At 60.6% G+C, this 57,671-nt stretch carries 38 protein-coding genes and 2 pseudogenes (2 of these 40 running past the window's edge); 18 read left to right on the forward strand and 22 right to left on the reverse strand.

Annotation, left to right across the window (positions count from 1 at the left end; genetic code table 11):
* Positions 1-385, forward strand: the 3' portion of a protein-coding gene (locus tag ACSQ3Z_RS34500) for a DUF3363 domain-containing protein (protein ID WP_436175596.1). 83 nt of this gene lie to the left of the window's left edge; only the last 385 of its 468 coding nucleotides appear in the window; the start codon falls outside the window, past its left edge; it ends in the stop codon at positions 383-385.
* A 573-nt stretch (positions 386-958) separates the two neighbouring features.
* On the opposite strand, the gene ACSQ3Z_RS34505 is transcribed toward ACSQ3Z_RS34500, so the two are convergent.
* Entirely contained in the window at positions 959-1,354 is a 396-nt protein-coding gene (locus tag ACSQ3Z_RS34505) for a hypothetical protein (protein ID WP_436175597.1), read from the reverse strand.
* 111 nt (positions 1,355-1,465) lie between these two features.
* Entirely contained in the window at positions 1,466-1,795 is a 330-nt protein-coding gene (locus tag ACSQ3Z_RS34510) for a MoaF-related domain-containing protein (protein WP_436175598.1), read from the reverse strand.
* A gap of 62 nt (positions 1,796-1,857) precedes the next feature.
* Between ACSQ3Z_RS34510 and ACSQ3Z_RS34515 the strand changes: the two genes are divergently transcribed.
* Together ACSQ3Z_RS34515 and ACSQ3Z_RS34520 are read left to right on the forward strand one after the other, a co-directional pair.
* Complete coding sequence (locus ACSQ3Z_RS34515; protein ID WP_436175599.1) at positions 1,858-3,033, forward strand: LacI family DNA-binding transcriptional regulator; 1,176 nt, start codon at positions 1,858-1,860, stop codon at positions 3,031-3,033.
* 193 nt (positions 3,034-3,226) lie between these two features.
* Positions 3,227-3,838, forward strand: a complete 612-nt coding sequence (locus ACSQ3Z_RS34520; RefSeq protein WP_436175600.1) for a GNAT family N-acetyltransferase — start codon at positions 3,227-3,229, stop codon at positions 3,836-3,838.
* 712 nt (positions 3,839-4,550) lie between these two features.
* On the opposite strand, the gene ACSQ3Z_RS34525 is transcribed toward ACSQ3Z_RS34520, so the two are convergent.
* Positions 4,551-6,233 (reverse strand): alkaline phosphatase D family protein, encoded by a 1,683-nt coding sequence (locus tag ACSQ3Z_RS34525; protein ID WP_436175601.1) that lies wholly within the window; start codon positions 6,231-6,233, stop codon positions 4,551-4,553.
* Entirely contained in the window at positions 6,230-10,348 is a 4,119-nt protein-coding gene (locus tag ACSQ3Z_RS34530; protein WP_436175602.1) for an alpha/beta fold hydrolase, read from the reverse strand. Before ACSQ3Z_RS34530 ends, ACSQ3Z_RS34525 begins: the two co-directional genes overlap by 4 nt.
* A gap of 417 nt (positions 10,349-10,765) precedes the next feature.
* Here ACSQ3Z_RS34530 and ACSQ3Z_RS34535 point away from each other — a divergent pair, with 417 nt between their 5' ends.
* Entirely contained in the window at positions 10,766-14,521 is a 3,756-nt protein-coding gene (locus tag ACSQ3Z_RS34535) for an ATP-binding protein (RefSeq protein ID WP_436175603.1), read from the forward strand.
* A 566-nt stretch (positions 14,522-15,087) separates the two neighbouring features.
* Here ACSQ3Z_RS34535 and ACSQ3Z_RS34540 read toward each other — a convergent pair.
* A complete protein-coding gene (locus ACSQ3Z_RS34540; RefSeq protein WP_436175604.1) occupies positions 15,088-16,671 on the reverse strand; it encodes a class I adenylate-forming enzyme family protein in 1,584 nt (527 codons plus the stop codon).
* Positions 16,672-17,131: 460 nt separating this feature from the next.
* Positions 17,132-18,079, reverse strand: coding sequence for a sulfotransferase domain-containing protein (locus tag ACSQ3Z_RS34545; protein ID WP_436175605.1), 948 nt, complete (start codon positions 18,077-18,079; stop codon positions 17,132-17,134).
* A 535-nt stretch (positions 18,080-18,614) separates the two neighbouring features.
* On the opposite strand from ACSQ3Z_RS34545, the pseudogene ACSQ3Z_RS34550 reads away from it, so the two are divergent.
* The 4 genes and pseudogenes from ACSQ3Z_RS34550 to ACSQ3Z_RS34565 all read left to right on the forward strand — a co-directional run bounded on the left by ACSQ3Z_RS34550 (position 18,615) and on the right by ACSQ3Z_RS34565 (position 21,384).
* Positions 18,615-19,653 (forward strand): annotated as a pseudogene (locus tag ACSQ3Z_RS34550) (IS110 family transposase).
* Between the two features lie 495 nt (positions 19,654-20,148).
* Complete coding sequence (locus tag ACSQ3Z_RS34555; protein ID WP_436175606.1) at positions 20,149-20,589, forward strand: adenylate/guanylate cyclase domain-containing protein; 441 nt, start codon at positions 20,149-20,151, stop codon at positions 20,587-20,589.
* 139 nt (positions 20,590-20,728) lie between these two features.
* A pseudogene (locus ACSQ3Z_RS34560) lies at positions 20,729-21,079 on the forward strand (DUF2092 domain-containing protein); the annotation flags it as partial.
* 92 nt (positions 21,080-21,171) lie between these two features.
* Positions 21,172-21,384 carry a hypothetical protein gene (locus ACSQ3Z_RS34565; protein ID WP_436175607.1) on the forward strand — a complete coding sequence of 71 codons (213 nt, stop codon included), beginning with the start codon at positions 21,172-21,174 and terminating at the stop codon, positions 21,382-21,384.
* A 1,553-nt stretch (positions 21,385-22,937) separates the two neighbouring features.
* On the opposite strand, the gene ACSQ3Z_RS34570 is transcribed toward ACSQ3Z_RS34565, so the two are convergent.
* From ACSQ3Z_RS34570 to ACSQ3Z_RS34590, 5 genes are all read right to left on the reverse strand, one after another.
* Positions 22,938-23,333, reverse strand: a complete 396-nt coding sequence (locus ACSQ3Z_RS34570; RefSeq protein ID WP_023802398.1) for a hypothetical protein — start codon at positions 23,331-23,333, stop codon at positions 22,938-22,940.
* Positions 23,326-23,577 carry a type II toxin-antitoxin system prevent-host-death family antitoxin gene (locus ACSQ3Z_RS34575; RefSeq protein ID WP_436175608.1) on the reverse strand — a complete coding sequence of 84 codons (252 nt, stop codon included), beginning with the start codon at positions 23,575-23,577 and terminating at the stop codon, positions 23,326-23,328. Before ACSQ3Z_RS34575 ends, ACSQ3Z_RS34570 begins: the two co-directional genes overlap by 8 nt.
* 85 nt (positions 23,578-23,662) lie before the next feature.
* A complete protein-coding gene (locus tag ACSQ3Z_RS34580; protein ID WP_436175609.1) occupies positions 23,663-23,923 on the reverse strand; it encodes a hypothetical protein in 261 nt (86 codons plus the stop codon).
* Positions 23,920-24,570: a hypothetical protein gene (locus ACSQ3Z_RS34585; RefSeq protein ID WP_436175610.1), complete on the reverse strand. Its 651-nt coding sequence runs from the start codon at positions 24,568-24,570 to the stop codon at positions 23,920-23,922. Before ACSQ3Z_RS34585 ends, ACSQ3Z_RS34580 begins: the two co-directional genes overlap by 4 nt.
* 282 nt (positions 24,571-24,852) lie before the next feature.
* Positions 24,853-26,199 (reverse strand): hypothetical protein, encoded by a 1,347-nt coding sequence (locus ACSQ3Z_RS34590; RefSeq protein ID WP_436175611.1) that lies wholly within the window; start codon positions 26,197-26,199, stop codon positions 24,853-24,855.
* On the opposite strand from ACSQ3Z_RS34590, the gene ACSQ3Z_RS34595 reads away from it, so the two are divergent.
* Positions 26,186-26,746 (forward strand): hypothetical protein, encoded by a 561-nt coding sequence (locus tag ACSQ3Z_RS34595; RefSeq protein WP_436175612.1) that lies wholly within the window; start codon positions 26,186-26,188, stop codon positions 26,744-26,746. The two genes, ACSQ3Z_RS34590 and ACSQ3Z_RS34595, sit on opposite strands and share 14 nt — an antisense overlap.
* A gap of 447 nt (positions 26,747-27,193) precedes the next feature.
* Here ACSQ3Z_RS34595 and ACSQ3Z_RS34600 read toward each other — a convergent pair whose 3' ends face one another.
* Positions 27,194-27,529, reverse strand: a complete 336-nt coding sequence (locus tag ACSQ3Z_RS34600; RefSeq protein ID WP_436175613.1) for a hypothetical protein — start codon at positions 27,527-27,529, stop codon at positions 27,194-27,196.
* A gap of 86 nt (positions 27,530-27,615) precedes the next feature.
* Between ACSQ3Z_RS34600 and ACSQ3Z_RS34605 the strand changes: the two genes are divergently transcribed.
* Together ACSQ3Z_RS34605 and ACSQ3Z_RS34610 are read left to right on the forward strand one after the other, a co-directional pair.
* The gene (locus ACSQ3Z_RS34605; protein ID WP_436175614.1) at positions 27,616-27,975 is read left to right on the forward strand and encodes a hypothetical protein; all 360 of its coding nucleotides are present in this window, start codon (positions 27,616-27,618) and stop codon (positions 27,973-27,975) included.
* A complete protein-coding gene (locus tag ACSQ3Z_RS34610; protein ID WP_436175615.1) occupies positions 27,966-28,733 on the forward strand; it encodes a hypothetical protein in 768 nt (255 codons plus the stop codon). The genes ACSQ3Z_RS34605 and ACSQ3Z_RS34610 overlap by 10 nt, the downstream gene beginning before the upstream one ends.
* A 444-nt stretch (positions 28,734-29,177) precedes the next feature.
* Here ACSQ3Z_RS34610 and ACSQ3Z_RS34615 read toward each other — a convergent pair whose 3' ends face one another.
* The 4 genes from ACSQ3Z_RS34615 to ACSQ3Z_RS34630 form a co-directional block, all read right to left on the reverse strand.
* Positions 29,178-29,600 carry a CBS domain-containing protein gene (locus tag ACSQ3Z_RS34615; protein WP_125007292.1) on the reverse strand — a complete coding sequence of 141 codons (423 nt, stop codon included), beginning with the start codon at positions 29,598-29,600 and terminating at the stop codon, positions 29,178-29,180.
* A gap of 433 nt (positions 29,601-30,033) precedes the next feature.
* Positions 30,034-30,960 carry a ParB/RepB/Spo0J family partition protein gene (locus tag ACSQ3Z_RS34620; RefSeq protein ID WP_436175616.1) on the reverse strand — a complete coding sequence of 309 codons (927 nt, stop codon included), beginning with the start codon at positions 30,958-30,960 and terminating at the stop codon, positions 30,034-30,036.
* Between the two features lie 836 nt (positions 30,961-31,796).
* A complete protein-coding gene (locus ACSQ3Z_RS34625; RefSeq protein WP_436175617.1) occupies positions 31,797-33,734 on the reverse strand; it encodes an adenylate/guanylate cyclase domain-containing protein in 1,938 nt (645 codons plus the stop codon).
* Between the two features lie 190 nt (positions 33,735-33,924).
* Positions 33,925-34,566, reverse strand: coding sequence for an ADP-ribosylglycohydrolase family protein (locus tag ACSQ3Z_RS34630; RefSeq protein WP_436175618.1), 642 nt, complete (start codon positions 34,564-34,566; stop codon positions 33,925-33,927).
* Positions 34,567-34,761: 195 nt separating this feature from the next.
* On the opposite strand from ACSQ3Z_RS34630, the gene ACSQ3Z_RS34635 reads away from it, so the two are divergent.
* Together ACSQ3Z_RS34635 and ACSQ3Z_RS34640 are read left to right on the forward strand one after the other, a co-directional pair.
* On the forward strand, positions 34,762-38,136 hold the full coding sequence (locus tag ACSQ3Z_RS34635) for an AAA family ATPase (RefSeq protein ID WP_436175619.1): 3,375 nt from the start codon (positions 34,762-34,764) through the stop codon (positions 38,134-38,136).
* A gap of 346 nt (positions 38,137-38,482) precedes the next feature.
* The gene (locus ACSQ3Z_RS34640; protein ID WP_436175620.1) at positions 38,483-40,207 is read left to right on the forward strand and encodes an adenylate/guanylate cyclase domain-containing protein; all 1,725 of its coding nucleotides are present in this window, start codon (positions 38,483-38,485) and stop codon (positions 40,205-40,207) included.
* A gap of 100 nt (positions 40,208-40,307) precedes the next feature.
* Here ACSQ3Z_RS34640 and ACSQ3Z_RS34645 read toward each other — a convergent pair whose 3' ends face one another.
* The 5 genes from ACSQ3Z_RS34645 to ACSQ3Z_RS34665 form a co-directional block, all read right to left on the reverse strand.
* Positions 40,308-42,041: an adenylate/guanylate cyclase domain-containing protein gene (locus tag ACSQ3Z_RS34645; protein ID WP_436175621.1), complete on the reverse strand. Its 1,734-nt coding sequence runs from the start codon at positions 42,039-42,041 to the stop codon at positions 40,308-40,310.
* Positions 42,042-42,503: 462 nt separating this feature from the next.
* Positions 42,504-44,249, reverse strand: a complete 1,746-nt coding sequence (locus ACSQ3Z_RS34650; protein ID WP_436175622.1) for an adenylate/guanylate cyclase domain-containing protein — start codon at positions 44,247-44,249, stop codon at positions 42,504-42,506.
* Positions 44,250-44,684: 435 nt separating this feature from the next.
* On the reverse strand, positions 44,685-45,500 hold the full coding sequence (locus tag ACSQ3Z_RS34655; protein ID WP_436175623.1) for an oxidoreductase: 816 nt from the start codon (positions 45,498-45,500) through the stop codon (positions 44,685-44,687).
* A gap of 70 nt (positions 45,501-45,570) precedes the next feature.
* Entirely contained in the window at positions 45,571-46,872 is a 1,302-nt protein-coding gene (fabF, locus tag ACSQ3Z_RS34660) for a beta-ketoacyl-ACP synthase II (protein WP_436175624.1), read from the reverse strand.
* Positions 46,873-46,919: 47 nt separating this feature from the next.
* Positions 46,920-47,498 carry a TetR/AcrR family transcriptional regulator gene (locus ACSQ3Z_RS34665; RefSeq protein ID WP_436175625.1) on the reverse strand — a complete coding sequence of 193 codons (579 nt, stop codon included), beginning with the start codon at positions 47,496-47,498 and terminating at the stop codon, positions 46,920-46,922.
* A gap of 132 nt (positions 47,499-47,630) precedes the next feature.
* Between ACSQ3Z_RS34665 and ACSQ3Z_RS34670 the strand changes: the two genes are divergently transcribed.
* From ACSQ3Z_RS34670 to ACSQ3Z_RS34680, 3 genes are all read left to right on the forward strand, one after another.
* Positions 47,631-48,695, forward strand: a complete 1,065-nt coding sequence (locus tag ACSQ3Z_RS34670; protein WP_436171879.1) for an efflux RND transporter periplasmic adaptor subunit — start codon at positions 47,631-47,633, stop codon at positions 48,693-48,695.
* Complete coding sequence (locus tag ACSQ3Z_RS34675) at positions 48,695-51,805, forward strand: efflux RND transporter permease subunit (protein WP_436175626.1); 3,111 nt, start codon at positions 48,695-48,697, stop codon at positions 51,803-51,805. The genes ACSQ3Z_RS34670 and ACSQ3Z_RS34675 overlap by 1 nt, the downstream gene beginning before the upstream one ends.
* A gap of 1,195 nt (positions 51,806-53,000) precedes the next feature.
* A complete protein-coding gene (locus tag ACSQ3Z_RS34680; RefSeq protein WP_436175681.1) occupies positions 53,001-53,483 on the forward strand; it encodes a hypothetical protein in 483 nt (160 codons plus the stop codon).
* 138 nt (positions 53,484-53,621) lie between these two features.
* Here ACSQ3Z_RS34680 and ACSQ3Z_RS34685 read toward each other — a convergent pair whose 3' ends face one another.
* Positions 53,622-54,812 carry a hypothetical protein gene (locus ACSQ3Z_RS34685; RefSeq protein ID WP_436175627.1) on the reverse strand — a complete coding sequence of 397 codons (1,191 nt, stop codon included), beginning with the start codon at positions 54,810-54,812 and terminating at the stop codon, positions 53,622-53,624.
* Between the two features lie 148 nt (positions 54,813-54,960).
* On the opposite strand from ACSQ3Z_RS34685, the gene ACSQ3Z_RS34690 reads away from it, so the two are divergent.
* Both ACSQ3Z_RS34690 and ACSQ3Z_RS34695 read left to right on the forward strand, forming a co-directional pair.
* Positions 54,961-56,016 carry a sugar ABC transporter substrate-binding protein gene (locus tag ACSQ3Z_RS34690; protein WP_436175628.1) on the forward strand — a complete coding sequence of 352 codons (1,056 nt, stop codon included), beginning with the start codon at positions 54,961-54,963 and terminating at the stop codon, positions 56,014-56,016.
* A 166-nt stretch (positions 56,017-56,182) separates the two neighbouring features.
* A protein-coding gene (locus tag ACSQ3Z_RS34695; RefSeq protein ID WP_436175629.1) for a sugar ABC transporter ATP-binding protein crosses the window boundary here: on the forward strand, positions 56,183-57,671 show its 5' portion. 68 nt of this gene lie beyond the right edge of the window; 1,489 of the gene's 1,557 nt are visible here — the first part of the coding sequence; the start codon lies at positions 56,183-56,185; the stop codon falls past the right edge of the window.

Below are 57,671 nucleotides of genomic sequence, written 5' to 3' on the forward strand. Positions count from 1 at the left end.
TATCCGCATGCTCTCGACGCTCGATCTTGACGCGCAGATCGGCAGCGACGGCGCCACCTGGCTCGATCGGGAGCTTACGGCCAAGAACCCTGTGCCGGTGGCCCGGTCAGGCTTTGGTCTCGACGTGGACAACGCTCTCGACAAACGTGCTACCCAGCTCGTCAGGATGGGCCATGCCGAACGCGACGCGACGAGCCGGACCATCACCTTCTCGCGCGACCTTGTTGTCACGCTGGAGCGCCAGGAGGTCGCGCGCGTCGGCAAGGAAATGGCCGCTGCTCGCGGCCTCAACTCCGATGCCTTGCTCATACATCAAAGCCACATTGAATTGGGAATCAGCATGACCTGCCACAGCCGCCTCACGAAACTTTTTGAAGGCGAGTAGAAGATCGTTGGATTGATAAGCTGCGATCCCAGCATCGAATGGATCTTCCTTGGCTTGAGCCAAGGACTCCGCTGCGAACGCGATGGTGGCAACGAGGCACGCGCCGAGTGCGAGGATTGGGGATCTGAATGATTTCATTGTTACTCGTCCTGATCTGGTTACCATGGTCGCATGGCTTGCCTATTATTGGATCGTGCAAATGAGAAAACGCCCTCAAATATCATAGCGCCTGGCGATGTCCGCCATGGCGCAAATCGCGATCTGAAGCGAGGCCCATCGCGGCTTTTGGCGGCGGTAGTGGTTGTTCGCCAACCCCTGTCGAGACCCCAGTTATCCTCGCGTTCCCGGACAGCGTTGCCAACGTTCGGAAGAGTGCGAGGCCGAGCGCAACGGCCGAAAAGGGCCGGAAGCGGACTTGCGGCTTCGAGGTTTGGAATGTGAGAAGCGGACATTCAGGCGCCCCCACATCGACGTGAACTGACCCGGAGCCGGCCCGGGACCTTTATCTTCACGATCGATCGCGCCCACTGAAGACGATCCGAGCCTAGGCCTACGAGGCAGAGGCTGCCTGCACTAGCACTTCATCTCGATCCGGATGCCATGAACGAGCTTGCCGCTCTTGTTGAGTACTCGCCCGGCCGGCTGCGGGGCCATCGGATGGACAACAAGGCACCCTTTGCCGTCCCACGCCTCGACCGCCCGGATCACGTCGCGATTGTCCGGCAAGACGGTCCCGTCCGGGGAAATGTCATGGATCGGCCCACCGACGGAGTCGAAGACGAAGATAGAAGGCCAGCGGTGGTGGTGGATCGGTTCTTCCTCATCAGCTAGCAGGGTAACTTCAAGCACCCGCAAATTGTCGTTCTCGAAAAGCACCTTGTGATTGGCCGGCGCGGCCGCAACCGCATCGAGCGCTGGATCCCATTGAGCTGGATCAATCTGGTTGATGATACCGGTCGTTATGGCCATTTTCTCCTCCATCGGGGGCAACCATGTTTTGACGGGCGGATAGTCGCATCTTCTCAACGTCGACCTGTATACCTGTATAGGGCGGGTCGGCAGTTCCGGCAGCGGTCGATCTCAAACCGCCGGCACTGGTTGAATCGCGCCTTGCGCGCAGAAAATCTGCCCATCTGCCAGCCGCGCATAATTGTGAACGACCTTGTTCTCGTGATCCTGGACCTGCACGACGAAATTGCCGCTCTGCTCGGTCCAACTCATTATGAAAACACCTGGGCGGATAGCCGTCAGATCGCTTTGGACCATCTCGTCGATCTTGATCGCGCCTATCGTGGCCTGTACGCGCAATTCCGTCGACGACAGAACCGTCAGCCGCGGCACGAACGCGCCGAATGCGCAGTCGAAAGTCTCACCGATGAGCGTGAGCGAAGCACCTTTGGTCGCAGTCATCCTATCCTCCTTGGCAGCATTCGCACACGTGCAGAGTTAGATCCGGACCTTGACGGCCCAGAATGTCGGAAAAGTCCGCCATTGCTGTCGATTTGAACGCTCCAAACACGAAACTCTACCTTTTGTCCTACAAAGTCAAGAAAAACTTGGAGCGCTCCAAAAAATGGTTTAGTTCATCGAAAATGAACAGTTCCAAAATGCCAACCCTGGCTGATGTCGGCCGGGTCGCCGGAGTCTCGCGGGGCACCGTCTCCAACGTCTTCAATCACCCGGACCGGGTTAGGTCCGATGTGCGTGAGCGCGTCGAGGCTGCTGCACACCAGCTGGGGTATGATGGCCCCGACCCTCGAGGACGAGTGTTGCGTGACGGCAAGTTCAACGCCATCGGATGCATGCCGCCGGGCGCCTATGCCATTAGTGATATGATCAGAAGTCCATATCTCCGAGAGCTGATGCTCGGAGTGTCGCTTGTGTGCGACGAGGTCGGCGCGACGCTGAGCCTGATCAACGGCACGGATGCAACGCGCACCTCCACGATCCGGGAGGCGTTGGTAGACGGGTTCATATTGGGTCACAGTGCAGACATCGACTTGATTACTTCCGCGCAGCGACGGCGCCTACCCTTCGTAATTCTCGAAAGCGATGCCGGCCCGAACGTCAATTCGATCCGGATCGACGGCCGGAGCGGCGCAATGATGGCGGTCAGGCACCTGGCTGATCTTGGGCATCGGAGTTTTGCGATCCTTTCCATCCGGCGTACATCCGGACCGCCGATCGTCCATAAGCCTGGCAAGGGCAAGCGCACGATCACTGCCGGATTTTCACTCGACCACGAAAGGCTCGAGGGCTTCGCTCAGGGCTTGGCGGAGTTCGATCTGTCGGTTGATGATGTGCCAATCATCGAGACTACCCCTGGGGAGCCCTCTGCCGGCTCGGTCGTATTCGATCGGGCTCCGGAAGCAACGGCAATCCTGACCATGTCGGACTGGCAGGCAATAACCGTTCTCGACGAAGCGGTCCGCCGCGGCATAAAGGTACCCGAGCACGTGTCGGTCCTCGGCTTCGATGGCACCGCGGAAGCGGCACGGACCACACCTCCCCTTACGACCGTAGCGCAGGATATTGTCGGGAAGGGGCGGCTTGCCGCCGCCATGGTGTTCGCGAACGGTCCTGCCAGGCAAATCGTCATGCCAGTCGAGCTCGTGGTCCGGAGTTCGACCGCCCGACCGCGTAGCTAGTGGTGAAAATCTAACGCTTGGTACCCGATGCGGAATACCTCTTTCGTCCCTGAGGCGGACGTTGGCTCGCCCTTGGCCGAACTCACGCCCATGACCCCAAGCGGAAGTTCGGCCGGATAGACTCCTTCAAACTGCGTCAATACAATCTCTTTTGCCGAGTTTTAAGAGCCAGCGGTCAAGCAGGGGCGACGTTGTGGAACTGGTCATTGGTCGGCTGCCACTTACCAGAGTGAAAGAGGCAGTTGCCCTGCTGACGCGGGCATTCATGCCCGACCCGATCTTCTCGTATTACTTTCCTGAAACCAACCGGCGCGCCGAGGTGTTCCGAGCCTTCTTTAACGATGTGGTGCGTGCGCACATCAGGTTTGGGCACGTCTATGCGGCCATGATGGATGAGAAGATTGTGGCGGCGGCGGTCTGGCGGTCACCAGACGCTGGACAGTCGACCGCCAGGGACCTCAGGCGCCAAACGCTGACTGAAAACCGGGTACGCGCGATCGACCCAAAAGCTGCGGTCGCCCTATTCGAAGGCTTCGCTGGGCTCGAATCCGGGCATCCCTCCGAGCCGCATTGGTACCTTTTCTTCACCGGTGTTGAGCCTGAGATGCAAGGTAGCGGCATTGGATCTCGCCTGCTTGCCCCGGTATTGGAGAACGCCGACCGGTCGCGCGCGCCATGCTATTTGGAAACGCCCTTTCCGCGAACCCACGACTTCTATCGTCGGCTTGGCTTCGTAATCGCCGTGGAGGGGCATCCGTTTGCGGGGGCGCCCACGCTCTGGGCAATGACTCGGGCACCGAAATGAGTCAAAACTGATGTATTAGGGCCGAAATCTACTTGTTCAAGCGCTGGTCCGCTTCTGGCGCAACTTGCTCATTCCCATCGCCGCGACGAACGGCATCATTCCACCCATTGCCCTTTAGAACTCTCTAATGTCTGGTGGACTGTACTCGTTGAGATTATGGCTGATTAAATTCTTTGGGCTAATTAAACGGCGAGCGATAGTCGAGGTGCGGAAAGGCCGCTGAGGGGCCGTTAGCGGACCGGCAGCTACCAGGAGCCGACCGAGCGGTCGCTGACGTTCCGCTCTTGGCGGGATATGTCGATAGGATTGAGCTCGAAAGCAGGTACGCAGATCGGAACAGCCATCGCGTTTGCGTTGAGCCGTCTACGACTGCTCGAAGATTGCGAAGTCACCATTGTCGGCGCCTATTCTCGCATCTGTTATACGCTAGTCTGGAAATTTGTATGTGAGGGAAGTCACAAGAGATTGCTAATATACCTGGAGCGCCGTCGGGCAAGCCTTCCGCCCTTGCGCCGGAGGGCCGGGCAGAGGCGCTCGAGCAGGGGACGAACCGCTGCTCAATCTCGCGCAGTTCTGGCGTAACTCCATCGCTTCCCGAGCACCAGCGACGACCCGCACCGTGGTTCAACAATCGGGATGCGGGTGCCGGCGATGCTTGGTACAGACAGGACAATTGAGTGAGGCTTTAATTTACAACATCACCATGCAGCTATTAGCCCAAGTCGCGCGTGAAGGTTCCGTTCTCCTTGAGGCCTCCGCTGTGGTGGAACTTGACATGCAGGCGCCAACGCGAACGGAGACGGCGCGTCGTTACAAGCGCGAAACCGTCGTCAGGGGCGAAACTTGTCCGCACCTCGCAACAATACGGCCCGTTCACAGGATCAGGAAAATAAAATGCCTCATTGGCTTGGAAATTATCGGTAACTCCGTTCGCAAACGGGTAAGGCGCGTACAGCGCCGAACTGTGGATAGAATGCAGGATGCTCTGCTTGCCGGTTTTGCTGTTTGTAATACGGGCGGTGACTAGGCTGCTCAGGTGCTCGTCACCCGACAGGAATACCAGTCGCTTTAGTTCCTTGTCGCACACATACCTGAGCAGCGCGTGCATGGAGACCGGGTATCCGTCCCACGCGTCGGAACGCAAGGCACAGGTGGGATCCTCGGCCACCTCCCGCCGGCGCGGCAGCACAGCCGAGGGTGTGAGAACAAACTTGGGCAGTTCGGCGTGTTCAGACTTGGTCAGCCATTCGCAAAGTTTCTCGAATTGCGTTGGACCCATAATCCGCGCTTTTTTCCAGTTCAACACCGTCCGTCCTTCACGCTCGGTGCGCGTGTCACAAAGGAAGAATGGCACACCCTTGTGGGTGAAATCGTCTCGCCAGATGTGTGCCGGCAGGCGCCTTTCCAGCACCCCGGTCTTGCCGCGTCCAAACCTGAAGTAAGCCCGCTTCCCAGGCTTGATGACGGTATCTTCCTTGCGCATCGCCGGGTCGGGGTCATTTGCCCAATTGTCGCGAATCTCGTGGTCGTCGAGCATCATTTCAACCACCATATCCAAGCGCTGCATCACCGCCTTCACGCCGCGGCTCTGGCCCCGACGTTCGTAGGGTATTCGGAATCGGTCGTCGGCAACCTTAGGGTCGAAAAGACCTGCCGTAGCGTCGATATATACTTGGTCGCCGGCCAGCAGCAGCAACGTCGGAGCGCCGCGTTTGCCCAGAAGATCGCCGAGCGCGAGCAGAGACGCATCTGCAGGCCCTCGTGTTGCACGCTGGCCGTCGGGCATGTGGTCGAGGAAATCACTGGGGTATTGGCAACTGGCGAGAGCGAATGAAATGTTCGATACCGTGCGGGCAGCGTTCTTGTAGCTGTAGCTTCGGTGCGATCTTCCAGGGCTGCGGACGATCAGGCCACCTCGCAAGTCGTCCAATGTGTCAGCCTCGAGCGCATCCCTGATAGCCTCGGCGGCCTCGCTCATCGCCTTCTCGAAGTGCGGACGTGTATCCGGAATTTCAGGTGGTGATCCCGCCACATCGGGCAGTTTCGGCAACCGAGCGAAACCGCCAATTCCCTGCGCCTGAATGTACAGCAGCAAGACCAGAACCTGCTCCGCTTTAGGCCACTCGTGTAGCGGAACTTCAAATACGAAGGGAGATGCGGTTTGATCAATATGATACCCGGGGAGGCTATCGCCTTTCTCGTCGCCAGAGTTCGTTGCCGGCGGATCGATCCTGTGCAGCCGGTCGCCCTTTGCGAGAACGGGAACGATGAAGGCTGCATGAGGGAAGCCTCGCCCTCCGCTATCGGCTGCTTGCACTCGGATCTTGCCCTCCTCGACCTCTACGCGCACCCCGAAGGCGGGCGCCCTGGCTTCGGAGGGGAGGGAACTCGTCATGGCTTATCCTCCAAGGATGGCCCCAAGATATCCGGCATCCCGAGGTATTTCGCTATAACGCCGCAAATCGACGAGGCGTCTTTACCGATCAGGCAATCCTGATGACCGTGGCCTCCTATGCACCAGGTCAAATAGGAGGGTTGGCCGAGCGCCAGGAGCTGGCGGCTTTTGTCAATGAGATGCCTGATTTCTTCGTCCGATTGCACCGCCTCGACCGCATGCAGAGATGAGTTCAAATGCGGCACGCCGGCCCCTCTGAGCATATTTCGCATCAGCCTCAGGGTTGAGGGGTCGACCAAACCGTTTTCGGCTCCATGGATCGACATCATCGGGAACTTCAGTCGATCCCTCACTCGGTCTGGCAGCACATAGCGATTTATGCCGGCGCGATCGGTCACGGTGTTGAAGCCAGCGAAATGGATAACCTGCGAGACCGTCTCGACGCTGAGCGGACCGAAGAAGTCGTCGATGTTGTCAAGCACCAGGTCTGAGAGGTTCTTAAGCGAGAAGGTGCGTGCATAGAGCGCGTCCATGCGATGCCTCGTACCCACCCAAGGCGTCGCCTTGCCGGGGGGCCAGAGTGGGTTCTCGCGCCGATACTCTTCAGGCGGCACCCGCATTGCCGAGAGCGCTCTGTCAAGCAATTGACCGGCGATCGGGATATCGCCATGCGGACTAAACACATAGTCTTCAAGTTGAAGGAAATAACGAACATATCGCATTATATATGCGGCGAGTACATTCGCCGGGCTCAAAAGCATTGCCGGTCCGACTTGTGAGAACACTACGCGCCCGATCTTATTGTGCAAGTTCCTTCGATCGTGCTCGCCAAGCACCGCCATGCTGAACATGGCCGCGCCCATGCAATGGCCGACGACATCGAGCTTTTCCTGCCCTGTGACAGCCAGCACGTGTTGGACGGCGATCGGAATGTCCTCCTCCGCCATCGCCTCAAATGGCCAACTGCCTGTGGCGGTAATCAGGCCCGAACTCGAGCGCATATCGAGCACCCAGACATCACGCCCAGCATCACAGAGTGTTTGAGCGAGGTTGCCGGGTACGGCAGCATGAGCAAATGTGGTGCCGCTCGCACTGTAGCCATGGATGAGCAACACGGGGCGTTTCGGAACGCCATTCTCGATCGCCTTTGCGGAACTACCGTTATAGCGCGCCAGGCGAATGCGAATCTGCGGGCTTTGCTGGTCGTCCAAAGTCAACCAGTCGATTTGCGGCGTGGGCAGGCCCGGCACTGCCCCGGGCAGCCGTTGTGGTCCACGCGTCGATGGCGGGTCGGGGCGGCGAAAACTCAGCGCATGTATCTGAAGCACGACGCGAAAGCCGTAGAGGATGAAAGAAGCCAGATCTGCCAGTGCCGCGACGCGGTCTTGCTGATCTACTATTCGCAGCAAAGGCACTCCCTGCCGCGCCAGGTATCGCTTGTTCAGTTCCAGCGACGGTTGTTTCTTGCCAACGATGGTCTTGCGCATTTGCGGGAACGCCACGACAGACATCTCCAGCAATTGCGTCCACGGGCTGGCGCCCCGTGCATACTTAAGCCGCTTCACCGCTCTGATTTTCTTCTGTGCGAACAGAGAGCTGTCGAACCTCGCGCCCTCATCGACTTTCACGGCTTTGTCGAGTTCGTCCGGCTCGACAACCTTGTCGATGTACAGATCGTATTCGATCAGGCGCACCCCGCCCGCACGTGAGCACAGGTGCAGAATATCGAGCAACTTGGCATGGGATGGCCCTCCGCCAGGCGGCAAGAGACGCAACCATTCCTGGCCGCGTCGGACCAAGCCGTAAGCAACGTCGCGGATACCGCGATTGACTGCCCAGGCTAAGACAGCGCGCAGCGTTCGTTGGAGAGGACGCGATTCTTCGAGATCGAACAGGCGGAGCGATCCCGAAATCTCGGCTTCAAGTGCGATATCGCTTTCATAGGCTTGATCTGCAACTGGGTCGAATTCCTTTCCTTCACGGAGAATGCGCAGCCGACCGTTTGCAATCGGCAAACAGCGCCCCTTGGGCGGTTGTTGCGTGTACAGATCGGCTAGGACCACCGGCTTGGTGGTCAGGGTCAGTTCGACCAAGTGTGGTTTCAGGCCGCTGCCACGTATTGCTAGAGGGACCTTGCCGCGCACTTGTTCAGTCAGTTCGATGCTGGTCCGCGTAGGCTTAGGATTCGTCCGCGGCGTGGAGTACACCGGCCGTGCGTCGCCAGGAGAGTTCTGAAGGGCGGGTGCGCTGGTCAAACGGCCGCCACTCAGTTGCCATTCCTCCTTGAGTTCGGTGATCGCTCGCAATGCCAGAACGGCAATGGTCAACGCCGGGTTGATGCCCAGAGAAGTGGGCACGACCGAGCCATCGAGCACGATCAGCCCTTCGTGAGTCCGTTTGATCCCGGCCGCGGCGGCATCGAACACGCGGCCGCAATGATCAGTAACGCCTTGGCGTACGTCGTCGCCCATGGCGCAACCCCCAAGCGGGTGTACTGTCAGCAGCGGGCCGCGTTGGCGGCCGAACACGGATTCGAGCTTATCCGACAATGGCCGCCACAGCAGGTTGTTCACTAGACGCCCCCCCAATCCCGACTCTCGAAGTAGGCGGCCAAGGCGCGTGTGATGGTTCTCCAACCGGGGATCCAGTCGCAATTCCGGCCAGCGCACGGTGAGCATCCCGTCGGCATTGTCTTGTATTGGTCCACCCGGTGTCAGTTCACCCTCCGCGTCGTCGCGGCCGATCATGGCGAGTACCAAGGAGTTCGTGATGGCTGCAGGATTGACGGCAGCGTCGTCGGCCCGCGAAGGATTTGGCTGATGCTTCGTCCAGTCGCCATCGGCCACGCGATTGAGCACATCGAATGTGGTGGTGCTCTCCTCAAACAAGCGGCGCAGCGGTCCCGGTACCGCGAGATCTTGGATCACCAAGTCGGTGTCCGCATTGCCTTCGCGAAGATCGAGCATTGCCGTTATTGTCGGGCCGATCGCGCGACCACCAGGCTCGCCGGGATTGTTTGGAACTGGATCCTGAGTTTCGTCAGCTACGGCGTTCACCCGTGCCGCCAAGTCGTGGGCAATCACGAGCATGTCGCCATTGGCGGAGAATTTGCGCCCCAACTGATCCGAGAACCTTGTCCCCTCAACTTGCGAGCGTATCAAAATTTCCGTTGAGCCGAACGTGCCTGCTGCAAGGATCACGCGCTTCGCCAGCAGAGCGAACGGCTTACGCTGGCTATCGCGAAGATGCGCATCTGTGTGATTGACGTCCAACTGCCATCTTTCGTCCGCCGGCGAAACGCGCAGGACGGTGGCGCCGGTGACGATTCGTACTCCGCTTTGCTGAGCTAGGCGCAACAAGTTCAGGTCGAGGGATTCTTTGGCATTGTAGTTGCAGCCAGTGCCACAGTCACCACAGCGGCGACATTCGCTCATCGCGACCCCGGCGGAATTGGGGTGGCAATCGGATGCGACGGTTATGTGAGCGGGGCGTGCCTTGCCACCAGCCAAACTTCCAAATGCCTCGGTCTTGGCCAAGAAAGGCTGGTTGGTGGCAACCATTGGCCGGGCTCCCAACCAAGCGCGCAGTCGTTCAGCCGTTTCTGCAAGCCGGGTGTCCCTGCGTATCTTGGTGGGCCAGCGCGCTTCGTGGAATATCTGCGGCAGCGGCATCTCCATCACACCGGCGTTTATCAATGACCCCCCGCCCAACCCACAGGCGACGAGGGCTGCAGCGTCATCGCTCCAGCGCATGTCGTAGAGACCATCGAGCACCCCGCGCTGGCGCTCTGCGGCGGGCGTGGTAAAGCGGATGTGGCCGGCCAGATCGGCCAAGCGCGAAGGGAACATTCCGGCCAAGTACTCCTTGCCGCGTTCGAGCACGCAGATTTTCAATGGCTGGCCTTGCGCATCCTTGCAGCTGCTCAGTTCAGCGGCAGCCACCGAGCCGCCATAACCGCTGCCAACGATGACGACATCAAAGTCGTATTCGCCCTTGACAGGTGTCCTTTGCGGATCAGCGATCCGCGGCAGATCGTTGACCAATGCCTCGAGTCCGCGCGAGAGCCAAGCCGTCGCGCGTGGCAGCTCAGGCGCTGCGTTGGTTTTTACAGGCACTGGGACCTCCCCCAATTTAGGGGTCAATCATATGCGAAATTTGGTGTAATGTCAGGAAGTCACGCAATGTATTGGGGCGATATTCATTCCATCCAAGGAGTGCGCGGTCTGTGATGCCGTTCTCTTCCCTGAAACTATAGGCACGGCTGCGGGAAGGAAGCCATGAAGGGTACTTGCGAGCTACTTGGGAGTTTTCTGCCGCTGGAATTACTCGGTAGAATTCACGCACTTCGCGCGGATGGCCCGGTGGCCGTCGAATTCCCGGCTGCTGTGATGTTTGTCGATGTGTCCAGGTACACGGCCTTAGTCGAGCAACTAGCACGACGGGGGCAAGAAGGACTTGAAAGAATCCCGAGCCTGCTTAGCCACTCGTACGCACGGTGCGTAGAGCAAGTCTACAATCGTGGAGGCGAGGTTTTGTATCTCGCCGGCGACGAACTGCTGGCCTACTGGGCGGCGGATGTCGGCGGACTTGAAAGCGCGGTCCGAGCGGCGACGGCCTGTGCCAAGGCAATCTGCGGCGGCCGGAACGAGCATTTAGAAAACGGAACAGCTGAAATCGCACCCGCACTGCATGTTGGAGTGGGCGCAGGGCCCCTCTGGGCGGCGGCTTTGGGCGGTCAGCCAGTCTGGACCCTCTTTGCAGGTGGCGATGCCGTCATGCAAGCCGCTCAATCCCAAGCCGTTGCACGCCGATGGGAATATGTACTTTCCGACAAGGCCAACTTGGCCCTTGCGCAGCCGTGTCAATCCCAACTCAGTGGGCCTGCGCCTGCGGCGGCCTCTCCGCCTCATGGATGGCTGGCGAAGTTCCTGCCTTTGCAGCTCAGAGACCTGTTGGCTGACGCCGACTTAAGCCTTGTTGCCAAGGACAGCGCCATCGCGATCCGTTCCGAAGAAAATCGTCGAACGACCGCCCGTTTAGACGCCCTCGCAGAGATCAGACCAATCACCGCCCTTTTCGCGCGAATTGCCGGACTCGACCACAATCAACCTCAGGCCCTTGCGCGGTATCAATTGCTATGCGCGGCCCTGCAGGAGGACCTGCGTTCGCGGGGTGCGCCGGCCGGCGAGTTGCTCTTTGACGACAAGGGTTTGATCTTCTTTGCAACGTTCGGATCGAGGGGCAGTTTTCACCGCGACGACCCTTGCCGTGCCGTCGATGCTGCCCGCGCGATCAGTCTGACGGCCCAACGCTTGGGTCTCTCGACCTCGGTGGGTGTGGCCACCGGCGATGCGCTTTTCAGTGTTGTTGGAAGTGCGCGTCGACGCCAGCTGACGGTGATCGGCGCGCCCGTGAATCGCGCTGCGCGGCTTATGACGGCGGCATCGGCTAATGTTCTCTGCGATGCACCGACAGAACGAGCCAGCCGGACGGCGTTTCGGTTCGAAGAGCGCGGCTCGTTGCAACTAGACGGCCTTGGGGACATGGCCACGGCATTTTGTCCCCTGGATCCGCGCGTCCCGGTCCAACCCCCAACTTCGCTAATCGGTCGGCGGAGCGAGCTGGAGCTCCTGAAACGCACGTTCGATGAGACCCGCCGTGGAGGCAGGCGATTGGTCGTTGTCTTGGGAGAGTCGGGGATTGGCAAGACCGCCTTGGTCAGAGCTTTCACGGACGAACTGCGGTTGACCTCAATCGAGGTTTTGGCAGCGCACGCCGAGCGCGACGATCGCCGGACGTCGCTACTGCCATGGCGGCGGGTCCTTGCGTCCCTTCTCGGCCTATCGTCTGACAGCGATGGATTTACTGTTCTTGAAGAGGTCACACACCGAGTCCAAGGCGACTTATCCCTCGTTGGGCGATTGCCGTTACTCGGCGACGTGTTGAGCATCGAAATTCCTCAAAACGACGGGACCCGGCACCTAGAGGGACCTCATCGCGCTGATGCCACCATGCGCCTTCTGGGTGATCTGATGGATTCGTTGGCACCTCGCCCGTTGGCATTGGTACTGGAGGACTGTCAGTGGCTGGATTCGGCGTCGTGGCGCCTCGTGGAGTGGATTCTCTCATCCTTGTCGTCGCTGCTTTTGGTCCTGTGCGTACGCTCGGACGAGGTTCCGGAGGAGTTAAAAAGCCTACGAAGGCGAGCCGAGGCCCCGAGGATGAATGCCTCGGGAACGGAAGCTGAAGACCCCGCCCGCTCCTGTCGCATCCTGGATCTTGAGGAGCTCAGCGAGGCGTCGATTTGCGAACTGGTCGCCCGCACACTGGGAGACGTGCCCCCACATGACGAACTGGCGCGCCGGGTATCAGCCTTAGCCGGTGGCAATCCGTTTTTCGCCGAAGAGATAGCGCTGACGTTGAAGAGCCAGGGGCTCATCGCCATACGCGATGGTTTCTGGTGTCCGATCCGCCCGCTCGAGAGCCTTCGATATTTCGAAGGTGTCGAACGGGTCATTCGGGAACGCGTTGATAAGTTGGAGACCGCAGTTCAGGACGTCCTCAAGGCTGCGGCCGTGGTCGGGCGTTCATTTACCGGCGAGGCCCTTTCGACGTTGCTCAAGGGCGCGCTGCATGGCGACGCTGTGGGTGCAGCCGTCGACTCGCTCGTAGCGGCGCACCTCGTGCGTCAGGGCACTGGATCAGGGAACTACGAGTTCCGTCACGATCAAATTCGAGACGTCGTGTATGGCTCAATTCCCGGTGAAGCGCGGCAGCGACTTCATGGAGCTTTGGCCGCCTGGATCGAGTCGAGTCAGTCGGCCGCCACGGGCGCGGATATCGCTGCCCTCGTTCAGCATTTTGAGGCTGCTGGAAACAATCTCAAGGCAGTCGGGTATGCCAATCTGGCCGCGACCAAGGCGCTGCAGGTCGGTGCATTTCGAGAGGCCGAGGCATTCCTGGGAATCTGCTTAAGTTACGAGTCGAAGCAGCCTTGGAGCGCTGAGCAAAGACTTCAGGCCGTGCGTTGGCGCAGGCAGCTCGGCGAGGCTCACTATAGCCGCGGCGACCTTCATGCTCAGGGCATTTCGGTGAGGCGCGCGCTCACCTTGGCGGGCGCGCCGGTTCCACGCTCCTCGACGGCCCTTTTGATGCGACTACTCGGGGGTGGAATGCGGCTCGCGTTTCAACAGATCTTCCCTCCTTCGCTTCGCTCAACTCAGGGTAGTGCGCTGGACTCCTGGGAGCGAGAACTAGCTCGCTGCCTGAACCAGGCGGCGGTCGTGGACTATTTCGAGCTTCGCTTTTCGCGAGCGTTCTCCCATACCGTTGCGGCTGTCACCCATGCAGAGCGCACCGGGCTCACCATAGAGATGGCGGTCGCGTCCGCCCAACTAGCATGCGGGCTGGGGATTCTGGGTCGGCGGCGTGCTTGCAACTACTTCATGGCAAGGGCAGAACGGGCCGTGATTGCGCTCGCCGATCCAGCGGTCCATTCTCACATCTGTAATCTCGATGCGCTCTGGCGCATCGGGCACTGCGATTGGCTGATGGTAGATCGTCGCCTGGATCAGTCCCAAGAGCTATGTCTAAAGGCGGGGGACCAGCTGAGTTGGTGCAATGCCCAGGCCATGCGCTTCTGGTCGATGTACTACCGGGGCGAATCGGGTGCGCTAGAGCACACCGCCCAAGCGTTGCTGTCGCGCGCACAGAACAGCGGAAACCTCCAACAAGAGATTTGGGCGCTCCGATGTAAGTCGTTGTGTGTGCTTCACACGGATAGCCCTCGTGAAGCGGTCGACATCCTCCGGCTGACCACGTCCGCTATGGTCGGGTCCGCCGATCTGGCCGACTTGGTTTCGGCCAAAGGCTCGCTCGCGCTAGCGCTCGCACGGGTTGGGCTCCATGCTGAGAGCGTCCGCGCTGTGGTCGAGACGCTACGCCTGCTGCGCGAGATGCGTCGACCGACTGTACACAGCACACTGCCCGGCATCACCGCTGTGTCCGAAGTGCTTTTACGCGGCCGGGAGGCAGGCCTCTCGCGCGAGTACGACCAGTGGCGCCACTGGGAGCGGCAAGCGCTGCACGAGCTCAAGCGCTACAGCCGCATGTTTCCCGTCGGCACGCCCCAGTATGGACTGTGGGTCGGCGTGGCCCATTGGCTGGACGGGCGCAATGACCGCGCCGTCTCTATTTGGCGGCAAGCACTCACGGCTGCTCAGCGCCTTTCGTTACGTCGCGATGAGTCAATGATTGCAGCCGAGATGAGGCACCGGCACACGATCTAAGATCAGTCCGCGGCTTTGGCCTCGAGGGCCTGAAGGATCGCCAGTTTTCTTGTGCGATGGGGCCATACCTGGGCAGCGTATAGTCTTTGTACAGGCAAGCTCGTCGCGGCATTGGCGAAAGTCTGCTTTGGGTCAGGCAGCGACGTCATTCTAGCCGTGCTGAATGACCGCCAGCGCATTTTCGAGACCAGAAGCTGCCCGTCCGGTTACGGCCCAAAAGCTGCCAGGCCGCAATGCGCCGCATATCCGACATTTATGGCTCCTTGGTCGTTTCCCGAAAGCAGACGGTCGGCTCAGGCGGGATGAATTCTGTCTTTGACCCAAAGGCGACGACAATAATGCTCAGCTGGATGTCCGCCTCCCCAGAAAGCAGACGACCAGGAGTCCTGGGTTCAAGGGCCTGCGAAGGGTATCAGCACGAGAATAACGAGCCGCGGCGGGTCAACTCAGTCCATGGTGTCAAGCTGCTTCAAGCCGCCACCACCCTTGGCTGGGAGCGCAGAACCGCTTGTCTCTTCACTGGGCGGCATTGCGCAACAAACGAACGCCCCTTTCAAACATTACCGTCACTCCGATGACGATCGCATCCAGCTCTCACTTGGTTCCGATTTGAGTAGGCGCTCCGCCAGCTTCTTCAACACCACCCGATCAACCTTATCGGTGGCGCTGAGGGGCATCTCATCGAGCAAGAAAACACACTCCGGTGCCTTATAGCCAACGCTGGCGCGAGCGAAATGGATAAGCTCCTCCGGGGTTGGCTGCGTGGCACCTGGCTTGAAAGTTACGAACGCGTGGACATTTTCGCCATGGACGAGGTCGGGGAGCCCAACAACTCCGGCCATTGCCACCGCGGGATGCCGCATCAGGGCTTCCTCGACATCCTGTGGACTGATGTTTGAGCCATCGTGCACGATGATCTGCTTTCGCCGCCCGCAGAACCAAAGGTATCCGTCCTCGTCTATCTTCATCACATCGCCGGTGTCCAGCCAGCCATCCCTGATGGTGGCACAAGTTGCATCTGCATCACCCCAATAGCCGACCATGTTGCATGGCGAATTGATCCAGAGACGCCCCTGAGCGCCGCGAGGCAGTTCATTGCCGTTGTCGTCCCGGATGGATATCTGGTAGCCGACAATCTGACGCCCGATCGAACCAGCTTTGTTGAGCCCGTCAGGAGGATTGATCGTCGCAACACCAATTTCAGACATGCCGTATAGCTCATTGACGGACAAGCCGCTGAGCGCGGTAACTTCGAGCGCCAGCTCGAGCGGGACTTTATCGCCGCCGGCACAGAGCAGTCTGAGTGACGAAAAGTCTTTGCGCCTGGCATTCTTCGCCCGAACCAACCCGAAGAGAACAGAGGGCAAAGCGATGAGGACGGTTGGCCGATGCTGGCGCAGCATAGACAGAAGCCCGGGCCCATCGAAGCTTCGCGGGACGACGACACGGGCGCCGGCTGCGAGTCCCATGAGAGCGTCCAGGAGCGCTCCGATGTGCGACATAGATCCGCTCAGCAGCACGATGTCGTCCGCTGCGGTCTGGCAGCCCTGTACGAAGCTGGCAATCATACAGCCCAGACTTTCGAAACTATGGGCTACGCCCTTTGGCGGGCCGGTACTGCCCGAGGTGAAAAAGATAGCTGCAGGATCAGCGGGCGCCGGCATTGGCGAACTTTCGGGTGGGATCGGACTCTCCAAGAGCACCGCGAAGCTCGAAAGGCGGTCGTGCTCGGAGCCGTAGTCGATGACCCCAAGTGGCAAGTCACGCGCCACGCTGGAAACTATGTCTTCCTGACGGTCGACATGGGCCAATATCGCCCGAGCACCGCTGGTCTTGAGCCCATGATCGAGCTCGGGAGGCGTGTATCGGTAGTTCAAGGGTACTGCCACGATCCCTGCTTTGAAGCAGCCCAGGTAGTGAATCATCAGCGCGGCACAATTGGGCATGAGCGATGCAATTCTATCGCCAGGCTTCAGCCCATGGGCCAGCAAGCCAGCGGAATAGTGTTTGCTGGCGCGGTCGAGTTCTTGCCAGCTCAAGCTGCCCTCGGGGCTGACCAGTGCCACATCATCTGGCTTGCGCTTTAGCCCAAGGTCGAGCAGACGTGGTATCCAAATTGGCTCGTCCTGCTTGGCTCCTGACTGAGGCACTTTCGTTCCCCCATGCTTGCCGCTGAATTGACGATGCCGACGAAGTAAATCTCACTTGCTGGTTGAAAGAAAGAAGGCGCAGCGAAGGTGTGTCCTTGCCGGACATTGCGCCACCAGTCGTCCCGAAGCGATCGAATGGCCAACCTTGGCGTGACGCACCGTCCCCGAATTGAAGCTCATGACCCGATGCTGCCTTTCCACGGAACGATCATAGAGGGACGGATCAGGTGGACAGCAGATCTTCGGATCAAAGGTCTCCGGTGACCGTGCTGCGCCGTCAGCGAACAATCGCGGTCTAGCGATGGCGAGCAGCCTTCGAGAGCAACCCCGCATAAACAGCGCAGCACAAGAGCTGCCCGCGCTTCGCGAGGAAACGGAATAGAGCGCTGTCTCGGAGGATGGCGGCAAGCGGTCGCGGGTGGCCTCTATGGGCCTCTCGACAACAATGTTCGATGTCGCGTCACGTCGGCCTTGGATCAACTGGTTGCAGACGGCCCCGCGCGGTCCAGTCGCGACATGCAGGCGATAGCATTGCCTCGGCTTTCGCATCGTATAGAGCGAGATCCTCGTCGGCGACCACGCGCCGCCACCGCTCATTGCTGCCCTTGAAGAAGAACCGCTGACTGCCGTCCTTGAAGATTGTAGCGACGTTTTCCATCAGCGTGTCTCCGACCCGACGCATGGCTTCGAAGCCGGCGGCTTCGATGAGCACGGGCCATAGATCTGGGGTGATGGCGATACCGAGAAAGTCTGCGACTCGGTGCATCTCGCCCGAGAGATCGGCCTTCAGGTCGTTGTAGTGGACCAGCAGGACGTTTGGACGATCCCGTGCTTCCCACCAGCTTCGCTCACAGTGAAAATAAGACATACTGGGCGAGCCCTCTTCGTGACCGGGAACTTCTCCTCGCGTGATCCACTGATGGAAGAATCGCCCCGGATCGGGATCGATGTGAGGATAGGGACGGCCGATGGTATCATCCTCAAGCCCGACCCTGTTCAGGCCCTCGAGCATTTTTCCAGTGAAGCCCGTCGCGTGATTGTGGAATGACATACAGGCGTCGCGGCCATCGCGAGCGACGTGAATGTATTTGACCTCATCATAGAACGGCAGCCCATCGAGCGGCATGTGCGATTTCAGGAAACGGCGGTGCTCCTGCGCCTCGATCTGAGCGATGACCGCCTCGATCGGCTGAGGAATTCGTCGATCGATCCAGGCTGAAATCCGCATGATCGGCTTGGCCTCCGGAGATTGGAACACAAGCAACCCGACGATCTGCTGCATCCAGGTTGTTCCGCACTTCGGGTAGGTCGCGATGACGATGTCGTCGGGACGCGGTCGAAAATGTTGCCACCGTCTACTGTCGAATATCCAAGTCCGATATTCACGGCGCGCGGATACGGTCAGCATGACTTTGATCCCTCCAGGAGAACCGCAGCTTGGCTACTAGAAATCACTCAAGTAATTAGAAAGAACTCCGTCAGACATCAGTATATGCCAGATAACCTCGCGCATCCACGGTTCATCGGCCAAGGCCACGCGGACCTATTCACTATAGTGGAGAGCCGAGACGGGAAAAATTCACCAGCCACGACGCCTCCGGAATCCGTCGGGTCGCGAATGTCCGCAAAGCGTCACCATCACCTGGTTGGCAATCTCTGTGGAACGTCTGCAACGGGGTCGATACGCGACAGTCCTGATGGCGATCCGTAGGTCCGGAGATGGCGCTAGTTGCCCGTTCCGGCGGCCAGCTCAAACGGCTAACCTGACCCGACGCGGACATAGGTCAGTTCACGACCGAATGGCGGCTAAGCGCCTCATGTCGGCCGTTGAGGTGCTCTTCGCTGTTGCCCGAAAGCAGATGAGGTGGATGGCTCCCGCTCCCGGCATCACAGTGCCACAGTGGGTTTGCTGTCAGGCAACCCGAGCCAAGGAGCCATCCGCCATGCAGATTACCACCGTGGGCCTTGATCTGGCCAAGCGCATTTTTCAAGTTCACGCCGTCGACGCGTCTGGAGACGTTGTCGTTCGCAAGGCACTGCGCCGATCGCAAGTTCTGCCGTTCTTCACCAAGTTGCCGCCCTCACTGATCGGCATGGAGGCGTGCGGCACATCGCATCATTGGGCTCGAGAGTTGACGGAGCTCGGCCATGAAGTCCGCCTGATGCCACCGTCCTACGTGAAGCCCTATGTGAAGCGCGGAAAGAATGATGCGGTGGACGCGGAAGCGATTTGCGAAGCGGTGACACGCCCGACCATGCGTTTTCGTCGTGATGAAGTCAGCCGAGCAGCAAGCGGCCCTATCGCTTCACCGCGCCCGTAATCTTCTGGTCAAGCAGCGTACGCAACTGGTGAATATGATCCGCGGCCTGTTGGCCGAGTTCGGCATCGATATTCCCGAAGGTTTGGAGCGGGCGCTTAGGCTGGCGCGCCAGATAGCCGCGAAGAAATCCACATTGGACGTACCGGCAATGGCACTGCAGATTCTGTGTCTCCTGTGCGAGCAGGTGCTCGACACCCATGCCCGGCTCCAGACCATTGACCGGTCGATCCTTGCCCAGCAAAGAACGAATGAAGTGGCACGGCGTCTATCGACCATACCTGGCATTGGCCCGATCGGTGCCACTGCGTTGGCGGCCTCGGTTGCTGATCCGAGTCGGTTCCGCTCGGGTCGAGAGTTTGCCGCCTGGCTCGGGCTGACACCTTCGCAAAACTCGAGCGGCGGAAAGGACCGTCTCGGGCACATCACCAAGATGGGCGACCGGTACCTGAGAAAGCTCCTTGTGATCGGCGCGACCTCTCTGATCCGACGGGCAAGGCATAAGCCCGAGGCTGCGGATCCGCGCCTCCTCGCGTTGCTCGCCAGGAAGCCAGCGCGCGTGGCGAGCGTAGCCATGGCAAACAAGATGGCCCGCGTGGTGTGGGCTATCATGGCGCGCGGCGAAACCTATCAAGCGCGTCATGCTCCGAACCTTGCAGCGTAAGTTGCGCAGAAGATGAGACACTGAAGCAGAAATCAGATCGAGCCGATCAATCGGCTCCATGAGGTTGTAAGAGCGACGCGATGTGATGGCGAGACCGGTCAGGTCGGGAACAGGGATAACCCATGCGATGTCGGAGGCATCATAGCCTGCAAAGCAGATTGGGACCTTGTTCGCCGACCCCATCAGGGCCAGCAGCTTCGAACGGCTGCATGAACAGGCCGGACAGAAGACTGCACCCGACCAATGCGCCAGAACAACGAATTACCTCTTGCAATACGGGAGCCATCCACAGAAGACGTTGCCGGCGACCACGGTGGAGGTCGTGGTTGCGCCATATCCGGAAATTCCTCGTCGCGGCGAGCAAGGGCTGGAGTCGATGCTTCCCGGCGATCCTTTGGCGGGCCCTGACCCATTCAGAAATCGCGGTTTGATGGACATCGCTACTGCTCACCAGTACAATCTCGGCTACTGCACTCTCTGGGACAATCGCGCCCTATGGCCGAAGAACGTGCCCAGCGCCGCCTCGCCGCCATCCTTGCCGCAGATGTGGTCGGCTACGGCCGACTCATGGAACAGGACGAGGCCGGCACGCTCGCGTCTCTGAGGGAACGTCGCAAGAGCATACTGGTACCGTTGGTCGCGGAACATCACGGCCGGATCGTCAAGTTGATGGGCGATGGCGTGCTCGTCGAGTTCGCCAGCGCGGTGAACGCGGTCGCCTGCGCAGTCGAATTGCAGAAGCGGATGGCGCTCGCAAACGAGGGGGTCGCCGAGGACCGCTGCGTCGTTCACCGGCAAGCTTGGAAAACTCACGATCAAGCTCGGGGCGAACAGTTGACCCTAGCAGGTTCCATCCCCGGGTGGTTTAGCCAGCGCATGTGGAACCTGCCGGTCAACGACAGCAGGGTTGCATGCCAAACAGACTTGGAATTCTGAGCACAGTGCAACTGACCACCTTGTAGTCACTCCGGAGTCGGCACAAGGCTCCGCCCTTCGCCACGCCTACTACCATCAGGCCGACCAGCGGTCGCCAGCAAGCGGCGCCCATTGTGACGCTCAACGGAGGAATATTCAAATGAAGACGAAACCGATAGGACTCGGTGGAGCAGCGGTGTACACCACGACCCTGACCCTCCTACTCGCATTGGGAGCGCCTAGCGCCGCGCGGGCCGACGAGACGCACGCCAAGAGCCTGCTGAAAGCCATGTCAGATTACCTCGTAGCGCAGCAGATGATTTCGTTCGGCTACGATACGAACCTGGAAGTCGTCACCAAGGACCAGCAGAAGATTCTATTTGCGAGTTCGGGCACCGCCGCCCTCAGCCGACCCGACAAGATTCGCGCCACCCGCGACGGCGGCTTTGCCAGCGTCGAGATGATCTTCGACGGAAAGACGCTGACTCTGCTGGGTAAGGATGCCAGATTGTCGTCGTACACGACGTTCGTATCTTCACCAGGCGCGGCCTCGATTGGACTTCGAAGTACCGCGACCTGGTTGACGCTGCCAAAGGCCTGAATGTGCAGAACGCCATTGTAGACGGCGAAATTATTGTGCTGAACGACGACGGTCGCATTCAGGTCAGCCAAGCGCTCCCGGGCGATGCCAAAGCCATCTTCCACTTGGTCGACCAGGCCGGGCTTGAGGGGATGGTGTCGAAGCAGCAAGGGCAGCAAATATCGCAGCGGTCCGTCGACCAACTGGCTAAAGGGCAAATGCTACTCGATCGATGAATACGAGCTGCTAGGCGTCGAGCGAGCCCGGCAAGCCGGCCTTTGCCCTGATGGCAGAGTGCCACACCGGCCGCTATGTCGGGAGCGCGTTCATCAACGCCAACCGTGAAGTGCGGGAGCGATTGTGGAACGCGTCCAGACGCATGTAGGGCCACCGCCGAAGGGCATGAGCAGGCCGGCGACGAGATATGGGTCAAGCCGGGGCTGATCGGCCGCGTCAAGCATCTGCGCGGCGAGGACGATTTGCGGCACGCTTCCCTGCAGGATTTTCGAGATGAAAGTTGATCCCGTCCCAGTCACAGAGGCGGCGCCTAGCTGACCCGGCCGTGTCCCAGAAAGGGGAATTATGAATGGCCGGTGCAGTCGGGCGCTCGTTGCTAGATCTATCGCACCGCACCGGCCATATTGCGGGATTGGAATGAAGCCAAGCCCCCCGCGCTGATTAAACTACAGACATATTAGGAACCACTCAATTAAGACTGAGTGCCCTGGTCGACCGGGCCTAAAGAGCGGATCATGACTGCTGCACGGCCCCGTCCGTTCTTGATAAAGCTGCGTCCAGCGCACTCTTTGCGCAAAGGAACGGGGGGCGGCCCGGCGGCCGGGCGGGGGGCTGGGGTTCGACCGCCGAACCTAACCGGTGAAGGGGTAGGTTCGCCGGCTATCATATTATAGGCCTTTGTATGCGCCTTCGCTAATATAGTAAAATGGACATGTTCCGAGCCGACCATGCCCAAAAGACCCTCGCCGACAGTTGGCCGCCCGCGAAACCGTCTATGTCAATTGCGGGCATCCGATGTGCTGCAAATCGACAAAGCTCGATCTCCAAGCGCTGATCGATAGGCTCGGCCCCGCCTGAACGGCGCCGGCCAAGCGGGAATCAGGCCCGCCTCGGCGCTATGCATAGACGAGTCTTGACGTGACGTCATGACGCGAATTGGAAACGATTTATGCGTTCTAGCGTGACGAAGCACTGATAAACGCAAAACCGGCTTCGGCGGCGTATGCAACAAAAAAGCGGGCTCTCGCCCGCTTCCCTTCGTTACCGAGACTCTGGCAGAAGGTTACGAGCGTTTTCATGAGGTAGATCCTCCAAAGTGGTTGTGCGCAATCGCGAAGCTCGAATTCGGCTGGAACTGCCAAGTGCACCGCATCAGCGGTCGCAACGGAGCGAAGCGCAGAGGAGAACCCTTTAGGGTTGCGCGCCGGGGCAGGGCCTGCCGTATCGTGCGCAGCATAAAAATTGCGAGCTGCCACTTTGGAGCTGCCGGATAACGCGCCTTCGTAGCCCCGGCCGCCTATCAGCATCATCAATCGGCAAATCGCCAACCGGCCGCAGGCCGCCTTCTCGCTGGAGTGGTCCAGGACCTGGCTACGGCGTTCGACTTGCCGACAATGACGACAGGCTGAAGTGACCCCGCATCGTGAAACGGAGCGGCGGCCGTGGTCGGGGAGGGGAGTGCGAGGGGAGGGGCGTAGGGGCGCCCCTCGCTCCGGTCCTGGCCCGCTCGATGCGGGTAAGGACCGGAGGCCTGACAAGAAAATCAGTCCGGCTATTTGCGAACGATGCCGCGCAATCGACGCTGCGCCGCCGTCTCTTTGATCACGCCAGCAATCTTGCGGACAAATGCGGGACTGAACGCGCCGATCGGCGTCGTTGTCACCAGATCATAGGCTTCATCGACCTGCACCCGGTTATATTCGTCCAGGATCAGCCATGACGGATAGTCGAGGCCGCCGCGGCGGCATTCGATTTCGCTGATGGCGAGATGCGGGCGCGACCGGTCGGGTTTTTGCGAAGTCAGCGGAAAGAGAAACAAGGCTGCGGGCGTTGCTGGCGTCCGGACAACGATGCAAACCGGCCGCGCTTTGCGTCCGGATTCCTCGCCGGCGTCTGCTTCCCGCGCCCATAGGTAATAATATCGGAGCAGATCGCCGGCTTTAAGCATCGGGCGTGTCGCCGGAAATTATTGCATCCAGTCCAGTCATGAGTTCATTGTGGACTTCATCTGGTGCGTCCTCGAGCGTATAGGCGACCGAATGCGGCTGGCCGACGAGCTGGTGGTACTGAGCAGCGGACAGGATGACGAGCTTTTCCTTGCCGCGCTTGGTCAGGGCCACCGGCTCGATCAATGCCGCTTCGAGGATTTCGCCTGAGACGCGATTCATGTCCGAGAATGTGAATTGCTTCATCGCCGTACTTCCTTTTGAAGTACCTATAGTAGGTAATTCACGTAAGAAAAGCAAGAATGGTGGCGCGCGAGCGCCACCATTCTTATCAGGATCGATCCGCTCGAAAGAGCGGCATTGTCCGTTCATTGCTGAGTGCGGCGCGGTTGGTCTGGAACGTGTAGCCGTCCCAATCCTTCCACGCCTCCCAGCCTTGCGCGGTGGCGCGTCCGTACCAGACACGCACCTTCACCGCGTTTTCGGCCAGCGTCTCGACGATCGAGACGGTGAAGCTCCCGCCAAGCTGAGACGGCGTGTCGTATACGGTGACATGGCGGCGGACAGGACGCCCGAAAGGGGCCGCACTCATGCGGCATCTTCGGCGCTGATCGCCTTCATCACCCGTTCGGCGGCCCATCTCCCCGCCTCGTTCAAGTGCCGCTGCCACGCGCCTTGCGACGGCGACCAGCGGAAGCCATTGGCCTTGAGCGCCCGCCGCGTCGCCTCGTCGGGCTTGCCGGGAAAAATCATCTGAATGCGCGCCATGTCGGCATTTTCCTTGATCTCGACGGCTCCGGCCTGTGTCTCGACCTCTAAGCTTTGCGTTCCGCGCTCATGCATCCGAGTCAGAGATTTCAGACGCACTTGTAGACGACGGATTTCTGCACGGTTGCCCGCCGTGTCGAATCCGCGTTTCCATTGCCAGTCGGCCAGCACGACGCCGCGTGCCGCCACTTCTGCCGAAAGGCCGGTCCGGGCGACGATCGCCGCAACCATGTCTGCGTCGTCGGCGTCGTCTTTTCCCATGCGCCTGATAATGGAGTTCGCGGCCTTCATCTTGTCGATCGACAAGGCCAGGTCCTCGATCTTCGCCATGATCCGTTGCAACGCGGATGGATCGCCCGAGCGGATCGGATCGTCATCGGCGCCGTGGGGAAAGGCTTTCCGCTTCACCGCTTTCCGGGCCGCTGCTGAATGTGCGGCAAGATCGGCGCGGCGGGCATCGGAAATCTTCATCCGCTTTTCGTTGCGGGCAACGGGAAAGCGGGCCGGTCCAATGATAAACCAGTTCATGCAGCGGCCTTCCGCCGTCCAATAGCGCCGCGTCAACTCGGGATAAGGAGCACCGACCGAAGATGACCTGGCCCTACGGGTTTTTGTCAGATGCCTCGCTGGTCCAGCTCCGCTGTGATAGCCGGGGAAAAGGTAGTTGGCCTCTACTGGGGCTCGCGTTACAACCCCGGCAACCCGATCCAGCACGGTATCGCCAGCAGCGCCGTCGAGATTCTGTTGGAACCGTCAGGCGTCCACGGGCGGTGCCGTCTCTTTCATCACGTCGAAGCGGATCGTGCGCGCGGGCGGATTGCGCAGCGCCCGCCTCTGGCGCTGAATCCAGAGCACCGGCCGGCCCGCAATGTCCCGCGCCAACTGCCACCGGCGCTCCAACTCGATGCCGCCCTGCGCCATCGCAGAGGCTGCAATCTTGTGGACGCTGCTGGGTGGATCGCCCTTGAGAACCTCGGCATCGGGATGCGGCATGGGCCGAGGCACCTGCAGCGAGTAGTCGGCAAGGCCCCACTGCACGTAGGCAGGAGCGTCCTGTGCGCTCCAGTCGAGCAGGTAAGGGTGCCACCGGCTTTCCATGCCTGTCGCCGGCGCATAGGCATATTCACGCGGCCCCTGCAGATTGGTGAGCGGCACCGTCGCGGGATGGGCCGGATGCGCATCGTCCGGGTCGGTCGGGCCGCGCACAACCTCGCGGCGGTCAACGATGCGTTCGAGCGCCCAGAGGGCGTTGGAATGCTCGTCCACCCCGAACTGCACGCGTTCGAGTGGTTGGCTTTCCAGCGGCGACTCGGCCACCGGCCACAAGACCAGCGTCTCGTCGTGCAACCCGTCGCACTTGAAGATGCTGAAGTCCTCCGGGGCACGCAGCCCTTCGTGGTCATCGCTTGAGTAAGTCCGCCCAAAGGAGTCGGTAACGCTGAGCGTTCGTAGCGTCACCAGCTGCCCAACGCGCCCCGATACCGGAAATACGAACCAGTCGTCGCCATGCGAGTAGACCAGATCGACCAGCAGCATCGTGGCAAAGTGCGCGGCGTCCGGCGGATAGCCGCCGATATCCACGTTGGCATCCTCGATTTCCCAGAAGCGGCTGTGCGGCGCCCCAGGGTATTCCAATGGGACAGGAATCCTCGGCTTGAGCGGCACCGGGTCCGGTTCGCCCAGCGCTTCGCGGGCATCGGCGTCGGCCGAGTACCAGTCCATGGGGCCGCCGTGGTGGTCGATGACGCCCAGCGGGCGCTCTTCCGACTCGAACATCGCGTTATAGTTCAGCTTCGCTGGACTCCACGCCAGAGGACTATCAACCGGCGGGCGATCCTCCCCAAAGTCACTCTCCATGATCGCCAGGTTGGCTCGAGCCAGCCAGATCGCTCGACCGTCCAGGTACCCCCGGAAACGATCATAAGGGGGCGGTGGGTCGGCGAACTCGAACTCCAGTCGACCGGCGATCGCCGGAGTTGCGGCAAATCGTTGCCCGGCCCGTATCCGCCGGCCCATGGACCACCAGTCGTCCAACTCGGACTCGACAAGAGCTTCGGCGGGGACAACAGCCGGATCGAAGGCTGGATTGCGCTTCCACAAGGAAGTCCTCGGTGAGGAGGATGGTGTCGAGAGGGGACAGACCGAGGTCGGACAAGGATACCGTGGTCGATCCACCGTCTTCGGACAGCAGTCTCCAGACCCACTGATCCACTTCGCCAACTCTGCCCTGGATGAAACCGGCCAACGACGCATCGACAAGCTCGATGGGGGCTGTTTCCGCACCCGCCTCCCAGTGCGGAAACACGGCAAGGACGCTCGTCCCCAGGCGGTAACCCGACGGCGGCGTCCGTGCAAAATCCATCGATGGGGGACGGCCGAATCCCGCTGCCGCGTCCATCGCGTCGGCCGCAAGATCGGCATGGCCGGTGACCACCTGGTGCACGCCCTCGGCCACGAGCAGATCACTGTACGCTTCGAGCGCCCCCTTCACCGCCTCAAGCTGCTCAAGCTGCGTCTGGCTCCGATCCGGATCATCGTCGAGCACGCCCGGGATTGTGTTCGCCAGAAGTGCATCGAGCGCGTCCAGCCCATGGCAGGTATCACGTCCGTTCGGGGCGGCATCGCGCAGTGGCTTTGCCTTGCGTAGTGTGCGCACGCGGTCTGGCCGCCCTACGATGCCCTCCACCCGGCGTCCGAGAATCGCTGCAACAATATCGAAGGCAAAACCTGAGGAACGAAGTCGGCGAAAAACGGTGCTTCCAAAAAGGTCTAGAATTGCACTGCTGCGGATCCGGACATCCCAACTTCCTTCATAATCGCGCGCAATTCGGCTGGAGGCGCAAGGCAGAAAGTTCGAAAAGCTTCCAAGAACCCCAGCCAAATCTCAGATTTCGAAGTTTGGCGCTCGCGTTTTCCTCAATGCGCGCGGCCGCTGCAGCCGCTTCCACAAGGATGTCAAACGGTTGCCGGAAGACCAGCGCGCTCGACGGCAGAAACGTGGATAAAGCGTCCTGACCTCCATTGTCGACGGGCTGCCGCATCTGACCAAACGCCGAATTCGCGCCGAACACTGGGGGGCGATTCTCAAGTGGTCTCATTTGATGGTCGAAAACTCAAAACGATCAAAACGGAAAACTGCCGTATACTCGTGGCCCCGCCCCGGCTTCCCGGCAGGATTGCGGAAGATCGCGCCGCAGGTTGTCTGAACTTTCGGAATAGCGTCGCACAGGAAGTTCTCCTGCACCCAACTGGTTCCTTTATCTATCCATGCGCCTCCCTCGCGCAGGTCACGACCGAGGATGAGCGACCTGATCTCCGAACCGGTAAGCCGGTCCTTCGCATCCAAATCGAGCTGTTCTGGCAACTCCGGCACACCGGCCTTGTCCAGGCCGTCCAGCAGGCGCCCGATGTCAGCCGGGTTCTTGAACACAAAATACCTCTGTGGCCAGAGCTGCCACTAGGGAAGCCGTGTCGCACTTTGCCAGTGCTATTGACTGCAGCAGGAGACTTGGCGATGTGTTCGGCGGCGCCGAACGGATGACACGTCTCCACCTTGCGATGGCCAATGCCTTGATGCAGGCTGAAGGGTATCGTTCTGAGCGCCTTGGGAAGACGCTTGAAGATGCACGTCTTGCCGCCGCGAACACTGCATTGGTCGAATTGCAATGTGACGTAGCGCTTTCACTCGCTCCATTTTTTTATGCCACTGGGCGCAATCACGATTACCTGACCCTGGCCGAAGAGCAGCTCGCAAACTGTGCCGATCTCCTTCCAACGGCCTATCTGAGTGGTCTTTGGGCAACCAAGGGATTGGTCATTTCAACCGGGGAGAACAACCGCAGGCAGCGGAGACTTTGCGGAATGCCTTGGATCTGATTGATCGTGTTGACCCAAGTCGTCGCATTTTGTTCGCCGGTGCGGATCAACGTGTCTCTACCCAGGACTATCTTAGTGGTTCGCTGATCATTTTGGGCTTCATCGATGCTGCAGTCGAAGAGAACGAGCGCTTGGTTCGAAATGTTGACCAAGTCGACAAGCCCTTCGACTTAGCCTGGCATCTTCTCGCTCAGTGCGATTTGTGTGCGCTAGTCGGTCAATACGAGGAACTCCTTGAGAACGCTACGAAGATCGTCGAGATTTGCGAACGGCATGGCTACACGGCGCGTCGAAGTAGCGCCATTAGGTGGCGTGGCCATGCCCGCTCGCATCTAGGTGAACTGGATGCCGGCATCGATGACGTCCGGGAGAGTATGGTTCTTTGGCGTGGGCAGGGCGTCGTATTTCATACCCCTGAGAAAACATGCGAACTTTGTGATCTTCTCCTGCGGGCCGGTCGCATCGAAGACGCATCGCAAATGCTTGATGATGTCGATACCCTCGTTTTCGATACGGACGAGGCGAGCTACCTAGCAGAATGTATTCGCCTTCGTGGCCAAATCGCCGCGGGCCGAGGTGACCTGACGGGTGCCGCGCACCTATTCGAAACAGCAATTGCCACTGCCCGTCGGCAGCAAGCGAGACTCTTCGAGCTTCGCGCCGCAACGCAACTAGCACCAGTTCTGGCACGTCAAGGTCGTGTCCATGAGGCCGCGACGCGTCTGCAAGCGGTGGTCCACACATTTAACACTAGGTAGACCTCGTCGCGGCACAAAGGGCGCTGGACGCCCTGAGCGTTGAGGTCGCACCATCTGCGTCGGTTCCGACAACGTAGTTTGCGTCGATTTGATGCAAGCTTGGCTCATTGCGCACCCGAGACGCGCGTTCGTTCGTTTGGACTGGAATGCAACGGAATGGTTCGCTGTCTGCGCCATCATTACGGACGCCGCTAAGGCGGCCATCGCTAGGATTAAGTCCGCGAATTCCGACCCTATGTGATCGGGACCGCTCGCCGCCACAGTTATCCGATTGGGTAGTTGCGTATGCTCGATCGGCCGGCTGACAGTCAAATCGTCGACTTGAGCGGCGCGGCAAAGCCGAGAGCGGTTTTCACCAGCTTCGCGCAAGCCCGGTTGAGGCCTTCGATCGAGGGCGTGGGCGAAGCCCGACGGATATCGACTATCCGCCGGGCGAGCCGCCCTTCAGTGGTGATGGGCGGAAACGCTCTTGACGTATTCGGAAACAAGTTCCCTCGGCGCCGACTGACCGACGTCGCCGACGCTGAGGATGCCGACCATCCGCATACTCTTGTTGATCACCGGCAACCTGCGGATTTTCAGTTCCTCCATGTGCCGCATGGCCTTGGCCAGATCGTCGTCTTCGCGGCAGCAGTGAATGCCAGTCGTCATGACATCGCGCGCCGTCGCGGTGCGGCTGTCGAAACCATCCTCCGCCAGTCCTTTGCAGACAATGTCGCGGTCTGTCACCATTCCGATCAGCCGGTCGTTCTCTCCGATGGGAATCGAACCGATATCCTCGGCTCGCATCAATTTCGCCAGTTCAGTGACAGCGGTTTCGGGGCTGACCCAGTCGACACCCTTGTGCATTGCGTCTTTGACTTTCATGGCGGACCTCCCTTTCTGAGGTTGGTGCATGTCCCTCAGTCTCATATTACCGCGGACTGGATTTTCTGGAAACATGAGAAGGCGCGACGACACTGAACCGGTGGGAGCATCGACGAGTAGGTTGAGTGCGTACCGATCGCCTTTCTCTTCGAACGGTCCAGCCGCGATTTTCTTCGGCGCCCACCGACTCCATGCTTCCGGTTAGCTCACATTCGACACTGCCAGTGACCGGCCCGAGCGGTGCGGACGCGGCGTTGGTTCAGCGCCATGGCGATGTTTCGAACGCTTGTGACACCGGATCGCCTGATGGACGGGATAGCCGGCCGAATGGCTTCGGCGAAGCGGCAGGTTCACGGATGGAGACGGCGCGCCCACGTGCAGCCGCGTTGTCTACGCACAGTCTGGCGCTCAGGTGTTAGAGGATGGCACATGGTCAAGTCATTCTCCGAAGAACCCAGAGCGACCGGCCGGCATGAGCGATCCCGGATAACAGTCGAAGGCGAGGATCATCTTTGAGCCGCTCAGCCTCGACCACATCAAGAAGCAGGACCTGCTGATCGGTCTCGTTGGCGTTCGGCGTAATCCACCAGCGCCCATCCTCGCAGCAAAGCCCGGCCTCCGGATGCTCCTGGAGGTATTCAATCGCATACTCGAATAGGTCGCGCCTGACCGCGCCGCCTGCCGCTTCATAGGCTGACAAGCCACCGATGAAGGCAACACGCTTGTCCGTGGCACTCACCATATCCTCGGTGAGCGCACGTCTGATGCAATGCGCGCTTTTGTTCCAATCCGGCAAGGCTTCCCACACCACCACCTGGCGTTCGTGGTCGTCGCTGATGGTGAAAGCCGACAACTGTTCGTAGTTCATTTTGCCGTCTCGATGCATCTCCAACAGCACAGGGGACACGCGCCCGAGCGCCAACCGCTTGCGCACGACAGTTTCGGTCGTGCCGAAATAGGCGGCGACATCGGCCACGCTTTTCCCCTCCCCAACTAGGGTGTTGTAAGCGTTGTAGGCATCCACAGGATGCATTTCCTCGCGCGCGATGTTTTCGGCAAGGCTAATGCGGGTAGCATCTTCGGCGGAACGCTCCTTGCACTCGATAGGGTGATCCTTCGGAATCTCGCCCAACTCCGCCAACAGATTAAGCGCCGCACGACGCCGACCACCAGCGGTGACGAAATAACGGCCTTTCTTGTCACCCTTCCTGACGACAATGTTCTGAATGAGCTTGTAACCCTCGGTCCGGATGCTCGCGGTCAGCGCCGCAACGCCTCCCTTGCTGTAGGTCTTGCGCACGTTCTTGGGGTCTGCGTCCAGCTTGTTCAACGGGACATAAAACGTCTCGGTATCAGTCATGATGCTTCTCCTGTTTTCCCTTTTCCCGCGAAGCGGTTTCCTACCCGAAGGGGTAGAAGCCCCGCTCCTGCTCCCGAGCTCGTGCGGAACAGCGGGGGAGAGGGGGAGAGGGGGCAAGGGAACAAATCGGAGGGGACTCCCCACCTTTTGCAAGGCTGATTTTCACCCAGCCACCACTCTCGTCCACGCCGGCCTTGAGGTCGGGGTGCGGCGCAGCACTGCGCTGCAGCCCTGCCTCGCGGCGAGCAGCGGGTGTGCAAGCGGAGTGGGCGCCTTCGCGGGGAACCGGCTGCAGGGAGCGAAGCGACCGAAGCTGGGCGGAAGGCGCTCCGAAGCGCGCCGAGGGCAGAGCCCTAAGCCTCTCGATGCTTCAACTCAAAGGACAGTCTTCCATCTTTCTCGGACCTTCGCCGACGGTCGCCGGTCGAGAAGTTGTGACCCTTTCGAGACCTTCCGGAGCCGAATTCTCTTCTGGGAAGCCGACATTGGCCGGAACCAGCATTCGTGACCCCGACCGGACCTTCCGGGACCTATTTCCTTCCAGAAACCGGACATTGGGTCCAACCAGCGCTCGTGACCCGAAGCGGCCCTTCCTGGACCGAATTTCCTTCCCGGAAGCCGACGTTCACCAGAACCACCAGTCCTGACCCCAAACCGGTCCTTGCTGGGCCGATTTGGCGGCTCGTAAGCGGACGTTGCCCGGAACCAGCGACTTTGCACCGTTCCTGCCGTTCCAATTGAAATCAGCTACGGCGCTAGGTGACCCGGCTCCAGTCATTCCCAAAGCCGTCGGCTTCTTCAAGCCGCCGATCAGCGGCATGGAAGTGGCATGTTACTCAGCCCGCTTGGGCGCGGTGAACGTCCATAGGGGGCGATGCTGACGTCGCGACTTTGCCAAGCTGGAAGACCTCCGTCGCCTCGCCGCGGCCGCGCAGCCGATGCTTGCCCGCCGGGATCCTTTCGAACCTTTCGTCGAGCCGCGACGCGGTCTCGCCGGAAATGGCGATTGCGGCGGTGGCGCCCGGTTCGAGCTGCTTGCCGAGGTCCTGCAGCCGCTGGCTGACGTTCACGGTGTCGCCGACGATCGTATAGTTGACGCGGTCGGATGCGCCGATATTGCCGACGATGACGGAGCCCGTGTGGATGCCGATGCGGACATGAAGCGGAGGCCGGCCTTCGCCAGCCGCTTCCAGATTGTCCTTGTCCAGCTCCTCGCGGATGGCCGCGGCTGCGCGGACGGCCGCGGCCGCATGGCCCTTCAGACGATCCGGCGCGCCGAAGAACGCCAGCATGCCGTCGCCGAGGAACTTGTCGACAGTACCGCCATGTGCATCGACCGCGCCGCACAGGATCGCGAAGTGGTGGTTCAGCAGCCTTGCCGCGGCGGCGGCGTCCATCTGCTCCGACAGCGTGGTGAAGCCGGCAATGTCGGTGAACATGACGGTGACGACCGCTTCGCGCGGTTCGGCGATGCCGATCTCTCCGGTGCGCACCAGCTTGGCCACCAGCGAGCGCGGAATATAGGTCGAGAATGCACGCAGACCGATCAGCATGGCATTGAAGGCCGAAGCCTGGTTGTCCAACTCCAGCACCCTGCTGCGCGGCAGGGGGGTCACGCCGTCGAGATCGAAATCGGCGACGCGCGTGGCCTGGCCGGCAATCGCCTGGATCGGGCGCGACAGGCGCTTGCCGAGAAGAATCGCGACGATGACCGCCACCGCCATCGCGCCAAGTCCAAGCATGGCCGATCCCATGACGCGCTCGATTTCGTCACCGATCTGACTGGTCTTGAAATATGCGCCGAGCGTCCAGGGCCGGTCGCCATAGGCGGTGATCTCACGGGTAATAGCGACGTAAGTGTTCTCTCCGTCCCATGACGTCGAACCGTCCTTGTCGTCAACCTGGATTTCGGCAACCTCGATATCGCGGGTACGCTGCGTGCTGAACTCCGCTTCCGGTTTGCGCGCCTTATATCCGGCGAGAACCGGATCGCCGAAATCGGCGAGCGGCGTCAGCGGCAGGATGCCGTTCTTCAGCGCATCCGGGGAAGCCAGCCGCTGGTCCGCCAGGATGGATCCGTCGCCATCCAGAATGAAGGCATGTGTGCCGAAGCGCGACGACAGTTCCTGCGTGATTTTGGACAAGTTCTGCAGTTCCACCGCGGCGATCACCCAGGCCTTCGTGGCGCCATCGCGTGACAGCGGCGCCGAGACGTTGGCGAACAAGCCATATTCGTTGGCCACGAAGGCGCCCCACCGGCGTCCGTCGACCTGCTGGCGCTCCTCAAGAACGGCGCGCACTTGCGGCGATTTCTCGGTCTCGGCGGGGAGTTTCCGGATCGTTCCGGCAGGATATTTGGCGTCGTTGTCCCCGGTCACCGCCGCCCCCCTGCAAATCAGGTCGGGTGTGCAGATCAACATTGCGTTCACCCCCGGCACTGCCGCCAGCGCACTGGCAAGTGCCGCCGACATCGCCTCGTCGTCGATCTGGAACTCGCCCTGCTTGTAGAGCTGCGCGACGCCGTCCACGGCGCTCTCGGCGCGCCCCATCTCGGCGCGCAGCAAATCCTCCATCGCATCGATCAGGAGCGTCGACTGGGCGCCGAGCAGGTCGAAAGTGTTGCGAAAGTTGGCGCCGACCGACAATGCGAGCACGCCGCCGACCGACAGGAACACGAGGCTGCCGAAACTCATCGCCATGATGACTGCAATGGGGATGCGACGCCGCTTCTTTTCGGGGCGGACCAGACGCACTGGTTGTGCGGACGTGCTCATGCAGCCAATGTCATAATGCACCACCGCATTGCAAGCCCGGTGACGGCTTTAAGGCAGTTCAATAATCTCAAGCGCGACTTCGCCGGGTTCTCGGCCATCCTCAGGCCCGCCTCCGATTGCCTCGCAGATTTTTTCAGTTACCGCATCTATCATTTCCTGTGTGGGTTCAGTACCGGCCTGTCGGCTCGAATCATAGGACATATTCCCATACTTTCTCAAGTATATAATTAGGATTATATTCCTCCGTTGCGGCGACCCCTCGGAGATCGCCATGCCCCAAAAGACCCTCGCCGACACCTTGGCCGCTCGCGAAACCCTCTATGTCAATTGCGGGCATCCGAAGTGCTGCAAGTCGACAAAGCTGGATATCCAGGCGCTGATCGACAGGCTCGGGCCGGATCACGGCTCTAGCTGCCGTTTGTTCCAACCTTTCACGCCAGGCGAGCTTCTCAAGCCCCTCTTTGGGGATACCTGAGAAGCCATAAATGGCTCCTGCAAACTGGCCAGCGACGGCAGCCGTTGCATCAGCATCGTCACCCAAGTTGGCCGCCAGCAATACCGCCGAACGAAAACTGGTCGTCCGGTTTACCGCCCAGATAGCCGCTTGGAGGGATTTTGCCACATAACCTGAGCCATCGATCTCGTCACGATGCCGACCGCGGAGGCCGTCGTTGACCTGCTGTGCAATCGGTCCAGTCAGCAGGTTGGTCAGGGATTGGCCCTGAATTGCGCTGGCCACTAATCTGGCAATTATTTTCCAAGCATGGATAGTGTCCGGCGATCCGTGGGTTGTCCGGGTCTGCAGTGCCGCTGCGCTCCGAAAGACGGGCATTGCGGCGCGAAGCAGCCATGACTTCTTTGGGCCGGCAGCGGACTGGCGGCCTTTAGCGTCACGTAGCAATTAGCGGACCTTCAAGCCGATAGGGCCAAGTCTTAGATTGGCCCGAACCGGTCATTCAAACCCGGTCCTAGACAGGCTCTCTTCCCTGGTGGATCATGCGTGGGTAGGCAAGCCAGGGGCGCCGCCATGGACGTCGGAGGTTGGCTGCGGAGGCTTGGCCTCGAACAGTATGAGGCCTCCTTCCGCGAGAATAAGATCGACGACACGGTCCTGCCGAGGTTGACGGCCGAGGACTTGAAGGATCTTGGTGTCGGATTTGTCGGAGATCGTCGTAAGCTGCTCGACGCCATCGCAGCCTTGCGCGCTCAAGTAGGCGCACCAACACCGCTGTTATCCGATGCGCCTCTGGCAATCGACAACGCCGCGAAGGACCCCGCCGAGCGCCGCCAGGTCACCGTGATGTTCTCGGACCTTGTCGGCTCGACAGCACTCTCCGCGCGAATGGACCCTGAGGATTTGCGTGAGGTGATTGCGGCCTATCAGAAGTGCGTTGCCGAGGCCGTGCGTCGCTTCGGCGGGTTTGTGGCTAAATACATGGGCGACGGCGTGCTGGTGTATTTTGGCTATCCGAAGGCGCATGAGGACGACGCAGAGCGAGCCGTGCGCGCGGGGCTGGCGGTCGTTGATTCGATCGCAAGGCTCGCGCCCCCGGCACAAGCGGCGCTGGCGATACGTGTCGGCATCGCAACGGGGCTGGTGGTGGTGGGCGATCTCATCGGCGAAGGAGCGGCGCAGGAGGAAGCGGTGGTCGGCGAGTCGCCGAACCTAGCGGCGCGGTTGCAAGCATTGGCGGCGCCCGGCCAGATCGTGATCCCGCTCGCCACACGCCGACTGCTCGGCGGGCTGTTCGAGCTCGTAGACCTGGGTCTGCACGACCTGAAAGGGTTCGACGCCCCGATCCGCGCGTGGCGCGTGCTTCGCGAGAGTGCCGCCGAGACCCGGTTCGAAGCGCGCGCGACGAGCGGCCTCGCCCCAACAGTTGGGCGCGAGCACGAGTTTGCTCTGCTCGCGGAGCTCTGGAGCAAGGCCGCGTCCGGCGAGGGGCAGGTGGTCCTGCTCTCCGGCGAGCCCGGCATCGGCAAGTCGCACCTGATTCAGGCGCTCCGCGAGCGCCTGCGGGACCGACCGCATATCCGCATCCGCTGCCAGTGCTCGCCGTTCCACGCAAATAGCGCCCTTCGCCCGTCGATTATCCAGCTCACCCGCGCGGCTGGCTTCCATCCAGACGATTCGCCGAGCGTAAAACTCGACAAGCTAGAGAGCCTCTTGGCGCGGTCCACAGACAAGGTCCGGGACGTCGCCCCTTTGTTGGCGGCGTTTCTGTCGCTCCCGGTAGGCAGTCGCTACGCACCCCTGAACCTCAGCCCTCAGCGCCAGAAGGAGCTGACCCTCGAGGCTCTGGTCCGGCAGCTTATTGGCCTAGCGGACCACCAGCCCGTGCTGATGGTTTTCGAGGATATCCACTGGATTGATCCAACTTCGCTAGAGCTTCTCGACCGATTGGTCCAGCAGATCCCCCGCCTTGCAGTATTGGCGATCTTCAGTTTCCGCCCTGAGTTCAAGCCGCGGTGGATCGGCCACCCGCGGGTCACCTCGCTCACGCTGAACCGCTTAAGCCGCCGGCAGGGCGCGACCCTGGTGGAGCGGTTGACCGGGGGCAAGGCGCTGCCGGGCGGGTTGCTCGAGCTGATGGTGGCCAAGACAGACGGCGTGCCCCTGTTCCTCGAGGAGGTGACCAAGGCCGTAATTGAATCTGACGTGCTGACCGATGAAGGCGACCGCTACGCACTCTCGGGCCCGCTGCCACCGTTGGCGATCCCTGCAACCCTGCAGGATTCTCTGCTGGCGCGGCTCGATCGGCTAATGACGCCAGCGCGGGAGGTCGCGCAGATTGGCGCCGCCATCGGCCGCGAATTCTCTTATGAGCTGCTGGCGGCGGTCGCGCAGCGCGAGGAACGGGAACTGCAGGGCGCCCTCGACCAACTAATCAGCGCCGAACTCGTGATCGCGCGCGGTCGGCCGCCGCACGGGACGTGCATCTTCAAGCACGCATTGGTGGGAGATGCCGCGTATGCCACCTTGCTGCGTAGTCGCCGCCAGCAGCTGCATACCCGGATCGCCCACGCGCTCGAGCAGCATTTCGGCGAGGTCGTCGAACACGAGCCCGAGATCGTGGCTCAGCACTATACGGCTGCAGGCCTCCCTCTTCAGGCCATCAGCTATTGGCAGCGCGCGGGAGAGAGCGCCAACGACCGTTCGGCCAACGATGAGGCCCAGAGCCATCTGCAGAAAGCGCTGAACTTAATCGAAACGCTCCCCGCGGGCCCGGAGCGCCAGCGGCGCGAGCTCGCAGCGCTAACGGTGCTGGGCCGCGTGCTCACCGCCAAGAATGGCTACGCAAATGCCGAGGTCGAGCCGGTTTATTCTCGCGCGCGCCGCCTTTGCGAGGTGATGCCAGAAGATGCGGATGTCTTCCCGGTTCTGCTCGGCCTGGCCATCTACTCGGCCACGCGCGCCGAACTCACGTCGGCGCACGAGCTGAGTGGACGGCTTCTCGACCTTGCCCTGCAGAGTAACGATCCCGTGCGGGTGGTCGAGGCCCATTATGCTCGGGGAATCAGCTTTTCTTGGCGCGGCGACTTCAGGGAGGCACGGAAACATTTAGAGCTGGCCTCCGAAGCGTATCGCCCGCAGCGACATCGAGCTCATCTCGCCCTCTACGGCCAGGATCCCGGACCGATTTGCCTATGTCGTGGGTCAGCGGTGCTTTGGCACCTCGGCTACCCCGACCAGGCGCTGACCCGGATGGAAGACGCCCTTGTCTTGGCCGAGCGATTGGCGCACCCCTTCAGCCGCGCTTATGTGCTGATATGGGCAGCGTGGTTACGACTATTCCGACGCGAGGTGGCCGAAGCCGAGGAGCGGATCGACCGTGCGCTCACTTTCGCGACCGAGCAGGCGTATCCCTTCTGGGTTGCCATGGCCGCCCAGCAGAAGGGATGGCTCTCGGCGAAGCAGGGCCAGAAGGAGCGAGCGATCGCCCAAATTGAGGATGGCCTGGCCCGGATGCAGGCCGTCGGAACGCAAGTGACGCAGGCGTACACGATGGGATTCCTCGGGGAGGTGCTCGGGAGTGTCAATCGCGCGTCGGACGGCGTGCGCCTGATCGATCGGGCTCTCGACCAGGTGAACCGGACCCGCGAGCTGTGGTGCGATGCCGAATTGCTGCGGCTCCGAGGTGCTATATTGGCTGCCGCGGAACCAAGCGATTGCCACGAGGCTGAAATCTCGTTCCGCCAAGCGATCGAACGGTCTCGTGAGCAAGGTGCCAAATCCTGGGAGCTCCGCGCCGCCACATCGCTTGCGCGCCTTTTGGCCGAACAGGGCAAGCGCGCCGAGGCGCACGACCTGCTCGCGCCTACCTACGGCTGGTTCACCGAGGGCTTCGACACGCTCGATTTGAAAGAGGCTAAGGCCTTGCTCGACAAACTGGGGGCATGATGACGCACATGCTAGCCATGCAATGTCCGGTCCTGGCGCGACCACGACCTCCAGCGTGGTCAACCGCAATGTCTGCTTCCAGTCGGAGGCAAAGTTCGCCTTTATGGCCGACATGTGGCGCGAAGCTTACTTTCGCGAAGGTCAACATCTGGCCCTACGCGGGCGTTAAGGCGCCTAACCGCAAGCGCGGCCGTCGAAGCGGGAGCGATGCTCTGATCGTGTCGCTTAGTTAGCGGTCCACTCCTGGCAACTGCGAGTTTGGAGGGTTCGCGAAATAGGCACTGGACGAAGCCCCTCTGAGTCGTCAACGTTTTGTCGGGCAAATACCTCGGTTCTCGGAGCTGAGATGACCAATTCTGCCGACCAGAAGGTTGAAAGGCGTCTCGCAGCGATTCTCGCAGCAGACGTGGTCGGCTACTCGAGTCTGATGGGCCGGGACGACGAGGGCACCCTCGCCAGGATAAAAAGTCTTCGGCACGATCTGATCGAACCCAAGCTGGCCGAGCATCGGGGACGTGTGTTCAAGACGACCGGCGACGGGCTCCTGGCTGAGTTTTCGAGCCCCGTGGAGGCGGTCCGGTGCGCTGTAGAGCTCCAAGGTTCCCTCACCGCGGACCCATCGCAGATGCTTCAGCTTCGAATCGGCATCAATCTCGGTGATGTCATGATCGAGCCAGACGGAGACATCTACGGAGACGGCGTGAACGTAGCGGCGCGTCTCGAGCAATTGGCGGACCCGGGCGGCATTTGCGTGTCGGCTAAAGTCTACGAGGAGGTCCGAGACAAGCTGCGATACACGTACGACGATCGGGGTGAGCATCAGGTCAAAAACATTGCGCGACCATTGAGGGTTTACAGCCTCTCGCTTCATGGGAAGCCCCCGCGGATGAACGATACGTTCTCCAAAGGCAGCCACAGGCCCGCGGTTACCGTCCTGCCCTTCGTCAACATGAGCGGTGACCCCACGCAACAATATTTCGCAGATGGTCTTACCGAGGACGTCGTGACAGCTCTCTTGCGCGTCTCCGGGACAGTGGTCGTATCAGGAGCTTCGCGCATCGGGCGGCCGCAATCCGAACACAGAACGCCTCGGGCCAATCCGACGTTTCTGCTCGAGGGAAGCGTGCGCCGGTCAGGCAATCGCGCCCGGGCTACGACTCAGCTGACGAGCCCCTCGGGGGAGGTGTTGTGGAGCGATAAATATGATTTTGAGTTGAACGATGTCTTTGCAGTTCAGGACGAATTGGCCCGAAGCATAACTGCGGCGTTGAAAATCAAGGTCGAGGAGCATGAACATCACCACGCATTGACCAAGCCGCCGACAAACCTGGATGCCTATGATTACTGCCTCCGGGGTCGACATCTGGGAAGGAGCTTCCACCGCAGCGACCGCCAGCGAGCGCAAAACATGTTCTTATCGGCCATCGAGGCAGACCCCGAATACGCACGGGGATATATCGAGCTCGCGTGGCTGGATATCCGCAGGCTCAAATGGGGTGAGGCATCCGACCCAGACGCCGCGCTCGCTCGGGCACTGGATGCCGCGACGACCGCGACTACGTTGGACCCGAACGACGCCGACTGTCACTGGATGTTAGGGTTGATCCATCTTTGGAAGCGAGACCACGCAAAGTCGATAGTCTGTTATGAGCGGGCGCGAACAATCAGTCCGAACCACCCCGATCTGCTCGCCGACATGTGCGACATGCTTGGTTATGCAGGGAGACCTGAAGAGGCCATTGAGGTCGGGAAGATGGCTGTGCGGCTAAACCCGAACCCGCCCGATTGGTACCTCTGGGACATAGGTGCGGGTTATTACCTGCTGGGCGATTACAACGAGGCGATGCACTACCTGCAAAGGATAGCGCAGCCAGGACCTGCCTACCGGCTTATTGCGGCAACCTATGCCCGACTCGGGCGACCGGACGATGCGATGCAGGCAGGCGCCGAACTGCTGAAGATAAATCCTGAGTTCTCGATCAGTCGCTACGCAGCCCAGGCTCCGTATGCGAACCGAGAGGATCTCGATCGGTATGTGACCGGGCTGCGCATGGCGGGCCTTCCGGAATAGACTTGTGGAGGTCTGCAAATGGCGGCGCAATGCAGACGTTCGTGACCGTCTGGTTTTGACCAAAACCCGACTCAGCCGTGTCGGGAAATTCCACCGTACTTCAGACGTTGATACCGCTCTTCCGGAAGCCTTCGAGCCAGTGATCCCTATCCGCCTGTCGCGAGCACATTCGCATCCAAAATGTGATGACGGATTTCAAGTCGTGTCCCGGGGGCCGCTTTCGTTCATATTCCTTGACGGCGGCTCCCGCTTGGTCAGGCTGTCCTGTTTGCGCATACGCGGCAGCCAAGGCCAGGTATACGAGTGCAGGGATGTTCTGATAGGTCTCGTGAATCTCGATCACTTTCTCATAGTTGCGAAGCATATAGTGGCAGTCGCAGAGCTGATCGAGACGCTGATCATCGGAGGCGTAGGGTTCAAAGTGCTCTGACCTGGCGAACCACTCGAGAGCTTGATCGGGTTCCCCTGTATAACTAAGTGCGCAACCCAGGACGTAAAGCGCAAACGGGTCGTTGGGGTTGAGGGTAACCGCGCGCTCGGCATATTTTCTAGCCAACCGGTGATCACCCGATATGTGATACGTATACGCCGCATACGCGTTGACTGTCGGATTATTCTCATCGAGCGAAACGGCCTGCTGTGCGTGTTTTCTACCACGATTCAGCGTGCTTTCCGGCGGCAATCCCAAAACTAGGATTCCGAATACGCAAGTCATGCCGAGGCCGGCATGCGCCATGGCATAGTTGGCATCTGCCTTGACCGCCTTATCATACCAATCGAGTGCGATTGATAGGCCTTCTGTTAGATGCAAAAACGCCCAGCGGCCGCGAAGTTCACAGTCGTAAGCGGTGAGATTGTTTGGTGCCTTTCTTCGGAGATGCTCAACAGCAAAGCGATCGAGGCGGCCGGGAATCGCCGCGGAAATAGCGCGCACCAGTTCGTCTTGGACGATAAAGATGTCATCCAAGTCACGATCGTAACGCTCAGCCCAGAGATGATTTCCGGTAGCCGCTTCGATCAACTGGGCAGTCACTCGGACCCGATTGCTTGTCTTGCGGATGCTTCCTTCGACGACGTATTGCGCACCGAGTTCGCGTCCGATCCGCCGCACGTCAGTAGCTTTGCCGCGATACTGAAACGATGAGTTTCGAGCGATAACGAACAGCGAAGAGAAGCGGGATAATTCTGTGATGATGTCCTCGGTAATGCCATCGCTCAAGTATTGTTGCTCCTGATCGCCGCTCATATTGTCGAACGGGAGCACGGCGATCGTATGCTTCGTGGAGGCAGCTTCGGCCGGAAGAGGGCCCGCTACCCTCGTCCCCGTTCTCACCCGGTATGCCCGCACCGGCCGATCGATGTTTTTGAGTGTCTGCTCGCCCATATCTTCTATGACGCAGTCGACTTTGCCGCGGACCTCCTCATGCACCTTGCCCGAGATGCAAATGCCACTGGGTTCGGCCATGGCTTCAAGTCGCGCCGCGATGTTTACGCCATCGCCGAATATATCAGTACCCTCGCCAACGACTTCGCCGAGATTGATGCCGATACGCAATTTGATCTGCCGTTCCTCGGTCAGATCGGCGTTCGTCTCGGCCATTCCCTGCTGCAGGCCGAGCGCGCAGCGCAGCGCATTGACGGCACTGAGAAACTCTACCAACACGCCATCGCCCATGAACTTGACGATCCGCCCGCCGTTTTCGCGAACTAGCGGTTCGACGATACTCTTCCGTCGCTCCTTTAGCGCGGCGAGGGTCAGCGCTTCGTCCGCCGCCATGAGGCGGGAATAGCCGACCACATCGGCGACAAGAATGGCAGCGAGGCGGCGCTTCACGGTAGGTTCTCCTATCGGAGAGGGATTATCGGCCATTCCTCATAGAAGCGACAGCGATAAGAACGCCCGCAACTTCGGCTATTGATGCTGTGGACGGCTTTCCGGCAGCCGTTCAGCCTGTTGAGTTCATCATGGCAACGCTCCGATGATAGTGAGGCTGATCTCCAAGTCGGCCATTTTGCCAATGTCCACAAACGGTACAACCGCGGCTGTCAGCGTGGTCGATTGGAGCGTCGGCTTTCAGGAAGTGGCCAAACTGCTCCCAGCGTCCGAGATGCGGCGCAAAGCTGCCATTCCTTCCGCACGGGAAACTGAACGGATCCGCGTCAAACGGCGACCCATTGCCGGTGGACGATCCATGCTGACATTGTGGCTAATTAAACGGCGAGCGATAGTCGAGGCGCGGAAAGGCCGCTGAGGGCCGGATCAAGTGTCGTAGCGTCGCGGCTGCGTCGTCATCCTTCAATCCGCAATGCCTGCTTTCCGCAGGCCGTCGAGCCAGTGGTCTAGGTCCTCCTGCCGACGATATGGAGAGTCGCGCTTGTAGTCAGACAGAGTGAAACCTGGCTTCCGTTCAAGGCATCTGCCCCAGGCCAATCGTGCCTCTTCGGCGCGTCCTAGCTGGCCCAAACACGCAGCCAGATTGGCGAATCCCCGATCATAGTTGTTGTTATCCCAGCGGCGGAACGACTGCAGTGACGCCTCATAGTCGCCGAGCAGATAATGCGTAAATGCAAGCAGCTCGTGGATATCGCGGTCTTCTAGTGGATTGAGCCGTCGCAGCCGCTCGCCTATCTCGCGGGCCTTGGCGAGTTGACCGTCCCAAAGGGAGATGTAGCCAACCCAGTTGAGTGCCATCGCATTTGTGGGTCCGAGCACGAGCGCGCGTTGCCAATGGGTCTCAGCAGTCTCGAAGTCGCCTTTCCATGCATGTAGAGCGGCAACAACCGCCTCTGCGAGTCCGCTGGCATCGCCGAGTTCAATCGACCGCAAGGCCGACTGCATCGCTAACACTTTCAGACCTCGGTCGGCCCTGAAGGCAGAGAGCGTCGCGTAGGCGTCCGCGAGGCATGCATGCGCCCGCGCCGAATCCGGCTCCCAGCCAAGAGCCAGCTTAAAGAACTCGATAGCGGCGACGGTGTCGTTTTCCGTAAATCGGTGCGTAGCCTCGATTCCGCGCAAGAATGCGTCATAGGCACCGAGGCTTGCTTTGGTTTGCCTGGTCCGCGCGATTTCGGCAGCTCCAACCTTACCGACCAACGCCCAGGCGATCCGTTCTGTCACCTCGTCTTGTACGGCGAAGAGGTCGTCGATGCTTCGATCATAACGCTCCGCCCAGACGTGATTGCCGGATGATGCTTCTATCAGCTGCACCGTGATCCTTACGCGTGCCCCAGCCTTCCGAACGCTTCCCTCGACGACGTAGCGTACCCCGAGCTTCCTTCCCACCTCGGTAGTGTTTACGGACCGTCCTTTGAAAACGAATGAGGAATTGCGAGCGATTACGAACAGGCTTTGGCTACGGCTAAGCTCCGTGATTAGGTCCTCGGTTATTCCGTCCGAGAAATATTCCTGTTCAGGATCCGCCGACATATTAGCGAAGGGAAGGACGGCTACCGACGGCTTGAACGGAAGCGGCAAATCCTTCGCCGAGGCGATAGCGACGGAAGCTTCTTGTCCCCGCTCTCCCGTTTCGACCCGGTAGGCACGAACCGCCCCAGCTATGTTCTTCATCGTATGATCGCCAAGGTCGACGAGCTCGTAAGGAAGTTTGCCATTTACCTGATCATAAACGCTGCGCCCAATGACGACGCCTCCGGGCTCGCTGACCTTTTCCAGCCTCGCCGCAATGTTCACGCAGTCGCCGTAGATGGTCGTCTCATCCAGGATGACCTCACCAGCGTTGATACCCATTCTGAAGGCCATGCGCTGTTCTGACGGAAGATCAGTGTTGCGTACCGTTATGCGCTCTTGCGTCTCGACTGCGAACTGCAACGCATCGACAGCGCTGGCGAACTCGATCAGCAGACTGTCGCCTGCGGTGCTGACCAGCCGACCCCTGAATTGCGCGACCTTTGGATCGATCACTTCCGCGCGCAGTGCCTTCAGATGGAAGAGAGTCCCGGCCTCATCGGCCCCCATCAAACGCGAGTAGCCAGCTACATCTGCTGCCAAAACCGCCACAAGCTTTCGTTCTGGGCGCGCCACGATGCCTCCGGCACTACACGTGGGTTTGCTATAGCGTAGCACTCGCGCCTATGCGCAACTAGCCACCGGAGAACATCCGCTTTGGGTCCAGTTGCAGACGCTTGGTGACTACTCGTCCAACGTCTTGATTTGGGCCGGAAGCGGACTTTCCGCTTAGGGGCTTGGAATGTGAAAAGCTGACATTTAGGCGCCCCCCATGCATCGACGTGAAATGACCTCAGTCGGACCATGCCGAGCCAACTTAGATGCCGGAAAGAAGACGTCCGGGTAAACTCAGCGCGCGGAACCAACTCTTGGAAACGATGGGCCGTCCATCGTCCGCCAATATTAGGCTTCGGTCTTTCTCGCCAATGTGGCGCCGATGTTTCCGGCGCCGATGATTCCAATCTTCATCGTATGTCCTTTCGCGACTGTTAGATGTTGCTGATGCCGACGTCAGACCGGCAGCCCGAGCTGCTTTCGCAGGCTTTTGTCGAATGCGGACGCGGGTACGAAACGGCGCAGGAAACTGACCTGGCGCGCCATTTTTCCCGCCGCATAGCGCCTCTTCGGAGCGCGATCGATCGCAGCGGCCAGAACGGTCTTGGCAACCACTTCGGGCGCATCGCCTTTTTCCATCGCTTTCCGCACCGCTGCAGTCATGCCGGCGCGCGCGGAGTCATAGATATCAAGCAACTGATCGGGGGCGGCGAGATTGTCCTCGAATGACGTGCGAGTATAGGCGGGCTCCACCAACGAAACGCGAATGCCGAACGGGCGCAATTCGTGATCGAGCGATTCGGAATAACCCTCGATGGCATGTTTGGTCGACGCGTAAAGCGCGAAATAGGGAGCGGGGATGAACCCCTGTACCGAACTCAAATTGACGATTCTGCCCTTCCCTTGGCGTCGCATTGCCGGCAACACCGCGTTGGTCACGCGCAAAACGCCGAAGACGTTCACGTCGAACAGCGCCTGGGCCTGGGCGGTCGAGGACTCCTCCGCGCCGCCAAACAGACCCATGCCGGCATTGTTAACAAGCAGGTCGATGCGTCCGGCCTTGGCCAGAACGTCATCGACCATTTTCGCAACGGACGCGTCGTCGGTCACGTCGCAGGTCAGCATGGTAACGCCGTCGGATTGTTTGGAGGCTCCACGACGGCTGGTTCCGAATACGCGAAAGCCAGCGCTTAGCAAGGCTTCGGCGGTAGCCCGCCCGATGCCGGAAGATGCCCCTGTGACGAGAGCGACGCCAGGATTGGTCTTGTTCATGGAAATCATTTCTTTCTTCGTGTTGGATCGGAGTTGGAGAAGCATGAAAGGTCGGTGTGAAGGGTGCCAATCATGAGCGCCCCTGGCCCTCGCGTCGGGCCGCCGGGGCGGTCCAGCGCCTGAACAAGGCGCTGGCATTCACGCCGCCAAAACCGAAGCCATTGGAGATCGCGTACTCCATCTCCATTGGCCGGGGCTCGTTTGCGACGAAGTCGATGCCGTCGGCGGCCGGATCGGGAGTACTCAGATTGAGCGTCGGCGGCGCCACCTGATCACTGAGCGCCAGGATCGCGAAGATGGCACCAAGCCCGCCGGCCGCGCCCAGCAGGTGCCCGGTCGCCGATTTCGTTGCGCTGACAGCGATCGCGAAATCGCGCCCGAACACGCTCTTGATCGCTTCGATCTCACCCAGGTCGCCTATCGGCGTGGAGGTCGCATGTGCATTGAGATGACGAACCTCGCGCGGCGAAATCCCTGCCTGGGCAATCGCGATCTCCATGGCCCGGCGTGCGCCGCCGCCGTCCTCAGGCCCGGACGTGACGTGATGAGCATCCGCCGTCGTGCCGTAGCCGACGAGTTCGGCGAGCGGTTTTGCGCCGCGCGCCAGCGCGTGGCTCAATGCCTCGATGACCAGCGCGCCGGCTCCTTCGCCCATGACGAAGCCGTCCCTCGATATGTCGAAGGGACGCGAGGCTTGAGCGGGTGCCTCATTGAAGCCGGTCGAAAGAGAGCGTGCGGCAGCAAACCCACCGAGACTGACGATGTTCATGCACGCTTCCGTACCCCCGCACACGGCAATATCAGCTTCGTTCGCGCGAATAAGGCGCGCCGCATCGCCGATCGCCTGGATGCCGGCCGCGCACGCCGTCACCGGCGCACCCAATGGACCTTTGAAGCCATGACGGATGGAGATCTGGCCCGCTGCCAGGTTCACCAGGAAGGACGGCACCGTAAAGGGCGACAGGCGGCGGGCGCCACGCAGGTCGACCGTGCGCACCGCCTCGGTGATGGCGGGGAACCCGCCGATGCCTGAAGCGATGATCGTGGCCGTGCGCAGGCGATCCGTTTCCAAGGCAGGCTTCCATTTCGCCTGCGTAAGCGCCTCTTCAGCCGCCGCCAGCGCAAAGAGAATGAACCGATCCACCTTGCGCTGATCCTTCGCAGATAGGACGACATCTGGGTCGAAACCAGCGTCCGGATCTTCTTCCAAGGAGGGAACCACGCCGCCAATCTTCGCCGGCAGGTCTCCCACCACATCGTCCGGAAGCCTACGGATGCCCGAACGACCGGCCAGCAGGCGCGACCAGGACGCTTCAACATTGGCAGCAAGGGGCGTGACCGCCCCCATGCCTGTGACAACAATCCGTCGCATCTATTCTCCTATCAAATTGGGTGCGCCGACAGCGCTGCCCACGCCGTTCAAGCGGCGACTGCTTCGCGAACCTGATCGGTCGCCGCATCCAGAAAGGCCTGCGCGAGGTCGGGATCGTTGACGACCCGCGAGAGGAGCACCGCGCCGACCATTGTCGAGAGAATGGCCATGGCCTTGCCGCCGGCCTCCTCGCCGTCGGTCCCGCCCACCCAACTGTCGAGCATTTCAAGGTATTCCCTGATCCCGGCCTCGAATGACGCCTTCACCTCGGGGCCCTGTCTGGCAACATCCGAGCCGAGCGCAACGACCGGGCAGCCGTCCATCCTTTCTCCGCGATGGTCCATACTGAGATAGAACGCGATCACCCCGCCGAGCGGATCCTCAGGGCTTGCCGCAGTTGCGGCCGACCATCGGTGGGTGGCGCTCTCCATCGCCCGCCTAGACGCTTGCGCCGCCAGGTCGTCCTTTGATTCGAATTGCTTGTAGAAGGCGCCCTGGGTCAGCCCGGCACCCTTCATCAGATCCTTGAGGCCGATGCCATCAAAGCCATGGTCGCGAAAAAGGCGGCTTGCCACATTGATCACGGTCTCGCGGTTTTCTGCTGCTTGAACGCGGCTCACGCGCATCGTCGATCTCCTATTTTTTGATTGCGTTCGTAATCTATAATCGATATAGAGGGCGAACGCAATCTATTTTGAGATGAGGCGACGAGCGTGAAAAAGAGAACCGTTATCGTATTGGGATCGACCCTCACGGCGATGTCATGGGCGGCGGCATTCGCCACGCTTGCTACTCCTGCGCAGGAAGCCCCTTTGGTGACCGACCCGAGGCAGGAAGCACCATTCGTCAGATTGGTGTCGGCAGCGCCGGTGACCGGATCAGAACGCGGCTTCACCGGCATCATCGGGGCGAGGGTGCAGAGCAATCTCGGCTTTCGGGTTCCCGGCAAGATCGTGGAACGGTTGGTGGACGTCGGTCAGGAGGTCAAAGCCGGTCAGCCGCTGATGCGGATTGACGATACCGATCTGCGCCTTGCGCTTTCGGCGAAACGCAATGCCGTTGCGGCAGCGCGTGCAACCGTCGTTCAGACACAGCCGGATGAACGGCGCTACGCCAGCTTGCTCGGCAGTGGGTGGGTTACACCCCAGCGCTACGAGCAGGCGAAGGCTGCGATGGATACAGCCCAAGCGCAACTTGCCGCCGCCGAAGCCGATGCACGGGTCGCTGAAAACGAGGCGGCCTATGCAGTCCTGTTGGCGGACGCGGATGGAACGGTGGTTGAAACGCTCGGCGAGCCGGGGCAGGTCGTGGCTGCCGGCCAGCCAATGATCCGGATCGCCAAGGCCGGCCCCCGCGAAGCGGTTGTCGCGCTTCCCGAAACGATCCGGCCGGCGATAGGCTCGGCAGCCGAGGCCAGCGTGTATGGTGGCGATGAACGTCGCTATTCAGCGCATCTGCGGCAGCTGTCGGACTCCGCCGATGCCCAGACCCGCACGTATGAGGCGCGCTATGTGCTCGACGGTGAGGCTGCCGCAGCACCGCTTGGCGCGACGGTAACCGTTCGGCTCGCAAGCCAGGTGAAACAGCCGGAGGTCCAGGTGCCACTGGGAGCCGTGCTCGATGACGGCCGCAAGACTGGCGTTTGGGTGTTGGACAGCGCCAGCTCAACTGTACACTTTCAGCCCGTCCAGCTTGTTCGTGTAACCAGCGAGACCGCTGTGATCTCCGGATTGAACTCCAACGTTCCCATTGTGTCGCTCGGCGCCCACCTCCTGCAGGAGGGCGCTCGCGTCCGGACCGAGTCCGAAAGCGGGAGCAACTGATGAGCTTCAATCTGTCCGCGATCGCCGTTCGCGAACGCGCCGTCACCCTGTTCTTCATCCTCTTGCTGGTGGCTGCTGGTGCCTACGCCTTCCTCATGCTCGGCCGGGCCGAGGACCCTAGCTTCACCATCAAGACCATGACGGTTACGACGGCATGGCCGGGCGCGACGGCGCTCGAGATGCAGGATCTCGTCGCCGAACCGTTGGAGAAGCGGCTTCAGGAATTGACCTGGTACGACAGGGTGGAGACGACCACACGGCCAGGTTATGCGTATATGACGGTCACGCTGAAGGACAGCACACCGTCATCCGTCGTGCAGGAGGAGTTCTACCAGGCTCGCAAGAAGCTCGGGGATGAAGCCCGAAACCTGCCGCCCGGCGTCTTTGGCCCCTTCGTCAACGACGAATATTCGGATGTGAGCTTCGCCCTTTATGCGCTGAAGGCCAAGGACATGCCGATGCGGGAACTGGCGCGGCAGGCGGAGGTGATCCGCCAGGACCTCCTGCACGTGCCCGGCGTCAAGAAGATCAACATCCTTGGTGAACGTCCCGAACAGATATTCGTCGAGTTTTCCTACGCCAAGCTGGCAACCCTCGGCGTGTCGGCACAGGACATCGTCGCCGCCTTGCAGCGGCAGAACACCGTCACGCCCGCAGGCTCGATCGACACCCAGGGGCCGCGGCTCTTCATTCGGGTCGACGGCGCCTATGACAGCGTTCAGGCGATCGCCGACACGCCGATTGTCGCCGCGGGGCGGACACTGAAGCTCTCCGACATCGCCGAGGTCAGCCGCGGCTATGAAGACCCTCCCACATACCTCATCCGGCGTCAGGGCGAGCCCACCATCATGCTCGCGGCGGTCATGCAGGAAGGCTGGGATGGTCGCGCGCTCGGCAAGGCGCTGGAGGACAGGACTGCCACGATCGCAAAGACACTGCCGCTTGGGATGACGTTCGACAAGGTGTCCGATCAGGCCGTCAACATCACCTCGGCGGTTGACGAATTCATGTTGAAGTTCGCGATGGCGCTCGGCGTCGTGCTGCTGATCAGCCTGCTCAGCATGGGCTGGCGCGTCGGCATCGTCGTGGCGGCTGCCGTCCCTCTGACGCTCGCCGTCGTGTTCCTCATCATGCTGGAAACCGGCCGGTTCTTCGACCGCATCACGCTCGGTGCCCTCATCCTGGCGCTTGGTCTTCTCGTGGACGACGCCATCATCGCCATCGAGGTGATGGTGGTGAAGATGGAAGAGGGCATGGACCGCATCAAAGCGGCGGCCTATGCATGGAGCCACACCGCGGCGCCGATGCTATCCGGAACGCTGGTGACGATCGCCGGCTTCGTGCCGGTGGGTTTTGCGCGCTCGACGGCCGGCGAATACGCCGGCAACATTTTTTGGGTCGTGGGGTTCGCCCTGATTGTCTCCTGGATCGTCGCGGTGGTCTTCACGCCCTATCTCGGTGTCAAGATGCTGCCCGCGATCAAACCGGTCGAAGGCGGTCACCACGCTATTTACGACACGCCTAACTATCGACGCTTGCGGCGGCTCATCACCTTTGCCGTACGCCATAAGTTCGTAACCTGCGGTATCGTTGGCATCGCCTTCGCCCTTTCCGTCGTCGGTATGGCCGGCATCAAACAGCAGTTCTTCCCGACATCCGACCGCCCCGAAGTGTTGGTGGAGGTTCGCCTGCCGGAAGGTGCCAGCATCGAGACGACGACCGCCGCAGTCGAGAAGCTTGAACATTGGCTGGACAGCCAGCCCGAGGCCAAGATCGTCACCAGCTATGTCGGTCAGGGCGCCCCCCGCTTCTTCTTCGCGATGGCCCCGGAACTGCCTGATCCTGCCTTTGCCAAGATCGTCGTGCTGACCCCGGACGCCGAAGCGCGTGAGTCTTTGAAGCACCGGCTCCGACAGGCAGTGGCGCAGGGGCTTGCCCCCGAGGCGTATGTCCGCGTTGCGCAGCTCGTGTTCGGCCCCTACACGCCGTTCCCCGTCGAGTTCCGGGTTATGGGACCCGATGCCACGCAACTCTACAGCATTTCCGAAGAAGCCCTCGACATCATGCGGGGCGTCCCGGACGTGCGACAGGCCAACCGCGACTGGGGCAATCGCACGCCCGTGCTTCGCTTCGTCCCGGATCAGGATCGACTAAACCTCATCGGCCTCTCGCCGGCGGAGGTGGCACAGCAGCTGCAATTCCTCCTTACGGGCATCCCCGTTACGCAGGTTCGCGAGGACATCCGCAATGTCCCCATCGTGGCACGCAGCGCCGGCGGCGAGCGGCTGGATCCGGCGCGTCTGGCAGATTTCTCACTCGTGAGCCGAGACGGCCGCTCGATTCCGCTCGACCAGATCGGGCATTCGGAAATCCGTCAGGAAGAGCCGATCCTCAAGCGCCGCGACCGCACGCCCGTTGTCACGATCCGCGCGGACATCAATGAGGCGACCCAGCCTCCGGAGGTCTCCAAGCAGATCATGCAGGCCCTTCAGCCGCTGATTGCGTCTCTTCCGGTCGGCTATCGCATCGAAATGGGCGGATCGATCGAAGAGGCTGAAAAGGCCAACACCGCGCTGGGCAAGGTCTTCCCGGCCATGATAGCCGCCATGTTGATCGTCATCATGCTGCAGGTGCGATCCTTCTCGACGATGTTCATGGTCATGCTGACGGCGCCGCTTGGCCTTGTCGGCGTCGTGCCGATGCTGCTCACCTTCCACCAACCCTTCGGGTTCAACGCCATTCTGGGCATGATAGGACTGGCCGGCATCCTGATGCGCAATACGCTGATCCTGACCGAACAGATCAAGGAGAACCGTGCTGCCGGCATTGACGACTATCACGCCGTCATCGAGGCCACGGTGCAACGCACACGGCCCGTCATTTTGACCGCACTTGCCGCGGTGCTGGCCTTCATCCCCCTCACGCACTCCGTCTTCTGGGGCTCAATGGCCTATACGCTGATCGGCGGAACGGCGGCCGGCACGGTGTTGATCCTGCTCTTCCTTCCCGCGCTCTACACCGCGTGGTTCCGGATCAAGCCGACTGCGGATGAGATCCATGAGGTTTCGACGGAGGAACTGGAACTGCGACCAGCTTTGGCCGCCGAGTAGGCCCTGGTGTTGGAGGAGACGGTTCAAATTCTGACCCGCTGGGTTGCCTAAACATACGCAGTGTCAAGCTAGGCGATCCTGCCGACAGGGCGCTCAGTGGGCCAGCAGCAGCACGATGTCAGGTCTGGAGGATCGCTACGACTGACGGGAATTGGCGCACCGGTGACCTCTAGCGCGGTCGCCGATAACGTCCGCTTCAAGGCAGTGGCACAGCTAACTTTATTGACCGCAATGCGGCGCGAAGCGGCCATTCACCGTGCGCGGGACAAAGGTGTCCTTTTGCTCAAAAACGGCCATTCCGGCACAACCAGCCTTGGGCTCAAAATACAACAAGGCCCCTCCCGGGGCCTTGCGTATCAACATCAGTGCCTTCGCCGAAGAGCTTGAAAGCGCCGCCGATCGCATTGCGGCCATCTCGCGAGCGGATCTGCAGATCATCCTTCGTCGCGCCGCCCTTTTGCTGAGAAACGTCGCTGGCGTGCGGCGGCCTACGTCGCCGGCGACATCAGCCGCGAAGAGTATCGCCTGCGGGTCGTTCGGCCAGCGAAACGGGCATAGCCGAAACTCCAGCTATCAAGGCGAAAGGCCGCCTGCCCTACGCAGGCGGTTTTTTGTTGGCACCGCCGATGTCCGAGAGCCCTGCCAAAGGTTCCTATTTCTACCCGAACACGTCGGACGATCCCGATCGTGCCGATGTGCTGCGCAACAGGTTCGGCATCGAGTCGAATTCCGAGCTGCGCATCGAAGAATACCGCGCCACGGCCTTCCGCATGGCGGAAATTGCCGAAGGCGACGGCCCGCAAGGGCAATTCGACAAGGCGCATCTTAAGGCTATTCACGGCCATATCTTTCAGGACGTCTACGAATGGGCCGGGCACGCGCGCAATGAAAGCCCGATCGTCGACGGGCAGCGTGTGGAGCCGATCGGTGGCCTCTCCAAAGGCGGCACCGCATTCCTGCACGGCTCGCGCATCGAAATGGGGCTCGACGAAGCGTTGAAGCCTATCCGTGATCCGATGTCTTGCGCGGCTCGACGCCAGAGCAGTTCGCCGAGCGTGCGGGCCGGGTCATGGCCGAGCTCAATTATGTACATCCCTTTCGCGAGGGCAACGGACGCACCCAGGAGGCGTTCATTGCCGAGCTTGGCCGTCACTACGGCCATGAGGTTGATTTCACCGTCATCACCAAGCCGCGCATGATCGAGGCCTCGATCGAAACCACGAACGACCCGTCAAGTGCGGCCATGAAACATGTGCTCGAGGACGCGGTGGAGCCGAACCGCCGCGAAGCCCTTCGCGCCGCATATTTCGATCTCGAGGCGCGCGGCGAGAATCCGTTTGAGCACAATGTCCGCACAGCCCGCCCAGGCGAAGAAGTGACCGGGCAGGTGCTCGGGCACGACGACCGTGTCGCCAGCATTGTCACGGACGAGCGGATTGTCGCCGTCGATGGCGCGGACCTGCCCGAACGACTGCCGGCCGACGAAACTGAATTCACCTTCACCGCACGATCGGACTTTTCCCGCCTCGGTCGTGAGCCGCAGGCCATCGAGCCGCCAGCACAGCCCCAACGGTCCGAAGCGACCGGGCCGGACACGCCGGTCGAGCTGAAGGCTATCGAGACCGATATCGCGGCGCAGCGGGCTCGCGAGCGCAATAGCGATGACCATGAACGATAACGTCGCTGGCAGTTTTTTGGAAGGCCCTTGCGGCGCTGAACGTCCAGCAGTCGACGGTGAGGAGAGGCGTCTGGAGCTTGAAATTTGGCCCATGGTCATCGGCAGACACGGAGAAACTACTCGGCTCGTTAGCTCCGATTATCGGAACGCCTCCTCCAAAGCGTTTGCCAGCCCCCAATCGATGATCAGTTCGTTGACCATTTCGAGTCGGACCATCTCAGCGATGATTTCAGCTCGCTCTTTGCCAATCGCTGCGACAACGACACCGGCGCCCCCGCCGCCCTGTCCCGACCGAAGAGCGAGGCGGGAAATATGTTCCTTCGTAATGCCGGTCCACATTGCATTCAGATTGACAACAAGCTGCCGCTCGTCCTCCGATAGGCCTGGTTTGGGTATGAGCACACCTCCGACATCACCAATGATGAGCCGCTTTAACTCGCCTGCAGAAATGTCACCCGCCGAGAGGATTTCTTCCATTGCGCCGCCAAGAGGACGCTCTCCTGATCCGACGCTTGTGACGACCATGTCGATTAGGTTGATCAGAGGGCGCTCGGCTCCAAAGATCTGGCGATAGGAAGCTGTGTCGAGGATGTACTCCCGAATGGCTTTCGTCTTGGCCTCGTCATAGCGCCTTGGAATATAGGCGGGGACGCCTGCGAGACGCAGCTTTTCGCCGTGGCCATGATTGACAACGGCGTTCAAGCGGGTCGCCAGCAATGAAGATGAATAGTCGGGCGCGGCAAGCGTAATGAGCTCGGCCGAGACCGGTACGACGACGATTGGCTGCTCGGCCCGGAAACTCCGGTTAGCGGCGGCCAATCCGTCGATCAGCGAACTGACTGTTCGACCCCATGTGACGCCAATGGAACTACTTTGACGCAACAATTCCTCTAGCCGCCCGGATGCCGAGCGGCCGAAACGCCGGCATCTGATTTCGAACGCACCGGCTGTTGACGATTCGCTGCCGCTATCAAAAACACGAACATTGGGCGTGACACGCCCAGTCTCCGTCCGGATGCGTTCGAAATATGCAACAAGTCCGCGTGGTTGCAGAAGATGTTCGATCTCCCTCATGGCTTCCGACGAAATGTTTCGCTCGTCAAATCTTAGTTCGGTCACAAGCCAGCCGAGCTCGGTCGCATAGGCGAGAAGACGCGATACATGCGATTGCGACACGCCACCCAGAAGCTTGCCGATTTCCTCTTGGGAAAAATTGTGCTGGGCGCGCAGGTAGGCGGCTTGTTGGGCGAGTCTGTCTCGCTCGTTGCCGACCGATTCATCCCTTTCTGTCATCGTGCGTAGCCCCGATTCGAGTGTGGTTCGATGCATGCATATTCCAGCATGTTTATGTTGCATAGTCATTTGTATGGACACATTTGCCGACTTGTCAGTAGTCTCCCCCTTGAGGAGTAACCGGATGTTCCTTCGAGGGTCATGAGACCACGAAGTTCCCGGTTGAATTAAGGGAGGAGACATCATGCGCATCAACAGGCGGAATCTCATCGCGGCCGCGTCGACGACGCTTCTGGCCGCCGGACTTTTGGCGCCCGTCGTCGCCCAGGCTGCCGATATCAAAATCGGTTTCCTGCTCAAAACGATGGAAGAGGAGCGCTACCAGCGCGACAAGGCCGCCTTCATCAAGAAAGCGGAATCGCTTGGCGCGGAAGTGATCTTCGATGCAGCTAATAACGACGAACAGACCCAGCTCGCCAAGTTCGAGAACATGATCTCGAAGGGCGCCCAGGTGATCGTCATGCAGCCGGTTAACACCGGCACCGCCGGCTCGATGGTCTCGATGGCGAACGCTGAGGGTGTCAAAGTCGTCGGCTACGACTCCATGCTGGTCAACGGGCCACTCGATGCGATGGTCATGCAGGACTCCTGGGCGGTCGGCAAGCTGCAGGGCGAGGCCATGGTCGAATGGCTGAAAGCCCACAAGGGCGGCAAGGTCGAAGGCAAGGTCGCGCTGATCGAAGGTCAACCCGGCGACTCTAACGCCATTGCCATGTCGAGCGGCGCGCTCGAAATCGTCAAGGCAAATCCTGGTCTCGAACTGGTGACCGAGCAAGCGCATGAAGGCTGGTCGTCGGAGAAGGCCATGGCCACGACCGAGAACGTCCTGACCAAATACGGCAATGGCGTCGATGCCTTCATTTGCAACAACTCAGGCATGGCGCGCGGTGTCATTGCCGCGCTCGACGCCCAGCAGCTCGCCAGCGCCGACAAGGTGTTCGTCGCCGGCTCCGATGCCGACCTGGTCAACATACAGTTCGTCGCCCAGGGCAAGCAGGCGGTCGAGATCTGGAAGAAGATCGATCCGCTGGCGGAAACCGCCGCCCAGGTCGCGTTCGATCTCGCCAGCAACCCTGACAAGCCGGCCTCCGAAGTGGTCAAGGCTGACCGTATGGTCAACAATGGTCAGGTCGATGTGCCGACCATCGTTACGCCGGTCGTCCTGGTCGACAAGGCCAATGTCGACTCAACCGTGATCGACGGCGGCTTCTACACCAAGGAACAGGTCTACGGGAAATAGCCCGATTGGCCGCCGCGCCCCAAGGCCGGCGGCCTCCCTGACGCACAAAGCCTTCCGTCAGCACGGGAGGCTGCATTGAAAAGCGATTTCCGCGAGCTCGACCCTTTGCCCGACGCGACGGAACGCGTCGGCGGCGATGCTGTGCGGAAAGAAGGGATCGATAGCGATGGCGAACGAAATCGTTCTGAAGATGGTGGATATCACCAAGGAGTTTCCTGGCGTCAAGGCGCTCAGCCACGTCAATTTCGAGGCGAGGGCGGGCGAGCTTCTGGCGCTGATGGGCGAAAATGGCGCCGGCAAGTCGACGCTGATGAAGGTGCTGTCCGGGGTCTGGCCCTATCCGACCTACAGCGGCGACATCTTCGTCAATGGCGAGAAGAAACAGTTCGCCAACACCAGGCAGGCGGAGGACGCCGGCATCGCCATCATCTACCAGGAGCTCAATCTCATCCCCGAGATGACGGTGGCGGAGAACATCTTCCTTGACCGCCAGTTCACCGACGCGCTGGGCAGGATCGACTGGATCAAGCTCAACCATGAGACCAAGAAGCTGCTGGAAGAACTGGGCATCCGCGACTTCGCGCCGACCGACAAGGTTTCCTCCATCACCGTCGGCAAGCAGCAGATGGTCGAGATCGCCAAGGCGCTGTCGAAGAAGGCACGCATCCTGGTGCTCGACGAGCCGACCTCGGCGCTGACGGAAAAGGAAGTGGCGGACCTCTTCCGCATCATCCGCAAGCTCAAGGCCGACGGGGTGTGCATGTGCTACATCTCGCACAAAATGGAGGAAATCCAGCAGATCGCCGACCAGATCGTCGTTCTGCGCGATGGCCAGACCATCGGGGATGTCACGCCGATCGCCGACATCACGCTCGACCAGATCATTTCGCGCATGGTCGGCCGCGACATCAAGGACATGTTCCCCAAGCGTGTCGCCAAACGTGGCCGCAAGATCCTCGAGGTCAAGGATATCGAGGTGGATCATCCGACCATCCCTGGCGAGAAGCGGGTCAAGAAATCGTCTTTTGTTGCCTATGAGGGCGAGATTCTCGGCATATCGGGCCTGATGGGCGCCGGTCGCACGGAACTGGTGGGCGGCATCTTCGGTGCCTATCCGGGCCAGTCGCGGGGCGAAGTCTGGCTCGACGGCAAGAAGCTCAATATCAAATCCCCCCGGGACGCGATCGACAGCGGGATCGCGCTCTTGACCGAGGACCGCAAGGCGCTCGGTCTCTTTCTCTCCGAGCCAATAACCTTCAACACCACGATCAGTTCGCTTCACACCATCTCGAGCAAGCTGCTCGGCGTCATCAACCATGCCCAGGAGCGCCAGCTCGTCACCGACTACGTCAAGCAGCTCGGCGTCAAGACGCCGACTATCGGCACGGTGATCGGGACGCTGTCCGGCGGCAACCAGCAGAAGGTGATCCTCGGCAAGTGGCTGAACGCCAAGCCGAAGGTGTTCATCCTCGACGAACCGACACGTGGCATCGATATCGGCGCCAAGGTGGAAATCTACAAACTGTTGAACAGCCTCGTCGAACAGGGCGTGGCGGTCATCGTCATCTCGTCGGAACTGCCGGAAGTGCTCGGCCTCAGCGACCGCATCCTGGTCATGGCGGAGGGCAGAATCGTGTCCGAGTTCAACCGAGATA

The sequence above is a fragment of the Mesorhizobium sp. LjNodule214 genome, assembly GCF_964252735.1.
Taxonomy (GTDB): domain Bacteria; phylum Pseudomonadota; class Alphaproteobacteria; order Rhizobiales; family Rhizobiaceae; genus Mesorhizobium.

What these genes read in the sequence shown, in the direction of transcription:
- ACSQ3Z_RS34510 (WP_436175598.1), bottom strand. Translation starts at nt 1,795, where the DNA reads ATGACTGCGACCAAAGGTGCTTCGCTCACGCTCATCGGTGAGACTTTC.
- ACSQ3Z_RS34620 (WP_436175616.1), bottom strand. Translation starts at nt 30,960, where the DNA reads ATGACTGATACCGAGACGTTTTATGTCCCGTTGAACAAGCTGGACGCA.
- ACSQ3Z_RS34670 (WP_436171879.1), top strand. Translation starts at nt 47,631, where the DNA reads ATGTCATGGGCGGCGGCATTCGCCACGCTTGCTACTCCTGCGCAGGAA.
- ACSQ3Z_RS34615 (WP_125007292.1), bottom strand. Translation starts at nt 29,600, where the DNA reads ATGAAAGTCAAAGACGCAATGCACAAGGGTGTCGACTGGGTCAGCCCC.
- ACSQ3Z_RS34640 (WP_436175620.1), top strand. Translation starts at nt 38,483, where the DNA reads ATGACCAATTCTGCCGACCAGAAGGTTGAAAGGCGTCTCGCAGCGATT.
- ACSQ3Z_RS34625 (WP_436175617.1), bottom strand. Translation starts at nt 33,734, where the DNA reads ATGAGCACGTCCGCACAACCAGTGCGTCTGGTCCGCCCCGAAAAGAAG.
- ACSQ3Z_RS34505 (WP_436175597.1), bottom strand. Translation starts at nt 1,354, where the DNA reads ATGGCCATAACGACCGGTATCATCAACCAGATTGATCCAGCTCAATGG.
- ACSQ3Z_RS34665 (WP_436175625.1), bottom strand. Translation starts at nt 47,498, where the DNA reads ATGCGCGTGAGCCGCGTTCAAGCAGCAGAAAACCGCGAGACCGTGATC.
- fabF (WP_436175624.1), bottom strand. Translation starts at nt 46,872, where the DNA reads ATGCGACGGATTGTTGTCACAGGCATGGGGGCGGTCACGCCCCTTGCT.
- ACSQ3Z_RS34675 (WP_436175626.1), top strand. Translation starts at nt 48,695, where the DNA reads ATGAGCTTCAATCTGTCCGCGATCGCCGTTCGCGAACGCGCCGTCACC.
- ACSQ3Z_RS34685 (WP_436175627.1), bottom strand. Translation starts at nt 54,812, where the DNA reads ATGCATCGAACCACACTCGAATCGGGGCTACGCACGATGACAGAAAGG.
- ACSQ3Z_RS34525 (WP_436175601.1), bottom strand. Translation starts at nt 6,233, where the DNA reads ATGACGAGTTCCCTCCCCTCCGAAGCCAGGGCGCCCGCCTTCGGGGTG.
- ACSQ3Z_RS34545 (WP_436175605.1), bottom strand. Translation starts at nt 18,079, where the DNA reads ATGCTGACCGTATCCGCGCGCCGTGAATATCGGACTTGGATATTCGAC.
- ACSQ3Z_RS34630 (WP_436175618.1), bottom strand. Translation starts at nt 34,566, where the DNA reads ATGCCCGTCTTTCGGAGCGCAGCGGCACTGCAGACCCGGACAACCCAC.
- ACSQ3Z_RS34580 (WP_436175609.1), bottom strand. Translation starts at nt 23,923, where the DNA reads ATGAGTGCGGCCCCTTTCGGGCGTCCTGTCCGCCGCCATGTCACCGTA.
- ACSQ3Z_RS34570 (WP_023802398.1), bottom strand. Translation starts at nt 23,333, where the DNA reads ATGCTTAAAGCCGGCGATCTGCTCCGATATTATTACCTATGGGCGCGG.
- ACSQ3Z_RS34690 (WP_436175628.1), top strand. Translation starts at nt 54,961, where the DNA reads ATGCGCATCAACAGGCGGAATCTCATCGCGGCCGCGTCGACGACGCTT.
- ACSQ3Z_RS34680 (WP_436175681.1), top strand. Translation starts at nt 53,001, where the DNA reads ATGATCGAGGCCTCGATCGAAACCACGAACGACCCGTCAAGTGCGGCC.
- ACSQ3Z_RS34555 (WP_436175606.1), top strand. Translation starts at nt 20,149, where the DNA reads ATGGCCGAAGAACGTGCCCAGCGCCGCCTCGCCGCCATCCTTGCCGCA.
- ACSQ3Z_RS34575 (WP_436175608.1), bottom strand. Translation starts at nt 23,577, where the DNA reads ATGAAGCAATTCACATTCTCGGACATGAATCGCGTCTCAGGCGAAATC.
- ACSQ3Z_RS34655 (WP_436175623.1), bottom strand. Translation starts at nt 45,500, where the DNA reads ATGAACAAGACCAATCCTGGCGTCGCTCTCGTCACAGGGGCATCTTCC.
- ACSQ3Z_RS34515 (WP_436175599.1), top strand. Translation starts at nt 1,858, where the DNA reads ATGTCGGAAAAGTCCGCCATTGCTGTCGATTTGAACGCTCCAAACACG.
- ACSQ3Z_RS34585 (WP_436175610.1), bottom strand. Translation starts at nt 24,570, where the DNA reads ATGAAGATTTCCGATGCCCGCCGCGCCGATCTTGCCGCACATTCAGCA.
- ACSQ3Z_RS34635 (WP_436175619.1), top strand. Translation starts at nt 34,762, where the DNA reads ATGGACGTCGGAGGTTGGCTGCGGAGGCTTGGCCTCGAACAGTATGAG.